Origin of the sequence: Pseudomonas sp. HMSC08G10 (assembly GCF_001808425.1) — a bacterium.
Classification (GTDB): domain Bacteria; phylum Pseudomonadota; class Gammaproteobacteria; order Pseudomonadales; family Pseudomonadaceae; genus Aquipseudomonas; species Aquipseudomonas guariconensis.
On the sequence record NZ_KV793321.1, the window covers coordinates 125,284 to 169,663 of the forward strand.

At 62.3% G+C, this 44,380-nt stretch carries 42 protein-coding genes (1 of these 42 cut by a window edge); 22 read left to right on the forward strand and 20 right to left on the reverse strand.

The window, feature by feature from the left end; translation table 11 throughout:
• The 4 genes in view from HMPREF3173_RS17765 to HMPREF3173_RS17780 are tightly spaced (at most 7 nt apart) and all read right to left on the reverse strand, a layout consistent with a single transcriptional unit that may run on beyond the window.
• Positions 1 to 56, reverse strand: the beginning of a protein-coding gene (locus HMPREF3173_RS17765) for an SEC-C metal-binding domain-containing protein (RefSeq protein ID WP_011532538.1). It extends 148 nt beyond the left edge of the window; only the first 56 of its 204 coding nucleotides appear in the window; the start codon lies at positions 54 to 56; the stop codon falls past the left edge of the window.
• Between the two features lie 7 nt (positions 57 to 63).
• The gene (locus tag HMPREF3173_RS17770; RefSeq protein ID WP_070575055.1) at positions 64 to 540 is read right to left on the reverse strand and encodes an LEA/WHy family protein; all 477 of its coding nucleotides are present in this window, start codon (positions 538 to 540) and stop codon (positions 64 to 66) included.
• A 2-nt stretch (positions 541 to 542) separates the two neighbouring features.
• Positions 543 to 1,019, reverse strand: coding sequence for a YchJ family protein (locus HMPREF3173_RS17775; protein WP_070575058.1), 477 nt, complete (start codon positions 1,017 to 1,019; stop codon positions 543 to 545).
• 4 nt (positions 1,020 to 1,023) lie between these two features.
• Positions 1,024 to 1,518: a DUF6231 family protein gene (locus HMPREF3173_RS17780; RefSeq protein ID WP_070575061.1), complete on the reverse strand. Its 495-nt coding sequence runs from the start codon at positions 1,516 to 1,518 to the stop codon at positions 1,024 to 1,026.
• Positions 1,519 to 1,676: 158 nt separating this feature from the next.
• On the opposite strand from HMPREF3173_RS17780, the gene HMPREF3173_RS17785 reads away from it, so the two are divergent.
• The 4 genes from HMPREF3173_RS17785 (at position 1,677) to HMPREF3173_RS17800 (ending at position 4,291) form a co-directional block, all read left to right on the forward strand.
• A complete protein-coding gene (locus tag HMPREF3173_RS17785; RefSeq protein WP_043213095.1) occupies positions 1,677 to 2,366 on the forward strand; it encodes a PA1041 family peptidoglycan-binding anchor lipoprotein in 690 nt (229 codons plus the stop codon).
• A gap of 86 nt (positions 2,367 to 2,452) precedes the next feature.
• Positions 2,453 to 3,169, forward strand: a complete 717-nt coding sequence (locus HMPREF3173_RS17790; RefSeq protein WP_070575064.1) for a PA1041 family peptidoglycan-binding anchor lipoprotein — start codon at positions 2,453 to 2,455, stop codon at positions 3,167 to 3,169.
• Positions 3,170 to 3,264: 95 nt separating this feature from the next.
• Positions 3,265 to 3,540: a DUF1145 domain-containing protein gene (locus HMPREF3173_RS17795; protein WP_070575067.1), complete on the forward strand. Its 276-nt coding sequence runs from the start codon at positions 3,265 to 3,267 to the stop codon at positions 3,538 to 3,540.
• The gene (locus HMPREF3173_RS17800; protein WP_070575070.1) at positions 3,533 to 4,291 is read left to right on the forward strand and encodes a hypothetical protein; all 759 of its coding nucleotides are present in this window, start codon (positions 3,533 to 3,535) and stop codon (positions 4,289 to 4,291) included. The genes HMPREF3173_RS17795 and HMPREF3173_RS17800 overlap by 8 nt, the downstream gene beginning before the upstream one ends.
• 298 nt (positions 4,292 to 4,589) lie before the next feature.
• Here the strand turns inward: HMPREF3173_RS17800 and HMPREF3173_RS17805 are convergent, their stop codons facing one another.
• A complete protein-coding gene (locus tag HMPREF3173_RS17805) occupies positions 4,590 to 5,054 on the reverse strand; it encodes a CopD family protein (protein ID WP_043213103.1) in 465 nt (154 codons plus the stop codon).
• A 98-nt stretch (positions 5,055 to 5,152) separates the two neighbouring features.
• On the opposite strand from HMPREF3173_RS17805, the gene dinG reads away from it, so the two are divergent.
• From dinG to pdxH, 5 genes are all read left to right on the forward strand, one after another.
• The gene (gene dinG, locus HMPREF3173_RS17810) at positions 5,153 to 7,297 is read left to right on the forward strand and encodes an ATP-dependent DNA helicase DinG (RefSeq protein WP_070575073.1); all 2,145 of its coding nucleotides are present in this window, start codon (positions 5,153 to 5,155) and stop codon (positions 7,295 to 7,297) included.
• A 75-nt stretch (positions 7,298 to 7,372) separates the two neighbouring features.
• Complete coding sequence (locus HMPREF3173_RS17815; protein WP_070575076.1) at positions 7,373 to 9,598, forward strand: beta-galactosidase; 2,226 nt, start codon at positions 7,373 to 7,375, stop codon at positions 9,596 to 9,598.
• Between the two features lie 154 nt (positions 9,599 to 9,752).
• Positions 9,753 to 10,898 (forward strand): serine hydrolase domain-containing protein, encoded by a 1,146-nt coding sequence (locus HMPREF3173_RS17820; RefSeq protein ID WP_070575079.1) that lies wholly within the window; start codon positions 9,753 to 9,755, stop codon positions 10,896 to 10,898.
• A 99-nt stretch (positions 10,899 to 10,997) separates the two neighbouring features.
• Positions 10,998 to 11,975, forward strand: coding sequence for an OmpA family protein (locus HMPREF3173_RS17825; RefSeq protein WP_070575082.1), 978 nt, complete (start codon positions 10,998 to 11,000; stop codon positions 11,973 to 11,975).
• A gap of 19 nt (positions 11,976 to 11,994) precedes the next feature.
• A complete protein-coding gene (pdxH, locus tag HMPREF3173_RS17830) occupies positions 11,995 to 12,642 on the forward strand; it encodes a pyridoxamine 5'-phosphate oxidase (RefSeq protein WP_043213110.1) in 648 nt (215 codons plus the stop codon).
• On the opposite strand, the gene HMPREF3173_RS17835 is transcribed toward pdxH, so the two are convergent.
• Positions 12,639 to 12,872 (reverse strand): hypothetical protein, encoded by a 234-nt coding sequence (locus HMPREF3173_RS17835; protein ID WP_043213111.1) that lies wholly within the window; start codon positions 12,870 to 12,872, stop codon positions 12,639 to 12,641. The two genes, pdxH and HMPREF3173_RS17835, sit on opposite strands and share 4 nt — an antisense overlap.
• A gap of 146 nt (positions 12,873 to 13,018) precedes the next feature.
• Between HMPREF3173_RS17835 and HMPREF3173_RS17840 the strand changes: the two genes are divergently transcribed.
• Positions 13,019 to 13,483: an outer membrane lipoprotein gene (locus tag HMPREF3173_RS17840; protein WP_043213112.1), complete on the forward strand. Its 465-nt coding sequence runs from the start codon at positions 13,019 to 13,021 to the stop codon at positions 13,481 to 13,483.
• Between the two features lie 68 nt (positions 13,484 to 13,551).
• On the opposite strand, the gene nhaA is transcribed toward HMPREF3173_RS17840, so the two are convergent.
• The 8 genes from nhaA to HMPREF3173_RS17880 form a co-directional block, all read right to left on the reverse strand.
• Positions 13,552 to 14,742, reverse strand: a complete 1,191-nt coding sequence (gene nhaA / locus HMPREF3173_RS17845; protein WP_070575085.1) for a Na+/H+ antiporter NhaA — start codon at positions 14,740 to 14,742, stop codon at positions 13,552 to 13,554.
• Positions 14,743 to 14,962: 220 nt separating this feature from the next.
• Positions 14,963 to 16,576: an NAD(P)/FAD-dependent oxidoreductase gene (locus tag HMPREF3173_RS17850; RefSeq protein WP_070575090.1), complete on the reverse strand. Its 1,614-nt coding sequence runs from the start codon at positions 16,574 to 16,576 to the stop codon at positions 14,963 to 14,965.
• Positions 16,577 to 16,679: 103 nt separating this feature from the next.
• On the reverse strand, positions 16,680 to 17,354 hold the full coding sequence (locus tag HMPREF3173_RS17855; RefSeq protein WP_070575092.1) for a COG3650 family protein: 675 nt from the start codon (positions 17,352 to 17,354) through the stop codon (positions 16,680 to 16,682).
• Positions 17,355 to 17,541: 187 nt separating this feature from the next.
• Positions 17,542 to 18,243 (reverse strand): ABC transporter ATP-binding protein, encoded by a 702-nt coding sequence (locus tag HMPREF3173_RS17860; RefSeq protein WP_043215137.1) that lies wholly within the window; start codon positions 18,241 to 18,243, stop codon positions 17,542 to 17,544.
• Complete coding sequence (livG, locus tag HMPREF3173_RS17865) at positions 18,244 to 19,011, reverse strand: high-affinity branched-chain amino acid ABC transporter ATP-binding protein LivG (protein ID WP_043215134.1); 768 nt, start codon at positions 19,009 to 19,011, stop codon at positions 18,244 to 18,246.
• Positions 19,008 to 20,264, reverse strand: coding sequence for a high-affinity branched-chain amino acid ABC transporter permease LivM (locus tag HMPREF3173_RS17870; RefSeq protein ID WP_043215133.1), 1,257 nt, complete (start codon positions 20,262 to 20,264; stop codon positions 19,008 to 19,010). Before HMPREF3173_RS17870 ends, livG begins: the two co-directional genes overlap by 4 nt.
• Positions 20,261 to 21,184, reverse strand: coding sequence for a high-affinity branched-chain amino acid ABC transporter permease LivH (gene livH / locus HMPREF3173_RS17875; RefSeq protein WP_043215131.1), 924 nt, complete (start codon positions 21,182 to 21,184; stop codon positions 20,261 to 20,263). Before livH ends, HMPREF3173_RS17870 begins: the two co-directional genes overlap by 4 nt.
• Positions 21,185 to 21,405: 221 nt before the next feature.
• Positions 21,406 to 22,524 carry a branched-chain amino acid ABC transporter substrate-binding protein gene (locus HMPREF3173_RS17880; protein WP_070575095.1) on the reverse strand — a complete coding sequence of 373 codons (1,119 nt, stop codon included), beginning with the start codon at positions 22,522 to 22,524 and terminating at the stop codon, positions 21,406 to 21,408.
• 357 nt (positions 22,525 to 22,881) lie between these two features.
• Between HMPREF3173_RS17880 and HMPREF3173_RS17890 the strand changes: the two genes are divergently transcribed.
• Positions 22,882 to 23,187, forward strand: a complete 306-nt coding sequence (locus HMPREF3173_RS17890) for a DUF2288 domain-containing protein (protein WP_043215123.1) — start codon at positions 22,882 to 22,884, stop codon at positions 23,185 to 23,187.
• Between the two features lie 223 nt (positions 23,188 to 23,410).
• Here the strand turns inward: HMPREF3173_RS17890 and HMPREF3173_RS17895 are convergent, their stop codons facing one another.
• On the reverse strand, positions 23,411 to 25,591 hold the full coding sequence (locus tag HMPREF3173_RS17895) for a hypothetical protein (RefSeq protein ID WP_070575098.1): 2,181 nt from the start codon (positions 25,589 to 25,591) through the stop codon (positions 23,411 to 23,413).
• 125 nt (positions 25,592 to 25,716) lie between these two features.
• On the opposite strand from HMPREF3173_RS17895, the gene HMPREF3173_RS17900 reads away from it, so the two are divergent.
• Positions 25,717 to 26,604 (forward strand): NAD(P)-dependent oxidoreductase, encoded by an 888-nt coding sequence (locus tag HMPREF3173_RS17900; RefSeq protein ID WP_070575101.1) that lies wholly within the window; start codon positions 25,717 to 25,719, stop codon positions 26,602 to 26,604.
• Here HMPREF3173_RS17900 and HMPREF3173_RS17905 read toward each other — a convergent pair.
• Together HMPREF3173_RS17905 and rapA are read right to left on the reverse strand one after the other, a co-directional pair.
• Entirely contained in the window at positions 26,504 to 28,768 is a 2,265-nt protein-coding gene (locus HMPREF3173_RS17905) for a putative bifunctional diguanylate cyclase/phosphodiesterase (RefSeq protein WP_070575104.1), read from the reverse strand. The genes HMPREF3173_RS17900 and HMPREF3173_RS17905 overlap by 101 nt on opposite strands.
• A 227-nt stretch (positions 28,769 to 28,995) precedes the next feature.
• Complete coding sequence (gene rapA, locus HMPREF3173_RS17910) at positions 28,996 to 31,842, reverse strand: RNA polymerase-associated protein RapA (RefSeq protein ID WP_070575109.1); 2,847 nt, start codon at positions 31,840 to 31,842, stop codon at positions 28,996 to 28,998.
• Between the two features lie 116 nt (positions 31,843 to 31,958).
• On the opposite strand from rapA, the gene HMPREF3173_RS17915 reads away from it, so the two are divergent.
• From HMPREF3173_RS17915 to HMPREF3173_RS17935, 7 genes are all read left to right on the forward strand, one after another.
• Positions 31,959 to 32,657 (forward strand): M949_RS01915 family surface polysaccharide biosynthesis protein, encoded by a 699-nt coding sequence (locus tag HMPREF3173_RS17915; RefSeq protein ID WP_070575112.1) that lies wholly within the window; start codon positions 31,959 to 31,961, stop codon positions 32,655 to 32,657.
• Positions 32,658 to 32,762: 105 nt separating this feature from the next.
• On the forward strand, positions 32,763 to 33,092 hold the full coding sequence (locus tag HMPREF3173_RS17920; RefSeq protein ID WP_070575114.1) for an aspartate-semialdehyde dehydrogenase: 330 nt from the start codon (positions 32,763 to 32,765) through the stop codon (positions 33,090 to 33,092).
• A 60-nt stretch (positions 33,093 to 33,152) separates the two neighbouring features.
• The gene (locus HMPREF3173_RS24635; protein ID WP_090345081.1) at positions 33,153 to 33,311 is read left to right on the forward strand and encodes a hypothetical protein; all 159 of its coding nucleotides are present in this window, start codon (positions 33,153 to 33,155) and stop codon (positions 33,309 to 33,311) included.
• Positions 33,312 to 33,445: 134 nt separating this feature from the next.
• Positions 33,446 to 33,562 (forward strand): cytochrome c oxidase subunit CcoM, encoded by a 117-nt coding sequence (gene ccoM / locus HMPREF3173_RS25200; protein WP_043215106.1) that lies wholly within the window; start codon positions 33,446 to 33,448, stop codon positions 33,560 to 33,562.
• A 210-nt stretch (positions 33,563 to 33,772) separates the two neighbouring features.
• Positions 33,773 to 35,761, forward strand: a complete 1,989-nt coding sequence (locus tag HMPREF3173_RS17925; RefSeq protein WP_070575116.1) for an FUSC family protein — start codon at positions 33,773 to 33,775, stop codon at positions 35,759 to 35,761.
• Positions 35,748 to 35,954 carry a DUF1656 domain-containing protein gene (locus HMPREF3173_RS17930; RefSeq protein ID WP_043215762.1) on the forward strand — a complete coding sequence of 69 codons (207 nt, stop codon included), beginning with the start codon at positions 35,748 to 35,750 and terminating at the stop codon, positions 35,952 to 35,954. Before HMPREF3173_RS17925 ends, HMPREF3173_RS17930 begins: the two co-directional genes overlap by 14 nt.
• Positions 35,955 to 35,966: 12 nt before the next feature.
• Entirely contained in the window at positions 35,967 to 36,833 is an 867-nt protein-coding gene (locus HMPREF3173_RS17935; RefSeq protein ID WP_070575119.1) for an efflux RND transporter periplasmic adaptor subunit, read from the forward strand.
• A gap of 8 nt (positions 36,834 to 36,841) precedes the next feature.
• On the opposite strand, the gene HMPREF3173_RS17940 is transcribed toward HMPREF3173_RS17935, so the two are convergent.
• A complete protein-coding gene (locus tag HMPREF3173_RS17940; RefSeq protein ID WP_070575122.1) occupies positions 36,842 to 37,600 on the reverse strand; it encodes an SDR family NAD(P)-dependent oxidoreductase in 759 nt (252 codons plus the stop codon).
• 114 nt (positions 37,601 to 37,714) lie between these two features.
• On the opposite strand from HMPREF3173_RS17940, the gene HMPREF3173_RS17945 reads away from it, so the two are divergent.
• Positions 37,715 to 38,632 carry a LysR family transcriptional regulator gene (locus tag HMPREF3173_RS17945; RefSeq protein WP_070575125.1) on the forward strand — a complete coding sequence of 306 codons (918 nt, stop codon included), beginning with the start codon at positions 37,715 to 37,717 and terminating at the stop codon, positions 38,630 to 38,632.
• Here HMPREF3173_RS17945 and HMPREF3173_RS17950 read toward each other — a convergent pair.
• Positions 38,571 to 39,785, reverse strand: a complete 1,215-nt coding sequence (locus HMPREF3173_RS17950; protein ID WP_070575128.1) for a GAF domain-containing sensor histidine kinase — start codon at positions 39,783 to 39,785, stop codon at positions 38,571 to 38,573. The genes HMPREF3173_RS17945 and HMPREF3173_RS17950 overlap by 62 nt on opposite strands.
• Before the next feature lie 175 nt (positions 39,786 to 39,960).
• On the opposite strand from HMPREF3173_RS17950, the gene HMPREF3173_RS17955 reads away from it, so the two are divergent.
• A complete protein-coding gene (locus HMPREF3173_RS17955) occupies positions 39,961 to 40,281 on the forward strand; it encodes a DUF2025 family protein (RefSeq protein WP_043215770.1) in 321 nt (106 codons plus the stop codon).
• 9 nt (positions 40,282 to 40,290) lie between these two features.
• Here the strand turns inward: HMPREF3173_RS17955 and HMPREF3173_RS17960 are convergent, their stop codons facing one another.
• Positions 40,291 to 42,873 carry a bifunctional diguanylate cyclase/phosphodiesterase gene (locus HMPREF3173_RS17960; protein WP_070575138.1) on the reverse strand — a complete coding sequence of 861 codons (2,583 nt, stop codon included), beginning with the start codon at positions 42,871 to 42,873 and terminating at the stop codon, positions 40,291 to 40,293.
• A gap of 338 nt (positions 42,874 to 43,211) precedes the next feature.
• Here HMPREF3173_RS17960 and HMPREF3173_RS17965 point away from each other — a divergent pair, with 338 nt between their 5' ends.
• A complete protein-coding gene (locus HMPREF3173_RS17965; RefSeq protein WP_070575129.1) occupies positions 43,212 to 44,306 on the forward strand; it encodes an MBL fold metallo-hydrolase in 1,095 nt (364 codons plus the stop codon).
• Positions 44,307 to 44,380 lie beyond the last annotated feature (74 nt).

Below are 44,380 nucleotides of genomic sequence, written 5' to 3' on the forward strand. Positions count from 1 at the left end.
TGATGGTCGTGACCGTGGTTGCAGTCCGGGCCATGAACATGGGGTTGCTGGGTCATTGCAGGGTTACTCCGGTTGAAGATCGCCGGGGATTATCTCACCACTGCGCGACAAGTGCAGGTCCCGATGGATGATCAGTCCCGTGTGCAGTTCGGCTTGCAGGCGGTAGTGCAGAGGCTGCTCGCGCTTGAGCATCTTGGCCAAGGGCTTGAGCTTTTGCCACAGGTTGGTTCGGGCCGTGATCTTGAACGTGCGCTGGGCGTGGCCGCCGACGCTTCGCCACAGGCTGGCTTCATCCTGCACCAGCAGCAGGTCGTTCAGGCGTACCGAGTAGTCCAGGCTGCGGATGAACAAGCGGCTGTCGTTGGGGTTTTCGACCCGCACGTGGAGAATGAACTCCTGTTGCAGCAACCGGGCCTTGATCGTCTCGACCCGGACCAGGTGCACCTGCGGTTCACGCCATTCGTCGTCACCCCAGCTCGCACAGCCCGCCAGGAGCGTCATCAGCAATGACAGGGCAAGCAGGCGGGTCAGGGTGCTCATGGTCAGCTACCGATGTAACTGGCGCAGCATTTCTTGAACTTCTGTCCGCTGGCGCAGGGGCAAGGGTCGTTGCGTCCGGCCTTGAGTGAAACTGTCGGGTCGATGAAGTACCAACGACCACTGTTCTGAACGAAGGCAGAGCGCTCGCGGTGCTGGTGATCGCCGTGCTGGTCATGCCAGCGTGCGGTGAAGCTGACGAAGGCGTGCTCAGGCTGTCCGCCCAACACCTCGGCGCTCTCGACCTCCAGGCCAAGCCAGGTGCTCTGGGCGCTCCAGGCAGCGATCGCGGCGCGGTCCAGGCCGGCCTGCTGGGCGGGCAGGGTGGTGTCCACCAGATAGTCGACCAAGCCCAGCACATAGGCGCTGTAGCGCGAGCGCATCAGGGCCTGGGCGTCGGGCGCCGGGGTGCCGGCATGGTATCGCCCGCAACAGGCATTGAGCAGGTTGCCACTGCCGCATGGACAGACCGAGACACTCATTGAATCACCACCAGTACTTGCCGAAGTTTTCAGGGTTTGCCCAGAACTTGGCGTTGAGCCAGTCCGGGACCTGCTTGTAGTCATGTAGATCATAGGTGAACAGGCTCAATACCTGCTCGTCTCGCCGGAACTTCTCGCTGGCCGACAGCGCCAGGGCGAAGAAGTCCGTGTCCTGCCAGCCGCAGGCTTGCAGGTCGGCGAGCACTGCGACCCGGCTGGCATTGAGATTGCGGATGCCGCCGAGCAACTGAAGGCCGGTGCGCTTGGGCAGGTGCTCCAGACAATCCACCAGTACCGCCAGGTCGAAGCGCTGGGCGGCGGCCGGTGCGGGCAGCGGGCCTGGCAGGACCACTTCGATATGCACTTGCGGATGCGCCTGGGCGAAGGCTTCCAAGGCCGGGAAGCGCGTGCCCACCACCAGCAGACGCTGGGGCGTGAAGCGCTCGAGCAAAGCTGCCAGGGCCTGCTGTGGGGTGCGCTGGGAGAAACTGTCGGTCATTGCCAATCCTCGTTCAGGTCGTCCTAGCCTATCGGGCCGGGAGCGCTCGGCAAAGAGGCGTGGTGCCCTGTATGGCTTATTGCTGGCAGAGAGGAAGCGGGCGGTCTTTACTCCGAAGGATCGGTCTTATGCCGATTCCCCCTAGGAGATGCGACAAAATGAGCATAGTACGCACAGCGATACCCCTGGTCCTGCTCACCAGCGTGTTGACTGGTTGTGCAGGTTTGCAAAAAACCGATTGGCCGAAGTGTGCTGCCGTCGGGGGTGTAAGTGGCGCAGCCCTCGGCGCCATCGAGAGTTCCACTTGGGCGGGTTGGGGCGCGCTGCTTGGCGGTGGCCTGGCGGCGGGCTACTGCTGGGCCCACGGCGATGGCGACGAAGATGGCGATGGCGTACCGGACAGCCGGGACAAGTGCCCTGGCACGCCACGCGGTGTACAGGTCGATGCCAACGGCTGCCCACCGGCACCGGCGCCGGTCGAGGAGGTGGTGGTACAGAAGGAAGAAGTCATCGTCATCCGCGACGTGCACTTCGAATTCGATTCCGCCCGCCTGACTGCCACCGACAAGGAGCGACTGAACACCATTGCCACCCGGCTGAAGCAGGAAGCGCCCAGCGCCCGCCTGACCGTCACCGGACATACCGACAGTGTGGGTTCTGATACCTACAACCAGAAACTGTCCGAGCGCCGTGCGCATTCGGTCACCGACTATCTGGTCGAAAGCGGTGTGCCACGTAGCAGTTTCGTTGCGGTGGTAGGGGCCGGGGAGTCCCAGCCGGTTGCCGACAACGCGACGGCTGATGGCCGTGCCATGAACCGCCGCACCGAGATCAAGATCCAGCGCTGACGGCATGCGCCCATGCCTTGAGCAGTGGCATGGGCGCGTCTTTACTCGGGTGACCGGTAGAGACCGGTGACACAGGAGCATTGATCATGGGTGTTATGTCTAAGGCGGCGTTGCCGCTGGTGCTGGTTACAGGCCTGCTCGCCGGTTGTGCCACCCACAGCGATGGCAGCGCGCCCCTCAATCAACGGACCTGGCCCCTGTGCAGCCTGCTAGGCGGGCTGGTCGGCGGCGGCTTGGGTGCCATCGAGAATTCCAGTTGGGCTGCCGGTGCCGGAGCGCTCGGCGCCATCGCCGGTGGCTTGATCTGTTACGCCCAGGATGGCGACGAGGATGGTGATGGCGTGTTCGACCGTCGCGATCGCTGCCCTGATACCCCGGCCGGGACGTCGGTCAATCACATGGGCTGCCCGTTGCCGCAGTATCCGACAACGCCACCGGCAGGCGAAGCGCCGGTGCCTGAGGTCATTACCCTGGATGACCAGGGGCAGGTGCTGTTCGCCTTCGACTCGGCACAGTTGACCGTCGAGGCCCAGCAACGCCTGCGCGCCTTGCTCCCCCAACTGAGCGATCCGCAGGTGACCCGTATCAAGGTCATTGGCTTTACCGACAGCGTCGGCACCGATGCATACAATCAGGGCCTGTCTGAGCAGCGTGCCGGCAGTGTCGCGGAGTTCTTGATCGGTCAGGGGCTGGCAGCGGACAAGGTGACCAGCCAAGGCCGCGGCGAAAGCGAGCCTGTGGCCGACAACGACACAGAAGAAGGTCGTGCCCGTAATCGACGGGTAGAACTGCACCTGAATTGACACCTCTGGCGCCTACCCTGGCATAGGTTTACTGTTGGCTGCACGGCCTGCTCGCTCGGGCCTTGCAGCCATAACAACAAATTCAGGGGGCGGGTATGAAATTCATCCTGGGCCTGGGCAAGGCCCTGACGGTGGTGTTCTGGTGGGTGGTGCTGTTTAACCTGTTCATGCCGCAACCGCTGCCGTTCAATCTGTTGCTCAATGCCGTGGGGATCTTCCTGCTGAGCCTGCACTGCCTGGAAGTGCTGTTCTTCAATGCCAGTCTGCGCGGGCGTAGCCACCGTTGGTTCGATCGGCTGCAGATCCTGCTGACGGGCATTTTTCATGTCATGTCCATTCCCAAGCCCTTGGAGACGCCACGCCATGCGTAAGGTGATGTTGATGCTGGCGTTGACCAGTCCCATGGTCCAGGCCGAAAGCCTGGACGTCGCGGCCCATTCGATGTTGCGCCTACCGAACAAGGCGAGCAGCGTGCACCTGGAGCAATTGCAGATCGCCGATTCGGCGACATTGTTGCTGCCCGCGACGCTGACGGAGCTGAAGGTGGATCGTCTGGTGCTGGGGCGCGATGCGCGTATTGCCATTACCCCCGCCGAGGCCCCTTTGCGTATCGAGACCGGTGTTGCCGAGCTGGGTGACGGCAGCGAAATCAGTGCCACCGGCGCTGCCGGCACTTATGAACGCGCCGCCCGGCCTGGGCGGGATCTGGAACTCAGGCTGAACGGGTTGCAGGCGCAGCGGCTGTCGATCGATGCCCGAGGCGGCGCCGGTGCGCCAGGCTATGTCGGGCTCGATGGTGCCAACGGCAAAGCCGGCGGTTGTACCTGGGGCCAGGCTAGCCGCGGCGCCAATGGAGACGACGGTGGAAACGGGCATGATGGCGCTTCCGGTGGGCGCATTCGCCTGGCTGTGCCGGAGGGGTTCCCGCCGGAGCGTATCCAGGTTCGGCTCGATGGCGGTGCGCCGGGCAAGCCGGGTGCGGCGGGCAAGGCTGGCTTGGGCGGCGCCAGCAAGGGATGCCTTGTTTATCGAACCGACGCCGGTGCGGATGGGCGGCCAGGCGTGGAGGGGCAGCCCGGGTTGGCAGGAGCGGCTGGGGAGTTGGTCCTGGAGCGTTTATGAGTTGATTATTGGGCGAAGCTGATTCAGTTCGTCCCAAACACCTCCACTCGGCGTGCTGATAGGGGCCTGTTTTGGACGGTGGAGCAACCGTCAGCCATTCAAGCTGGTGCCGCTGCGCGGCCCATCGCAGGCTTCGCCAGCGCCAGGTTCTGTGCTGTGCGATAGTCCAGGCGCTACCAATGGCGACCTCAAGGCCGCGTGGAGGTTTCTGTAGGGCAGGCGCGCAATGCCCTTCGGCGTGAGCCGAAGTCGCGAGATGGAGGCTTGCACCGCTAGCCGGAGAAGCCCAAGCCCAACCTCAAACCAAAACCCGCGAACTGGCCACCACCACAACCAAAATCCCCAACAGCAAATTAACCCCGACCATTCGACGAATCTGCCCAAGCACGCCAGCCCCCGTCGCCCAGTCCTCAGCCGTCACTGCCGCCCGCAGCTGTGGCAGCAACAGCGCCTGAACCCGCATGAACAACGCAAACATGGCAATCCCACCCCCAATCATCACCTGGATGTAGCGCGGTGCGGTCTCGAAGCCATTGAAGCGCAGGTGCAACATCCCGATACCGCTTATCGCAAGAATGACCACTGCCAGCCAGACCCATCGGAAGAACCGTCGGAAAACTTCCACCCACAACTTCAGTCGTGCAGGCCCTTCGAGGGCTGAAACCGCCGCTGGCCGCAGTACCAGCCAGGCGAAGAACATACCGCCGACCCAAACCAGGGCCGCGAGGACATGCAATGTGTAGGGCAGGGCAAAGGCAAGCATCCGGATCTCCATGCGGCATAAAGGGCAATAGCGGGGTATGATAGCCGGCCCATGCGAAACACTGAAAATTTATCCAGCCCTCCGGGCGCCTGCAGACCATGATCAGCAACGAACTCAAAGCCACCATCCAGGGCGCCTACTCGCGTTTTCTCGAAGCCAAGAGCCTAAAGCCCCGCTACGGCCAGCGCCTGATGATCGCCGAAGTGGCCAAGGTGCTCGGCGACATCGCCTGTGACGATGAAGGACGCCGTGCAGGCGAGCCCGCCGTGGTCGCGGTCGAGGCCGGTACCGGTACCGGCAAGACGGTCGCCTACAGCCTGGCCGCCATTCCCGCCGCCAAGGCTGCCGGCAAGCGGTTGGTGATCGCCACAGCAACCGTCGCCCTGCAAGAGCAGATCGTCTTCAAGGATCTGCCCGACCTGATGCGCAGCAGCGGGCTCAACTTCAGTTTCGCCCTGGCCAAGGGCCGGGGCCGCTATCTGTGCCTGTCCAAGCTCGACATCCTGTTGCAGGAGGGGCATGCCCAATCGGCCACGGCGCAGCTGTTCGAGGAAGAGGGCTTCCGCATCGAGGTCGATGAAAAGAGCCAGAAGCTGTTCAACAGCATGATCGAGCGGCTCGCCGGCAACCGCTGGGACGGCGACCGCGACAGCTGGCCCGAGGCACTCGAGGACCAGGACTGGGCCCGTCTGACCACCGACCACAGCCAATGCACGGGGCGCCACTGCCCGAACTTCCAGCAGTGCGTGTTCTACAAGGCCCGTGAGGGTATGGGCAAGGTCGATGTGATCGTCACCAACCATGATATGGTCCTGGCCGATCTGGCCCTGGGCGGCGGTGCCGTATTGCCCGATCCGCGCGATACCATTTACGTCTTTGACGAAGGCCATCACCTGCCGGACAAGGCCATTGGCCACTTCGCCCATTACTCGCGGCTGCGCTCGACCGCGGATTGGCTGGAACAGACCGCCAAGAACCTCACCAAGCTCCTGGCTCAGCATCCTTTGCCGGGTGACCTGGGCAAGCTGATCGAACAAGTGCCGGAACTGGCGCGGGAAGTGCGTACCCAGCAACAGTTCATGTTCACCCTGTGCGAGCAGGTCGCGGATTTCCGTCCCGGTGAAGACATGGAAGGCCGGGAGCGTCCACGCTACCGCTTCGAGGGCGGTGTGGTGCCGGAGCAGATTCGCGAGGTTGGGATCGAGCTGAAGAAAGGCTTCGCCCGTCTCAATGATGTGTTCACCCGGCTGGCCGACCTGCTCAAGGAAGGCATGGACGGTGAGGTCAACATCGGTATCGCCAGTCATCAGGCCGAGGAATGGTACCCGCTGTTCGGCAGCCTGGTGACCCGTGCCCAGGGCAACTGGGAGCTATGGACCGCCTTTACCGCCGAGGACCCCGAAGACAGCCCGCCCATGGCGCGTTGGCTCACACTTGCCGAAAGTGGTGCGCTGTTCGACATCGAGGTCAACGCCAGCCCCATTCTGGCTGCTGAAATGCTGCGTCGCAGCCTGTGGAACGTCGCTCATGGCGCCTTGGTGACCTCCGCGACCCTCACTGCCCTGGGCAAATTCGATCGATTCCGCATGCGCTCGGGGCTGCCACGCGATGCGGTCACCTGTGTCGTACCCAGTCCGTTCGTGCACGGCGATGCAGGCCTGTTGCGGGTCCCTGACCTGGGAGCCGACCCGCGCGACGTGCCGGGACACACGGCAGCCATCATCCGCGAACTGCCGGGCATGCTCGAGGAGGCCCGTGGCGCGTTGGTGCTGTTCTCGTCGCGCAAGCAAATGCAAGACGTGTTCGATGGCCTGGATCGAGACTGGCGCAAGCTGGTGCTCATCCAGGGCAACCTGTCCAAGCAGGAAACTCTGAACAAGCACAAGGCGCGCGTAGATGACGGCCAGCACAGTGTGCTTTTCGGCCTGGCGAGCTTTGCCGAGGGTGTCGACCTGCCCGGCGCTTACTGCGAACACGTGGTCATCGCCAAAATCCCCTTCGCCGTACCGGACGATCCGGTCGAAGCGGCCCTAGCCGAGTGGATCGAAGCCCGTGGTGGCAACCCCTTCATGGAGATCGCCGTCCCCGACGCCTCGCTGCGCTTGATCCAGGCCTGCGGGCGCCTGCTGCGTACCGAGCAGGACCGCGGCGTGATCACGTTGCTCGATCGTCGCCTGGTCACCCAGCGCTATGGCAAGGCTATCCTCAATGCGCTGCCGCCGTTCCGGCGGGAAATTTCCTGACGGTCGCGGCTCGGCTGCGACCTGCTGTTCATTACCTGTCACGGACCCATGGTCCTGAAGGAGAGCTTCAACCCTATGATCCGCCGCACCCTGCCTGCCGTTCTCGCCCTGTTGTTCAGCTCGCCCTTGCTGGCCGGGCAGCAGACGTTGTTCAGCTTCGTGCGTCCGGCAGCGGTGGTCAATGTGACCACAACCGATGCCCATATGCCGCAATATAACGCCGAGCAGACCACCGAAGGCGAGGTGCTGCGGCGCGTGGTGTTCAACCCAGTGCAGCAGCCGACCTTGCGCCTGAGCCCGCAGAATGGCGCTTGGGACTGGTCAGCCGGCCAGGCCCTGACCCTACGATTGCAAAGCGCCATGGACTGGGCATTGACTGTGGACGTAACGGTGCAGAGTAGCGACGGTCGCACCCTGAGCAGCCGTATCGACCTACCTGCGGGCCCTGCGCAGACGGTGCTGGTGCCTTTGCGGGCCCGTTCGCCATTGAGCCAGGGCATGCGCGCCGGGCCGCCGATGCCCTGGATGTATGAGGGGCAGCGCGTATTGCTCGCGAGCAGTGCAGGGGAGGTGGATCTTGCGCAGGTGGTTGGCGTCAGCCTGAGCATCCCTAATCCGAAGGTGGCCCAGAGCCTGCTGATCGAGAGGGTCGGCATCCAGGACGATGACCAGGTCTTCACGGCCGCCTACGAAGGGCTGCTCGACGCCTACGGCCAGTCTACGCGCGGGCGATGGCCTGAAAAAATCACCAGTGATGAGCAGTTGAAAGCCGCCCGAGGACGTGAGCAGCAGCAGCTCAAGGGCTGGCTTGATGCCCGCGGCAAGCAACAGCTCGATGCCTATGGGGGGCTGCTGGCCGGGCCGGCATTCGAAGCCAAAGGGTTCTTTCGAACCGAGAAGCGCGACGGACGCTGGTACCTAGTGACGCCGGATGGGCACGCGTTCTATTCCCTGGGCGTCAATGCAGTGGCCACCGATGGCGGGCGCACTTATGTGGCGGGCCGCGAAAGCATGTTCAAGGCTTTGCCTGGCGAGGGTGAACCGCTGGCAGCCTTCTATGGGCAGGGTAACAACGACGATGGCAATGCCTCATCGCAGGGGCGCAATTTCAAGCAAGGTCGCTGGTTCGACTTCTATGCAGCCAACCTGTACCGCACCTATGGCGAGCCTTGTCCGGCAAGCCCAGCGGTGCCGTGCCCACCAGCCACCCTGGATGCTGCACGCTGGCAGGCCCATACCTTGGACCGGCTGCAGGCCTGGGGCTTCAACACCCTGGGCAACTGGAGCGAGCCGGCGCTGGGGCAGGCTCGGCGGATACCCTATACCCTGCCGTTGTCGATCGTCGGCGACTACACCAGCATCAGCACCGGCATGGATTGGTGGGGCCGCATGCCCGACCCATTCGACCCGCGCTTTGCCATGGCGACCGAGCGTGCGGTCGCCATCGCGGCTCGGGATCACCGTGATGACCCATGGCTGATTGGCTACTTCGCTGACAACGAACTGGCCTGGGCGGCCCCTGGCGAAGACCCCAAGGCCCGCTATGGCCTGGCTTACGGCACCTTGCGCCTGACGACCGATGTGCCGGCCAAGCGCGCCTTCCTCAAACAGTTGCGCGACAAGTACCGCAACCAGCAAGGCTTGTCCAAGGCTTGGGGCATCGACCTGCAGGCCTGGGAGCTGATGGAAGACCCTGGTTTCGAAGCGCCTTTGCCGAACCCCGAGCATCCCGAGATCGAGCGCGACTACCAGTACTTCCAGCAGGTATTTGCCGAGACGTATTTCAAGACCATCTCCGACGCGCTCAAATGGCATGCCCCCAACCACCTGTTGCTGGGCGGTCGATATGCGGTGAGCACCCCGGAGGCGGTCAAGGCCTGCGCCGAGTTCTGCGACGTACTCAGCTTCAATTTCTATACCCTCAAGCCTGAGGACGGCTATGACTTCGCCCGCTTGGCTGAACTGGACAAGCCCGTACTGGTCTCGGAGTTCCAGTTCGGCTCGCGCGATCGTGGACCGTTCTGGCCGGGGCCGGTGGAGGTCGCAAGGGAAGAGGACCGTGGGCCGGCCTATGGCAACTTCCTCAAGGCGGCTCTGGCCCAGCCGATGATCGTCGGTGCGCACTGGTTCCAGTACCTTGATCAGCCGGCCAGCGGGCGCCTGCTCGATGGGGAAAACGGCCACCTTGGCCTGGTCGCCATTACCGACGTGCCGTATCCGGGGTTTGTGGAGGCGGTGCGCAAGAGCAACCAGCAGGCGCTCGAGCACCTACGCAAAGGCCTGGAGCAGCCTGTGCACTGAGGGTAGTGCCGCTATGCGGCTGTATGGCAGTAACAATAGAGCGTAGCGGCCCCGTGCCACGCATGACCATCCGGCCACATTCAGTTTGCAAATTGGCCAACTACTGGAACAATGCACGACTTTCGTTGAGATGAGTCGTACGGAGAGCTGTCGGGTGCAGATCCAGGGTCACTATGAGCTGAAGTTCGAGGCGGTGCGCGAAGCCTTCGCCGCGTTGTTCGACGATCCCCAGGAGCGTGGTGCGGGACTGTGCATCCAAGTCGGCGGCGAAACCGTTGTGGATCTGTGGGCCGGCAGTGCCGACAAGGACGGCCGTGAGGCCTGGCACAGCGATACCATTGCCAACCTGTTCTCGTGCACCAAGACCTTCACTGCTGTCACCGCGCTGCAACTGGTCGGAGAGGGCAAGCTCAGCCTGGACGCTCCTGTGGTGCGCTACTGGCCCGAGTTCGGCCAGGCCGGCAAAGCGTCCGTGACATTACGCCAATTGCTCAGCCACCGGGCGGGCCTACCGGCCATTCGTGAACTGCTGCCGGCTGAGGCGCTTTACGACTGGCAAACCATGGTCGATGCCTTGGCAGCCGAAGCACCCTGGTGGACGCCGGGCACCGAGCATGGTTATGCCGCTATCACCTATGGCTGGCTGATCGGTGAGCTCATCCGGCGTGTCGATGGGCGTGGCCCAGGCGAGTCGATCGTCGCCCGTACGGCTCGTCCCCTGGGGCTGGATTTCCATGTCGGTCTGGCCGACGAAGAGTTCCATCGCGTGGCGCACATCGCCCGTGGCAAGGGCAACCCCGGCGATGCTGCGGCCCAGCGCCTGCTCCAGGTAACCTTGCGTGAGCCTGAAGCCTTGTCCACTCGTGCCTTCACCAATCCGCCGGCCATTCTCACCAGCACCAACAAACCTGAGTGGCGACGCATGCAGCAGCCAGCGGCCAATGGCCATGGCAATGCCCGCAGCCTCGCAGGCTTCTACGCCGGCCTGCTCGACGGCAGCTTGCTGGAGTCGGAACTGCTCGATGAGCTGACCCGTGAGCACAGCCTTGGCCAGGACCGAACCTTGTTGACCCAGACACGCTTCGGCCTGGGTTGCATGCTCGACCAGCCCGACGTGGCCAACGCGACGTTCGGATTGGGCGCCCGGGCCTTTGGTCACCCAGGTGCCGGCGGTTCGGTCGGATTTGCCGATCCGGAGTACGACGTAGCCTTTGGTTTCGTGACCAATACGCTGGGCCCCTATGTGCTTATGGACCCTCGTGCCCAGAAGCTGGTACGCGTTCTTGGCACTTGCCTTTGATCGGGTAGTGCGGGTAATGCCCAGGCCCTTTGACTATCCTCAATGCCAACGCCTGATGTGTGTTGGCAAAATTTCTTTCTATTTCATGGTGTATCGCTGATGTCTTCACATAAAACCTTAGCACTCGCTCTGTGCCTGGCCGTTACCGGCTGTGCCCAGCATTCGCAAAATGCGTCGAGCGACGCAGGCCACAGCTGGTGGCCGTTCGGCTCGGACAAAGTGGCCGAGCAGGAAGTGAAGGAAGCCGTGACTGAAAAGGTGGCCAAGGCCGATGCCAAGTCCGAGAGCGGCAGCCGCTGGTGGTGGCCGTTTGGCGGGGATGACAAGCAGGCCAAGGGCCCGGTTGCACCCAAGATCGACCAGAAAGCCACCCAGGCCTGGCTCGATGAATACGAGCCAAAGCTGCGTGAAGCCATCAAAGACAGCAAGTTCGAGTTGGAACGCCGTGACAACGTGCTCGCGGTGACCATCCCCGTGGACGGCTCCTACAACCCGGATCGCCCTAACATGCTGCTACCGATGACCCTGGGCCCGATCACTCGCGTGGCCAAGACCGTCGAAACCGACCCCAAGACCGCCGTGCTGATTCTCGGTCACGCCGACACCAGCGGCGCCGCCGCAGCCAACCAGAAGCTCAGCCTGGAGCGCGCAGCTTCGGTATCGGCGATTTTCCGCCTCAGCGGCCTGCAGCGTGACCGCTTGACCCTCAAGGGCATGGGCTCGGTAATGCCACGTGCTGCTAACGACAGCGCCGAAGGCCGCGCTCTGAACCGCCGCGTTGAAATGCTGCTGACCCCACAGAACACCATGGTTGCGCTGCTGGCCAAGTACCAACAGGCAGCGCCTGCACCTGCGCCTGCGTCGATGGTTGCCACCCAGGACGCTCCGACTCCTGCAGCCAAGGCAGCCGCCGGCAAGCCTGCGGCGAAGGCTGCCGCCAAGCCGGCCGCCAAAAAGCCAGCCGCCAAGGCCAAGGCTCCTGCCAAAGCCACTGCGAAGAAGAAAGCCGCACCGGCCAAGCCGGTTGCAAAGAAGGCCACGACTGAAAAGAAAGTAGCCTCTGCGAAGACCAACTGATCGTCAAGGAAACGCAGTCATGACCCAATCTCTGGCCGATATGCGGCGCGACTACACCCGTGATGGCCTGGCCGAAGCCCAGGCACCGGGTGAGCCGTTCGCCTTGTTCCACCAGTGGTTCGGCGAAGCCGTGAAGACCGAGCAGGCACCGGTTGAGGCGAACGCCATGACCCTGGCCACTGTCGATGAGCAAGGGCGTCCCCATTGCCGGGTGCTGTTGCTAAAGGGGCTCGACGAGCGTGGTTTCACCTTTTTCACCAACTACGACAGTGCCAAAGGCCAGCAACTGCTGGCCAATCCATACGCTGCCATGACGTTTTTCTGGCCGGCGCTGGAACGCCAGGTGCGTATCGAGGGGCGGGTGGAAAAGGTTACGGCCAAGGAGTCTGATGACTATTACCAGGTGCGTCCGCTGGGGAGTCGCCTGGGGGCCTGGGCTTCGCCGCAGAGCCGAGTGATTGCCGGTCGTGAGGAACTCGAAGGCCTGGTCAAGGCTACCGAGGCGCGATTCTCCGATACTCAGCCCCACTGCCCCGAGCATTGGGGGGGATATCGCCTGCTGCCTGAGCGTATCGAGTTCTGGCAGGGTCGCGCCAGCCGGCTGCATGATCGTTTGAACTATCGATGGGTAGAGGGTCAGTGGCTGCGTGAGCGCCTGGCGCCTTAACCTGTGTAAGCGGCGGCCTGGCGTTCAAGCCAGGCTGCCAGTTCCTTCCGCTTGATCTTCTGTCCCCGCGCCTGCTCCAGGCAATCAAGCATGTAGGCCCGTTTGACCGGGTCCTCGCCCGCCAGCGACAAGGCCAGGTCGCGGTCCATCCAGCGGCGCATGCGCACGTACAGCCACCAATGGAAGTACAGGCCTGTAACAGTCACCACAACGACGATGAAGTAATCCATGGCTATCCTTGGTTTTCGATAGTCGAGCCCGCAATGGGGTGTGCAGGCTGTACTGAAGCTGAATAAAAGCAAATTTGTAACGTCTGTGTCGTGACAGTCATCAACGCGCGGGGTCTAATGGACACCTGACTTATGGAGAGTTTCCCATGCGTAAATCCGTTTTGCTGGTGGCGAGTTTCACCACCATGTCGCTGCTGCTCGGCGGTTGTGCTTCCAGTCTGACCGGCGACAGCTATTCCCGAGATGAGGCCCGTCGCGTACAGACCGTGCGTATGGGCACCATCGAGTCCCTGCGTCCGGTGAAAATCGAAGGCACCAAGACCCCGATCGGTGGTGGTGCAGGTGCCGTGGTCGGCGGCGTGGCGGGTAGCGCCATTGGTGGCGGTCGCGGCAGCATCGTCGCCGCCGTGATCGGTGCCGTGGCCGGTGGCCTGGCAGGCTCCGCCGCCGAAGAAGGCCTGACCCGCACCCAGGGTGTGGAAATCACCGTTCGTGAAGACGACGGCAGCATGCGTGCCTATGTGCAGCAAGTGCAGCAGAACGAAATCTTCCGTGTGGGTGAGCGCGTGCGCATCATGACCGTCGATGGCACTAGCCGTGTGACGCACTGATCGTTCTATGGCAATCAAAAACCCCGACTCGGTTTACGCCGGTCGGGGTTTTTTTATTGCCGTAGTGTTCAGTTGATGGGCTTGCGACTGGCCATCGCAGTCATTGCGTAACCGATCAGGGCCGCGAAAAGGGAGCCGGTCAGAATGCCCATGCGGTCCATGCCGGCGAACTCGCTGTCCCCAGGTACGAAGGCCAGGGAGCCGACGAACAAGCTCATGGTGAAGCCGATGCCACACAGGATCGCAACACCCAGCACCTGCCCCCAGTTTGCGCCAGCAGGCAGCGCAGCCAGGCGCAGCTTGACCGCAAGCCAAGTCAGGCCGAACACGCCGACCGTCTTGCCCAACAACAGGCCGACGGCGATACCCATGGGAACCGGATGAGTGAAGCTGTCCAGGTTCATGCCCGCGAGAGAGACACCGGCATTGGCAAAGGCGAACAGAGGCAGGATGGCATAGGCGACCCAGGGATGGAGGGCGTGCTCCAGTCGCAGCAGTGGCGAGGAGGCGGCGTGGCGAGTGCGCAATGGAATGCACAAGGCCAGGGCCACACCGGCTAGGGTCGCGTGGACGCCGCTCTTGAGCACGCAGACCCAGAGGATCAGGCCTACCAGCAGGTAGGGTGTCAGCTTGATCACGCCCAGCCGGTTCATCGCCAGCAGGGTCAGCAGGCAAGCACCCGCCAGCATCAGCGAAACGTTCGACAGGGTACCGGAGTAGAACAGGGCGATGATGACGATGGCGCCCAGGTCGTCGATGATCGCCAGGGTCATCAGGAACAGTTTCAGCGACACCGGTACCCGCTTGCCGAGCAGCGCCAGCACGCCCAGGGCGAACGCGATATCGGTGGCGGTGGGAATGGCCCAGCCGGCGATGGCAGCTGGGTTGTCCCGATTGATCAGCCAATAGATCAGCGCGGGCACCACCATGCCGCCAATGGCTGCGGTGGCCGGGAGGATCACCTGGGAAGGTTTGGACAACTGTCCCTCGATGACTTCGCGCTTGACCTCCAGACCGATCAGCAGGAAGAACAGCGCCATCAGGCCATCGTTGATCCACAGCAGCAGAGGCTTGGCGATCTGCAGGGCGCCGACCTGCACGGCGACCGGCACGTCGAGCAGGCCGCCATACAGATACGAAAGGGGAGAATTGTTGATGATCAGGGCAAGGACCGCCGCGGCGATCAATAGCAGGCCTCCGGCGGCCTCCAGCTGGAGAAAACGGGTAATGAGGGTACGCACGGCCTGACGGGTCTCCATGAACGGGCTCGGATGAAAAGACGTACACCCTAGCGTGGGGGCGTGGGGTATTGGAACAAAAACGCCCTGCGCTTTTGTTATAGGTTTTTACGGCTCGATCTGCGAAGCCTAAAGGGCTTTTGCCGGACACAGTGATGGAAAAAGTCTGGCAGGTGTGAGGGTTCTTTCTGATCTTTGAACCCAGTTGAGGGCTGTGCTGCAGCCCTCGTTTCCATCTGAGTCAGGCATCGAGACCGAGCATGTCCCGTGCCACGGCTTCGGCGATACGAATGCCATCGACGCCTGCGGAAAGGATGCCGCCGGCATAGCCTGCGCCTTCACCTGCCGGGAACAACCCCTTTAGGTTGAGGCTTTGGTAGTCCGCACCTCGCGTGATACGCACCGGCGAGGACGTGCGTGTCTCGATGCCGGTCAGCACGGCGTCGTGCAGGTTGTAGCCCTTGATTTGGCGATCGAACGCCGGCAGCGCTTCGCGGATGGCCTCGATGGCGAAGTCCGGCAGGCTCGGCGCCAGGTCGCCCAGGGTCACACCTGGCTTGTAGGAAGGTTCAACGCTGCCCAGTTCAGTAGAGGGACGGCCAGCGACGAAATCGCCTACCAACTGCGCAGGCGCCTGATAATTGCTGCCGCCCATTACGTAGGCATGGGACTCCAGGCGTTCCTGCAGTTCGATACCCGCCAGCGGGCCGCCCGGGTAATCGCGCTCCGGATCGATGCCGACAACGATGCCGGAGTTGGCGTTGCGCTCGTTACGCGAGTACTGGCTCATGCCGTTGGTGACCACTCGGCCCGGCTCGCTGGTGGCGGCGACCACGGTGCCGCCCGGGCACATGCAGAAGCTGTAGACCGAACGGCCGTTCTTGGCATGGTGCACCAGCTTGTAGTCGGCAGCGCCCAGCTTCGGGTGCCCGGCATATTTACCCAGGCGCGCCTTGTCGATCAGTGACTGCGGGTGTTCGATGCGGAAGCCGACCGAGAACGGCTTGGCCTCCATGTAGATGCCTTTGGCATGGAGCATGCGGAAGGTATCGCGAGCACTGTGGCCCAAGGCCAGGACCACATGGCGCGAGTGTAGCTGTTCGCCGCTCTCCAAGACCACGCCGGTCAGTTGACCGTCATCGATCAGCAGGTCGGTGACCTTTTGCTCGAAGCGGACTTCCGCGCCTAGGGCAATCATGTCCTGACGCATCTGCTCGACCATGCCGGTCAGTCGGAAGGTGCCGATGTGCGGTTTGTTGATGTAGAGGATTTCTTCTGGCGCACCGGCCTTGACGAACTCTTCCAGGACTTTGCGGCCATGGTGGTTCGGATCCTTGATCTGGCTGTACAGCTTGCCGTCGGAGAAGGTGCCGGCGCCGCCTTCACCGAACTGGACGTTGGACTCGGGGTTGAGCACGCTCTTGCGCCACAGGCCCCATGTGTCCTTGGTGCGCTGGCGTACTTCCTTGCCACGCTCCAGGATGATCGGGCGAAAGCCCATCTGCGCCAGCAACAGGCCTGCGAAGATGCCGCAAGGGCCGAAGCCGACCACGATCGGCCGTTCCTGCAGGTCGGTAGGTGCATGACCGACGAACTTGTAGCTGATATCGGGGGCAACGCCGATGTTGCGATCGTCAGCGAACTTGCGCAGCAGTTGCGCTTCGTTGCTCGCTTCCAGGTCGATGGTGTAGATGAACAGCATTTCGCTGTTCTTCTTGCGGGCATCGTAGCTGCGCTTGAACAGGGTGAAGCTGAGCAGTTGTTCATCGGTGATGCCCAGGCGCTCGACGATCGCGTCACGCAGGGCTTCATCAGAGTGGTCCAGGGGCAGCTTCAGTTCGGTGATTCGTAGCATGGCAGGGTCCAGTATCCCGGCCATGGGCGGCCGGCGGCTTTACACAAACCGCCAAGTATAAGCTGTTAGCCTTCCTGACTGGAGGATAAAAGCGCCCCGGTGATCAGTTGTCGCGGGCACCGCCGTAGTAGCCGCAGCCTTGCAGTGTCTGGCCATCGATACGCAGCTCGGCGCGCAGATGGCGAACAGCTCCGGTGGCGCCATCGATGCAGCGTTGCGGGGCGACCCACAGCTCGATGCGTTGGCCATTGGCTTCGCTGGACAGGCTCAAGCCACCGCCAGGCATCTGCTCTTCTAGGTAAGGCAGGGGCAGTGGGTCCTTGCCGACACGCTCCAGCACCATGCCCTTGCCGCTGGCCTTGATCGCCCAGTCCGGCTCGTGGCCGTCGGCGCGCAGGGTCAGTTGCTTGAAGTTGGGGTCTTCGCAGGCCTGTGCGGAAGGTTCGAGGCGATACAGGCGTTGCACTTCCAGACGGCCGTCGTTGTTGGCCTGCTTGGTGCCGGTCAGGCTGCCGCGCACATCGGCGAACAGCTTGTCGCCTGCGTCGTCGGCCAGATTGGCAGCCTCCTGCAGGATGCCGGTGCCGGCAGCATCGCTGACCACGAAACGGCGGGCTTCATTGCAGGGTTTGAACAGCAACTGGCCGCCCCCGGCGCTCAGCTCGCCCTGCATGCGGGTGGTGCCGATATTCGGATCGACCGGCTTGTCCGCCATGAGCTGGCAGCCGGCGAACAGCGGCAGCAGGGTGACGAGCAGCAGGGGAGGGGTCAGACGCATGGGGCGGGCTCCGAAAACGTTGCAAAAGAGCTGGCCACGTTACTCAGGCTGGACGTCTATCACAAGCGTGGGGTTGATTGTGCCGGCTCGTTCGCGGGTAAAACGCGAGGGCATGCCTGGTGAATGAGGCGCCTGCCTTTCAGGCATGAAAAAAGGGCCCGAAGGCCCTTTTTCAATCGTAGGTCGATCAGCCGCCCAGATAGGCGTCGCGCACCTTCGGGTCGACCAGCAGTGCTTCACCGGTACCCTGCATCACAACCTTGCCGTTCTCCAGCACATAGGCGCGGTCGGCGATCTTCAACGCCTGGTTGGCATTCTGCTCGACCAGGAACACCGTCACGCCGTCACGGCGCAGTTGTTCGATGATGTCGAAGATCTGCTGGATGATGATCGGCGCCAGGCCCAGAGAAGGCTCATCGAGCAGCAGCAGCTTGGGCTTGCTCATCAGCGCCCGGCCGATGGCCAGCATTTGCTGCTCGCCACCGGACATGGTGCCGCCTCGCTGTACGTAGCGTTCCTTCAGGCGCGGGAACAGCTGCAGAACCTTGTCCAACTGCTCCTGGTAATCGCCCTTGTTGGTGAAGAAACCGCCCATTGCCAGGTTCTCCTCCACGGTCAGGCGGGCGAACACACGGCGGCCTTCCGGCACGACCGCGATGCTCTTGCGCATGATGTGCGAGGAGGGCTGGCCGACCAGTTCCTCACCCAGGTACTTGATGCTGCCGCTGTGGGCCTGGGGCGAGCCGCAGAGGGTCATCAGCAGGGTGGATTTGCCGGCGCCGTTGGCGCCGATCAGGGTGACGATCTCGCCCTGGTTGATCTCCACGTTGACGCTGTGCAGCGCCTGGATCTTGCCGTAGAAGGTGGAAACGTTCTCGAACTTCAGCATTTACGCCTCCCCCAAGTAGGCCTTGATCACATCAGGGTTGCCGCGAATTTCTTCCGGCGTACCATCGGCCAGGGGTGTGCCCTGGTTGATCACCACGATGTGGTCGGAAATGCTCATCACCAGTTTCATGTCGTGCTCGATCAGCAGCACGGTCACGTTGTGGGATTCGCGCAGGTAGGCGATCAGGGCCTTGAGGTCCTCGGTCTCCTTGGGGTTCAGGCCGGCGGCTGGTTCGTCGAGCATGATGATCCGTGGCTGGGTCATCATGCAGCGGGCGATCTCCAGGCGGCGTTGCTGGCCGTAGGCCAGGGTCCCGGCGGTACGGTTGGCGAACTCGGTCAGGTTGACCTTCTCCAGCCAGTACTGTGCGCGCTCCATGGCCTCCTTCTCGCTGCGGCGGAAGCTCGGGGTCTTGAACAGGCCTGCGAAGAAGTTGGTGTTCAGGTGGCGGTGCTGGGCGATCAGCAGGTTTTCCAGGGCGGTCATTTCCTTGAACAGACGCACGTTCTGGAAGGTCCGTACCACGCCTTTGCGAGCGATCTCATGGCCGGCCAGGCCCTGGATCGGCTGGCCATCGAGCAGGATGGTGCCACCGCTGGGCTTGTAGAAGCCGGTCAGGCAGTTGAAGACGGTGGTCTTGCCGGCGCCGTTCGGGCCGATCAGCGCCACCACTTGTTTCTCCTTGACGGTCAGGCCCACGCCGTTGACCGCCAACAAGCCGCCGAAGCGCATGCTCAGGCCGCTGACTTGCAGAATTTCGCGGCTCATCGACGCAGCTCCATATGGGGACGTTGCATAGGCAGAAGGCCCTGCGGACGCCAGATCATCATCAACACCATCAGGGCACCGAACATCAACATCCGGTACTCGCTGAACTCACGCATCAGCTCCGGCAGCAGGATCATCACGATGGCCGCGAGGATCACGCCCAGCTGAGAACCCATGCCGCCCAGCACGACGATGGCGAGGATGATCGCCGACTCGATGAAGGTGAACGACTCCGGTGTCACCAGACCCTGACGGGCGGCGAAGAAGCTACCGGCGAAACCTGCGAAGCACGCGCCGAGGGTGAAGGCCGACAGCTTGATCACGGTCGGGTTCAGGCCCAGTGCACGGCAGGCGATCTCGTCCTCGCGCAACGCTTCCCAGGCGCGGCCGATCGGCATGCGCAGCAGGCGGTTGATGACGAACAGCGCCAGCAACGCCAGCAGCAGGGCCACCAGGTAGAGGAAGATGACCTTGTTGATCGAGTTGTACGGCAGGCCAAAGAACTCATGGAAGGTCTGCATTCCCTCGGCGGCGCGGCGTTCGAAGGTCAGGCCGAAGAACTCCGGCTTGGGGATGTTGCTGATGCCGTTGGGGCCGCCGGTCCAGTCGGTGAGGTTACGCAGGAACAGGCGGATGATCTCGCCGAAGCCGAGGGTCACGATTGCCAGGTAGTCACCACGTAGGCGCAGCACCGGGAAACCGAGCAGGAAGCCGAACGTGGCAGCCATCAAGCCGGCGATCGGCAAGCATACCCAGAAGCTCCAGCCCAAATAGTGCGAGAGCATGGCGTAGCTGTAGGCGCCGACGGCGTAGAAGCCGACATAACCCAGGTCGAGCAGTCCAGCCAAGCCGACCACGATGTTCAGGCCAAGGCCCAGCAACACGTAGATCAGGATCAGTGTGGCGATGTCGACCGCGCCGCGCGAGCCGAAGAACGGCCATACGAGCGCCGCGACGATCAAACCCATGATCACATAGCGCTGGGTTTTGGGCAGGGTCAGGTAGTTGCTGACGGCCGGAGGGATCAGTTTGCGATCCGAGCGGCGGCCCATCACCGAGTTCCATTGCTTGTCGAACAGCACACGCAGGAACATCAGTACCGAGCACACGGCGATGATGCTGATGGTGAACGAGCCCTGGCTGTGCACGGCCAGGCTGATGCCATCGATGCTCAGTTTCAGGCCCAGTACCGGGAAGGCCACCGCCCATACCAGCAAGGCGCTGAAGAACGCCTGTTTGAGATTTCTGTTCATACTTTTTCAACCTCCGGACGGCCCAGGATGCCGGTCGGCCGGAACAGCAGGACAAGAACCAACAAGCCGAACGCCACGACGTCCTTGTACTGGTCGCCGAAGATATCGGCACCAAACGCTTCGGCCACGCCCAGCACCAGCCCGCCGAGCATGGCGCCCGGGATGCTGCCGATGCCGCCCAGTACCGCCGCGGTGAAGGCTTTGAGGCCCACCAGGAAGCCGGCGTTGGGGTTGATAACCCCGTACTGCATGCTCAGCAGCACGGCCGCCACCGCCGCCAGCGCGGCGCCGATGACGAAGGTCAGGGCGATGATGTTGTTGGTGTTGATGCCCAGCAGGTTGGCCATCTTGATGTCCTCGGCGCAGGCACGGCAGGCGCGCCCCAGACGGGAACGGGAGATGAACAGGGTCAGGCAGGTCATGGCCACCAATGTGACCACGAACACCAGGATCTGCATGTAGGACACCAGGACTTCCTCCGCACCGCCCGGCCCGAACGAGAAAGCGCCCGGAATCAGGTTGGGGATGGATTTGTCCTTGGAGTCCTGGGAAAGCAGGACAGTGTTTTGCAGGAAGATCGACATACCGATAGCAGAAATCAGCGGGATCAGGCGGTTGCTGTTACGCAGCGGCCGGTAGGCGACCCGTTCGATGCTATAGCCATAGGCACTGGTGACGAAGATCGTCGCGACGAAAGCGACGGTCATCAGGATCGGCAGCGAATGGATACCCATCATGGCCAGGCCCGCAAGGGCGATGAAGGCCACGTAGGAACCGATCATGTACACCTCGCCGTGGGCGAAGTTGATCATGCCAATGATGCCGTACACCATCGTGTAGCCGATGGCGATCAAGGCATAGGTGCTGCCGATGGTCAATCCATTAACCAGTTGTTGGAAGAAATGGTAGATCTCAGGCATTACAGCGCTCCTAAAAACCTGATTTGCATTCGCTGGCGGGTGGTGAACCCGTCCCGTATCGAGGGCTTGGCAACGATGACAGGCACGGCCAGGGAACCGCGGGTGACGGTTTTAAGATTTTCAGGTGAACCCCCTCCCGGATCGCGGGAATCGGGCCCATGAACCTCGTAAAACAAAGCCCACTGCTCACACAGTGGGCTTTCGGTTAGCTAGTCACGCTGTTACTGGGGAGAGACTTCGGTCTTCGGTTTGCCGAAGTGCCATTCGTAGACCACGAACTTGAAGTCCTTCAGGTCGCCTTTGTCATTGAACGACAGATCGCCGGTCGGAGTCTTGAAGGTGCCTTTGTGGATTTCGGCCGCGACTTTTTCGGCGTCGTCGCTGGTGCCGGCGGCCTTGATGCCGTCAGCGATCACCTGGACGGCGGAGTAAGCCGGGAACACGAACGGGCCGGATGGATCTTGGTTCTTGGCCTTGATGCCGTCGACGATGGCCTTGTTCGCAGGGTCGGCGTCGAAGGACTTGGGCAGGGTGACCAGCAGGCCTTCGGAGGCATTCTGGGCAATCTGCGAGATGGAGTCGTTGCCGACGCCTTCTGGCCCCATGAACTTGGCTTTCAGGCCTTTTTCCTGGGCTTGGCGCAGGATCAGGCCCAGTTCTGGGTGATAGCCACCGTAGTAGACGAAGTCGACGTTGTTCTGCTTGAGCTTCTGGATGATCGAGGAGAAGTCCTTGTCACCAGCGTTGAGGCCTTCGAAGACAGCGACCTTGACGTTCTTGCCTTCCAGGGTCTGCTTGACCGCGGTGGCGATGCCTTCGCCGTACTGCTGCTTGTCGTGCAGGACCGCGACGACCTTCGGTTTGACGTGGTCGGCAATGTAGTTGCCGGCGGCAGGGCCCTGGGCGCTGTCCAGGCCGATGGTGCGGAAGATCAGCTTGTAGCCACGGGCGGTGATTTCCGGGCTGGTGGCAGCCGGGGTGATCATGATCACGCCTTCGTCTTCGTAGATATCCGACGCAGGCTGAGTGGAGCTGGAGCACAGGTGGCCGACCACGAACTTGACGCCATCGTTGACCACTTTGTTGGCGACCGCAACGGCCTGTTTAGGGTCGCACGCGTCGTCGTATTCCTTGGCCTCGAGCATCTTGCCGTCGATACCGCCTTTGGCGTTGATGTCCTCGATGGCTTTTTTCGCGCCGATGAACTGCATGTCGCCATACTGGGTGACCGGACCGGTCTTAGGGCCGGCGATACCAATCTTGATGGTGTCGGCGGCAAACGAATGGCTGGCAACCCCGGCCAGAACCATTGCGGCGAACAGCTTGGAAATCTTGATCATAGTGCTCCACTCATTCTGTTGTAATTCTTATAGTCCTGGCGGCCAGGGCTACAGATCGGGCGGCTCCGGCATGGCCACGCCATGTCGCAAGCCTACCTTCCCCCGGAACATGTCCCGGAACTGTACCGGTACAGTGTAGAGCGCCCTTCGAGCGCTTGAAAAGCGGGCGAAAAGCGCGACTTTCTCCGGGTGTCGCCTGATCGAAACAAAGATACAGAAAAGCGCCATTACTTTGCCTGCATCCTTGGCCCCACCCCACAACTTCGGGACTGATCGACCAATTTACGTATTTGAAACCGGGTTTTTCTGCAAAAATGCCGGCCTTTTCAAATGCCACATTTCTGCCGGTAGGAACCCATGACTGATCAAGCAAGCACCCTCTATGCCAAATTGCTCGGCGAGACGGCAATCATCGAGTGGAAAGCATTGGAGCGTTTCTGGGCCAAAGGTGACCTGATTTGGGTCGACCCCAGCCTGGACCTGATCGCTGTTGCCGAGGCGATGGCCGAGAATCGCAGCGAGATCTTCGCCAAGTGGCGCAATGATGGCACTGTGGCGCCCGTCACCGCAGAGCAGGCGCTGGACCTGCAAAGCCGCGATCCAGAGATCTGGGCGGTGGTCGTTTCGCCGTTTATCGTGATCCAGGTAAAGAAACCGGAATAAGCGCGGGCGTTTTTAGTGCGCGAAAACGCACAGTGCGCCACAAGGGTGCGCATTGACGCTCACGTAAGGTGGAAACAAGTAACAACGGCGCCGCGGTTCGGCGTGGCGGTAACAGTTTACGGCATGCGTAATGGACATCCCGCTTCAGCCTTGGCTAGCGCCAGTTGAATCCCTGGAGCTGGCCAAGCCTGCGATGGGCCGCGACGCGGCCCCAAGCGGTCCGTTAGTAATCCACCCGCCCGGTATGGTTGTTCAGAGAGATGACCCGAGTCTTGCCTATCCGGTGGCGGAAGATTTCGCGCAGGTATTTCACTGCTTTCTTCACGCACTCGCGTGACAGGCGGATGTCGTTGATCGAGACGAAGCGGCTCTTGTCGTTGATCAACTCGCGGTACTTCTTCTCGTACATCGGTTTGATCGCGTACCAGTTGGTGTCGAGGATCTTGGCCGGGTTTTCGAACTCGTTGAGCAGGTCGTCGATGCGTTCTTCGGCGAAGTGCTCGCTGGTGATGAATTCGAGGATGGCGTTGTCCAGCGTGTCGTCGAAGCGGTACGGGGTACGCGCGAAGCAGCGCTTGATGAAGGCCACGATCAGTGTCAGGAAGTCGTCCGACAGGCACGGACTCTTGGCGATCAGGGTGGTCAGCGACAGATTCGCCGATGCGCCGATGACCAGCGCGTAGCGCTTGAGCGTGGTGTTGGGGAACAGGCTGTTGAGGTGGGTCTTGAGCCGGTTCAGGTCCATGTACGACAGCTTGTAGTCCTTGGGCAGCGACACGATCGACACCACCGAGGAGCAGTTCTTGAAGAAGTGCAGGTCGTGCAGGGCCGCGGCGTCATAGCCGGAGGCTTGGTATTGCTCGAGCGCCGCGCGGTAACGACGCGATTCGATCGGCAGCAGGCTGATCCCTTCGATGGCCTGGGTCTGCTTGTTGAAGTGCGGCAGGTCGATGGAGCGGAAGAACAGATCGTCGATGTCCAGCCGCGGGCTTTCCTTCTCGAACACCTTGAACTTGTCCGAAGCCGGCGCAGGGCGCTCCGGCACCACCGACTCGGCATAGGCGATGGCGACCGGGCCTGCCAGGCTCATGAACAGGTCGTTGGCGTCCAGGCGAATGGTTTCGCCAATGTCGATGCCGGCGCGACGGAAGTAGTTCTGGTCGTAGTCGGTGGTCACGGCCTGGGCCGTGAGGATGTTGAAGATCTGCTGGGAGATGTACTGGTTGGCGTGCTTCTCCATGGCGTTGACGTCGATGTTCTGGATCGTGCCGTCGTCGCTTTCCTCGGCATAGCGCATGATGTCGTTGGAGATGAGCATCATGGCATTCCAGGGGCGGATGCGCCCCATGACGCTGGCTTCGCTGCTGTCTTCGTTATCGAAGTTGTACGAGAAGTCCCATTCTTCCGACAGGTACTTGCACAACAGGCGCCCGGCATTGATGTGCAATGCCTCGGACATCTCGCTGCGGTGGTCGGAGATATTCGGCAGCACGCAGATGCCGCTGGTGAAGATCGGTTCGAAGACGAACGAGTGACCGCTCTTGCCGTCGTTCTCGTCGGCTGGCTTGGTATCGAAGGTCTTGTTCATGTACGAGTACTGCTGGGCCAGGCCGAATTCCGAGGCCATGCCCGAGCCGGTACCGCCGCCGGCGCTGAAGATGTAGAAATACAGGCGCGACTGGTTGGCCTTGATGCCGCAGGAGTCGATCAGGTACGAGTGGATCAGTTTCCAGTCGGCGCTGGAGAAACGCTGGGTGTCCTTGTTGAGGATGATCTTGGCCAGGTACTGGCCTAGTATCGGCGCGTTACCGGCCCCGCCGGCATGGACCTCTGACAGGTCCATGATTTTCATCTTGCTGTAGTCACGCAAGAATCCACCGCGCTCGCCTTGGCGGGAGAAGCGGATGCGCCCGGCAATGTCCTTGTCCAGGTCACCGAGCATTACCAGCGGCTCCACCAGAAACACCGGCTTCATGGCCTTGTTCTGTACCAGACGCAGGTTCTGGCGGATCCAGCGCGCTGGGCTGTAGCCAGTTTCGCCTTTGTGCCGATCCTCATTGTTGAACTCGTTGAGGAAGAATGTCCGGGCGTTGTAGACCAGCTCGGCCACGTCAAGGGCGATGTTCGAGCCACAGCGGCCCAGGCCGATCAAGCACACCGAAGGGAACTGTTGCTCCAGGCGCAGCTGGTTCTCATCCTCGGCGTGCAGGTTCTGCGGAAACACCAGGTCGCGCAGGCCATCGAGATTATCGAGGATGCGTTGGATGTCCGGTTCGGTGTAGTACAGGTATTGCTGCGTGGGCACACTGCGCACCGGCGCGAGGTCCCGGGCGGCACCCGTGGGCAGGGGGGAGGGGATCGACGACTCGGGCACCGCATTGGCAGAAGTAGTTGTTAGGGTCATAGTGCGCCATTTGCCTTGGGTGGTGGGCCGTCGGACAATTTATGTCATCTAGCCATCACGGGTGGGATTACGCGACTGTATCGTCTGTTTGTCATGCTTCTTTAATCGTCTGCTTGGAGTAGTTCATGAGTACTGCATTGCCTTCGCTGGGGTTCGCCGGAATCGGACTGATGGGATTGCCGATGTGCCAGCGCTTGCTGGCGGCGGGTTACCCGTTGACGGTCTGGAACCGCAACCGGCAAAAGTGCGCCGAACTGGTGGCGGCCGGTGCGCGCCAAGCCGCCAGCCCCGCCGAGTTGTGCCGCGACACGGATATCGTGCTGCTGTGCCTGGCCGATACGGCTGCGGTGCGGGAGGTGGTATTCGGCGAGCAAGGTATTGCCCAGGGCGGACGTGCCGGCCAGCTATTGGTGGATTTCTCCAGCCTGGAGCCGACCGCTACCCGTGAGATGGCGGCCGAGCTTGCCGCGCTGTGCGGCATGGCCTGGCTGGATGCGCCGGTCTCCGGCGGTACTCCGGGCGCCGAGGCCGGCACGCTGGCGATCATGGTGGGAGGCGAGGCGCAGGATCTGGAGCGCGTGCGCCCAGTGTTGTTGACCCTGGGGCAGCGGGTCACGCACATGGGCGGTGTGGGGGCAGGCCAGGTGACCAAGGCCTGCAACCAGATGATCGTGGCGTGCAACGCGCTGGTCATCGCCGAGGTTGTCGCGCTGGCCGAGCAATCGGGCGTTGACGCTCGCCTGATCGCCGAGGCCCTGGCCGGGGGCTTTGCCGACTCCAAGCCACTGCAGATCCTGGCGCCTCAAATGGCTGAGAGTCGGTTCGAGCCGATCAAGTGGCATGTGCGCACGCTACTCAAGGACCTGGATACCGCAGTGAAATTCTCGCGCGAGCAGGGTTCGGCGACACCGGTCAGTGGCCTGGCTGCGCAACTGATGCGCTTGCACGGTAGCCAGGGGTATCTGCAAAAAGATCCGGCGACACTGGTAGAGCTGTATCGCAACAAGGATTGAACATTGGCGCTTGGCCGTCGAGGCGCTCGAGGATCGGCTGAAGTTCGGCCAGGGGCACCGGGCGGCTGAGCAGGTAGCCCTGCAGGAAATCACAACCGTGGGCGGCGAGGAAGGCATGCTGCTCGGTGGTCTCGACGCCCTCGGTGACGACCTGCAGGTGCAGGGTGTGGGCCATGATAATGATCGCCTGGACAATCTCGCGATCCTTCTGGCTCCCCGGCACGTCCTGGATAAACGACCGATCGATCTTGAGTACGTCCAGCGGCAGGCGCCTGAGGTAGGCCAGTGATGAATACCCAGTGCCGAAATCATCGATCGACAGGGCCACGCCTTGGGCGCGGATGCGCTTGAGCAGGCTGACGACCCGCTGGATATCGCCCATCAAGGCATTCTCGGTAACTTCCAGCTCCAGTTGACGAGCGGACACCCCGGCCTGGAACAGCGCCCTTTCCACTTCATTGGGCAACTCCTCGCGGCCAAGGGTCACCGCCGAGCAATTGACCGTGACCTTGAGGTTGCTATAGCCGTGGCGATTGAGCTGCGCCAGGTCATGACACGCCCGGCGCAGTACCCACAGGTCCAGGTCGGCGATCAAACCGTTGGTTTCGGCGATACCGATGAAACGGTCCGGGCTGAGCAGGCCGTGCTGGGGGTGCTGCCAGCGCACCAGGGCTTCGAGCTTTGCGATCTGGCCATTGTGCAGGTCGAAGATTGGCTGGTAGTGAACGCACAGTCCTCGCTCTTCGAGCAGTGCCACGCGCAGCTCTTCTTCCAGTTGCAACTCCAGTGTCGCGCGCGTCCTCAGGCTGCTGTTGAAGAAGTTCAGGCTGTTGCGCCCGCAACCCTTGGATTGGTACAGCGCCAGATCAGCATTCTTGAGCAGCTCTTCGGCCGTGCGTCCGTCATCAGGGAAGATGCTGATGCCGATGCTGGTGGTCATGACCATGCGCCGGCCGCCTAGGTCGATCGGGTCCTTCATTCTCTGCATGATGCGCTGGGCCAGGTGGCGTGCTTCGTCGCGGTTGTTGAGGCTGGTGACGATGCAGAACTCGTCTCCGCCAAAACGGGCTACCAGATCCTGGTTACGGGTTGCGGCCTTGATGTGGCCGGCGATGACCTTGAGCAGCTCGTCGCCTGCGGCGTGGCCAAGGCTGTCGTTGATCCGCTTGAAATGATCGATGTCCAGGAACATCACCGCCAGCCGGTTTTCGCTGTTGGCGTGTTCACACAGGCGTTCGGCGAAGACTTGGTTGAAACCGCGGCGGTTGACCAGGTTGGTAAGGGCATCGTAATGGGCGGCCTGCTGCAGGGAGGCGCGCGCCTGGTCCAATTGGCTGAGCAGGACATTGACCCGACGCAGGTCGTGCTCTTTGCTCTGCAGTTTTCTGTCGGACAAGGCGGCGCTGATGCTGCTACCGCTGATCAGAAGGGTAATGAAGGCGACGGTCAGGCCCAGTTGCAGGCTGTTGTCGGCCGAAGGCAGGCGCAAGGCACTGTCGACGGGAACCACCAGCGTCATGGCAGCCATGTTGATGAAGTGCGTGCCGATCAGGCCGCCTGCTATCAGCAGGCTGGCGGCGTACTTGCTGGCCAGATGCAGGGTGCCGCTGCCCCGGCTGAAAAAACGTCCCATCGACAGCACCAGCAGGCTGGCGCCGAGGGTGACGGCCAGCGCCAGGAGCGTCAGGACGGGCTCGTAGAATTGGTTGGCGTTGATCTTAAGGCCCGCCATCCCCGCGAAATGCATGAGCACGATGCCCAGCCCGGTCAGCAGGGCGCTTTGCACGTAATGGCCCAGATGCATTTCGTCCCGATCGAGACTGTTCATCGCGAACCAGGCGGTGAGCAGGGCGATCAGCAGTGACAAGCCGGTCATCGGCACGTCGTAGCGAATATCGACCGGTGCCTGCAAGGCCAGTGTGCTGATGAAGTGCAGCGCCCAGATGCCGGCGGCCAGACAACAGGCGCCCAGCACACGCCATTGCCGTCGGGCCATGGGGTCTTCGCTCTGGCTCTGGCGTTCGGCCATGTCCAGCGTCGCGAAACAGGCAATGCAGGCCACCCCATAGGCCAGCAGAACCAGCAGGGGGTCATGGCGGCAGTCCAGGAAGATCTGGCCGGTAGTTGGCAGCTTGGCGAACAATTGCAGTCCCAACCACTCCATTGCATGCCTCTTCGTCGAGTTCGCACTCGTCCCCAAAAAAGCCGGTGGAGACCGTTCTGCAGCAGTATAGAAATGAGTGGTTAAGCCTTCCTGATTAATGGCACTTTGATTTCAACCATTTGGATATTGGCTTAATAGCGCGGGGATCTAAGCTTGGCGGTGAGCGCCAGCGCCTACACGTCGTCGAAACACGGTAGGCGCTGGCGAAGCCTGTGCGAGGATGCAGATCAGCCCGCGACCAGGACGCGGATCGCCTCCAGGCGCAGGGCGGCTTTTTCCAGCATGGCCAGGCCTTCTTCGCGCTGCTTGCGCAGGGCGTCGATTTCGCTGTCGCGTACGCTCGGGTTGACGGCCTTGAGCGCGGTCAGGCGGGCCAGTTCTTCGTCAGCTTCGGCGGCCAGGCGGCGCTGCGCCTCGGCCACGCGCTCGACATGGCTAGGCATGACCTTGGCTTCGCCGCTGGCGATGCGCTTGGCCAGTACATCGCGCTGGGCTTGGACGAACTTGTTGGCGCTGGCCTTGGGCACGCTTTCCAACTGGTCATTGAGGGTTTCGAAAGCCACACGAGGGCTCAGGTCGTTGCCGTTGGCATCGAGCAGGCAGCGTAGGGCCGCCGAAGGCAGGTAACGACCCAGCTGCAGGCTGCGAGGGGCGACCACTTCACTGACATAGAGCAGCTCGAGCAGCACGGTGCCAGGCTTGAGCGCCTTGTTCTTGATCAGCGCCACCGCGGTGTTGCCCATGGAACCGGACAGCACCAGATCCATGCCGCCCTGGACCATCGGGTGTTCCCAGGTCAGGAACTGCATGTCCTCGCGCGAGAGCGCCTGGTTGCGGTCATAGGTGATGGTCACGCCTTCGTCGTCGCCCAGCGGGAAGCTGGCGTCGAGCATCTTCTCGCTCGGCTTGAGGATCAGCGCGTTTTCCGAGTGGTCTTCGCTGTCGATGCCAAAGGCGTCGAACAGGGTTTCCATATAGATCGGCAGGGCGAACTGGTCGTCCTGTTCGAGGATCGCCTCCACCAGCGCCTGACCTTCGCCCGCACCACCGGAGTTGAGCTCCAGTAGCCGGTCGCGGCCGCTGTGCAGTTCGGCTTCCAGACGCTCGCGCTCTGCGCGGGCTTCATCCACCAGCGCCTCCCAGGCCTTGCTGTCGCCCCCTTCGAGCAGCTGCAGCAGGCGCGGGCCGAACTGGTGCTGCAAGGCGTTACCCGTCGGGCAGGTGGCCAGGAAGGCGTTAAGGCCCTGGTGGTACCACTGGAACAGGCGCTCCTGCGGGCTGTCCTGCAGGTAGGGGATGTGCAGCTCGATGGTGTGTTTCTGGCCGATACGGTCCAGGCGGCCGATGCGCTGCTCGAGCAGATCGGGGTGGGCCGGCAGATCGAACATGACCAAGTGGTGGGCGAACTGGAAGTTGCGGCCTTCGCTGCCGATTTCCGAGCAGATCAGCACCTGGGCGCCAAACTCTTCGTCGGCGAAGTAGGCGGCGGCGCGATCGCGCTCCAGGATACTCATACCCTCGTGGAACACCGTGGCCGGAATGCCGGAGCGCACGCGCAGGGCGTCTTCCAGGTCCATGGCGGTCTCGGCGTGGGCGCAGATCACCAACACTTTGGTGCGCTTGAGCATCTTGAGGGTGTCGATCAGCCAGTCGACCCGCGGATCGAAGCGCCACCAGCGCTCGTCGTCGCTGGTTTCACCCTGGGCCTGGAAGGCCACTTCCGGATAGAGCTCGGCACGTTCGCCGCTCGGCAGATCGTGGTATTGCGCCGGATTGGCCAACGGGTAGGGGTGCAGCTGGCGCTCCGGGAAGCCTTGGATCGCCGCGCGAGTGTTACGGAACAGCACGCGGCCGGTACCGTGGCGATCGAGCAGCTCGCGGATCAGGCGTGCGCTGGCCTGGCTGTCGCCGTCGGTGACAGCGGCCAGCAGCGCTTCGCCCTCGGCACCGAGGAAGCCTTCGATGGTGGCGTGGGCCTTGGGTGACAGACGGCCTTCGTCGAGCAGTTCCTGAACGGCTTCGGCAACCGGGCGATAGTGCTCGCTCTCGGCGCGGAAGGCGGCCAGGTCATGGAAACGGTTGGGGTCGAGCAGGCGCAGGCGGGCGAAGTGGCTGTCCTGTCCCAATTGCTCGGGAGTGGCGGTGAGCAGCAGCACGCCCGGGATGACCTGGGCCAGTTGCTCGACCAAGGCGTACTCGGGGCTTGCCTGTTCTTCGTGCCAGACCAGGTGGTGAGCTTCGTCGACGACCATCAGGTCCCAGCCAGCGGCGAACAGAGCGTCCTGGGCCTTCTCGTCTTCGACCAGCCACTCCAGCGCCACCAGCGCGAGCTGGGCGTCTTCGAACGGGTTGCTGGCGTCGCTTTCGATGAAGCGCTCCGCATCGAACAGCGCTACTTGCAGGTTGAAGCGCCGACGCATTTCCACCAGCCACTGATGCTGCAGGTTTTCCGGCACCAGGATCAGCACGCGGCTGGCGCGCCCGCAGAGCAGCTGACGATGGATCACCAGGCCTGCTTCGATGGTCTTGCCCAGGCCTACTTCGTCGGCCAGCAGTACCCGTGGCGCAATGCGGTCAGCCACTTCACGGGCGATGTGCAACTGGTGCGCGATCGGCTGGGCGCGGCAGCCGCCCAGACCCCACAGGGTCGAGAGCATCTGTTTGCTGGTGTGCTGCAAGGTGTTGTAGCGCAGGGAGAACCACGACAGCGGGTCGATCTGCCCGGCGAACAGGCGGTCGCTGGCCAGACGGAACTGGATGAAATTGGACAGCTGGGTCTCCGGCAGGACTCGCGTCTGGTTCTGGCCGTCGAGGCCGTGGTAGACCAGAAGGCCATCGGCGTCCTCGACCTCGCGCACGGTCAGCTTCCAACCCTCGAAATGAGTGATCTGGTCGCCAGGCGAGAAGCGCACGCGGGTCAGCGGCGCATTGCGCAGGGAATACTGGCGGGTGTCGCCAGTGGCCGGGTAGAGCACGGTCAGCAGGCGGCCATCCTGCGCCAGGATGGTCCCCAGGCCGAGCTCGGCTTCGCTGTCACTGATCCAGCGTTGCCCCGGTTGATACTGCTGCGCCATACTGCCTGAACTCCCGCGATGAAAAGCCGGCTATGTTAACGGATAGGGCCGGTTAGACCAAAGAGTCTAGCTGTTCATCGACGAATACCGTTGCACAACGAGGGCCTCACGCCACCATGCTTGCCAAGCACCGCTGGTTGTATGCCTCCCTGGCCCTGAGCAGTTTGTTGCTGGCTGCCTGTGACCAGAAAAACTTCGAGACCTTGCCGCCGATTCCCGCCGAGCAGCTGGAAGTGCTGGGCGTGCAGACCCCGATCAAGAGCGTGCATTTCCGTGACCGTGACGGCGAAGGCCTGCTGGTGCTCAGCCGAACCGACGGCCAGGCCACCGACGCCGAAACCGAGCAGGAAGTCGACAAGGTGGTGCTCAAGGCCACCCTCTATGGGCGTAGCGCGCAGGCGGATGCGTTCAAGTCCCGCTGGCAGATCGAACAGGAGACCAGTTGCCCGGGGTTGGATCTGGACGTGGACTTCTACACCGATGTCAGTGATGTCAGCGACCTGAACAAAGATGGCGTCGCCGAACTGACCGTGGCCAGCCATGCCTTCTGTGGTGGCGGTATCGATCCCCATGACATCGCCATCGAGATGCGCGAAGGGCAGGCGGTCTACAGCATTACCGGCCAGTCACTGATCACGCCGGCCGGTGAGGAACCGGTCGGCGGCGAGCGCGAGGACAGCGCCTCGCTCAAGAGTGCGCCGCAGGTGTTGCGTGATCATATGGATGCGGTGTGGCAGCAGGTCTACAAGCGGCCCTGGAGCGAAACCAGTCCATCGGCCGATGAGCCGACCGAAGATGACGTCGAGGTCGAATGAAGGCGGTGTCCTATACTCCGGGCACCTGACCATGAAGGGGCTTGCGAGCGGTCGCTCAAGGCGGCCGGGCGTTGGCCGATACAAGGGTAACAGGAGACGATTTCCATGCTGCCGCCCATCATTCCGCTCAGCGCCGCACCGGTGACCTCGCAACAGGATCCGGTCAAGCCGACCCCGAACATTCCGCCGGTGGTCCCCGCGCAGCCCAGTTCCAGCGACGGCACCATCGATCTGCGTCACCAGCGCGACCCGCAGGAACAAGCCCTGTTGCTGCGCGAAGAGCAACGCCGGCAACAACAGCAGCGTCGGCAAAAAGGCCAGGACGAGCCGTTCAACGCCGTGCCCGATGATGAGCTCAACGCCGACAACACCGTGCCGGTATCGCCGCTGGGCGAGCGACCGCGTCAGGGGCTGCTGGTGGATATCGAAGTCTGAGCTGGTCAGCACCGGCGTCAGGCTTCATCATGCAAGCCTCCGCTGTCAGTCGAGCCTGCCATGAGCCAAGACAACCTGATCGATTTCGATGCCGAGCGCAGCAAGCGCATTCATGACCTCAAGGAAAAGCGCCTGAACGAAGTGCGCCAGGCCTTCGAACAGGCCATGCCGTTGGGCAAATCCAAGAAGAAGCCCAAGGGCAAGCCGAAAAAACGCTGAAATTTGACGCATGTCAAATCTGTACACGCCTCGCGTGCCCGCCCCCGGGCACCATTGACGCCCGTCAATTTTTTCCACTCCCGCATTCGTTACCTTGCATCCATCGGACAACGGCAAACGAATGGGAGGCCGACATGTTCTTCGACAACGTGGTTATCGCCGGTGTGGTAACGGTCGGGTTGATGTTGGTGTTCTTCGCCGGTCTGGGCATTTTCATCTGGAAGGACTCGAGCAAGCGCAAGTCGCGCTGATCCTTCCCGATTCACGAGCACGCAAGGCATTTAGGGCGACTTCGGTCGCCCATTTTTTTACCTGTGTTTTTTGCTATCCGCGTAACTGCTGACGCAGATGGAGCGGGAGTGGAACCAGAATGATGCTTAGCTAGCTAATTAAACGATTCCGCTTTATCCTTGCGCCGTTGTCTATCTTTCATCCATTACCGCTGCGCAAGGCCCGATTCCGTGCCCATCACCCTCACGGCCCTTTTTGCTCCCACCCCCCTTGCTGTCAAGTTCGCCCTCAAGACCTTGCTCGGTGGGGGGTTGGCGCTGTGGCTGGCCATGCGTTGGGGCCTGGAGCAGCCGTCCTGGGCGTTAATGACGGCTTTCATCGTGGCCCAGCCGCTGTCTGGCATGGTGGTGCAGAAGGGCCTGGCCCGGTTGGCCGGGACCTTGGTGGGCACGTTCATGTCGGTGGTGTTCATGGGGCTGTTCGCCCAGACACCGTGGTTGTTCCTGCTCACTTTGGCGTTGTGGCTGGCGCTGTGTACAGCGGCGTCCACCCAGTTACGTAGCGCCTGGGCTTACGCCTTCGTGCTGGCCGGCTATACCGTTGCGATCATCGCCTTGCCGGCGATCAACCATCCGCTGCAAGTGTTCGACCAGGCGGTGGCGCGCTGCACGGAGATCTGCCTGGGGATCGTCTGCGCCACTGCCACCAGCGCTTTGCTCTGGCCGTTGCGGGTCGAACAGCAGCTCGCAGGCCAGGCACGGCAGGCCTGGCAGAACGGCCTGCAGGCATGCAGCGCCATGCTCGGTGGCGAAGACGAAGCGCGTAAGGGGCTGTTGGAAATTCTGGGACGAATCGTTGCCATCGATGCCCAGCGCGAACACGCCTGGTTCGAAGGACACCGCGGCCGTCAGCGCGCCCGGGCCATTCGTGGATTGAGCCAGAAATTGATGATGCTGCTGCGTATTTCGCGATCGGTGCGGCGCCAATGGAGCCAGCTTGACGAGACCGAGGCCGGTCGGCTGGCGCCATGGCTGGAAGAGGTTCGCGCGCAGCTGGCGGCGCCTGAGCTGCCGAACCTGCTGCTGTTGCGCCAGCGCCTCTGGGATGCAGCCCATGACGGGCAGATCAGCTCTGCCGAGCATTACTGCCTGGCGCGCCTGACCCTGTTGCTGGATTTTGCCATGGCTGCGACCCAGGCTTTGCAAGACGTAGAGCAGGGCAGGGCGCCTAAAGAAGTGTCCCAGAGCCTGGCGGCCCACCGGGATTTGCCGTTGGCGCTATTGTTTGGGGCGCGCAGCGCCTTGGCGTTCCTGGCCATGAGCAGTTTCTGGCTGGCCACTGCATGGCCGGCGGCACCGGGTGGATTGGTGCTCACTTGTGTGGTCTGCAGTTTGTTCGCCAGCCGTGAGAACGGCGCGCAGATCGGGCTGAGCTTCTTGCGCGGGATTCTCCTGGCAATCCCAGTGGCGTTTCTGGTGGGGCAGATCCTCCTGCCACAGTGGAGCAGCTTCGCGATGCTATGCCTCGGGATGGGCGTGCCGCTGTTCTTCGGTGCTTTGGGCATGGCGCACCCGCGCACAGGCGCCACGGCGACCTCTTATTGCCTGCATTTCATCGTGCTGGTAGCGCCACTGAACACCATGCATTTCGATGTGGCTGCCATGCTCAACAGCGCCCAGGCCATGTTGATCGGTGTGGGGGCGGCGGTCTTGGCGTTTCGGCTGCTGGTGCTTCGTCATCCGGCCTGGCTCGGCCGGCGCCTGCGCAAGGCGACTCAGGGCGATCTGGTGCGCCTGACCCGCCGTGACCTGCGGGGAGCCGATAGCTGGTTCGGCGGGCGCATGGCCGACCGTCTGATGCAGCTGGCGCGACACGCCAGCGAGCTGCCGGAGGCTGAGCGCAAGCGTTGGGACGATGGGTTGCACGGCCTGGATATCGGCGATGAGCTGGTGCACCTGCGCATGTGCCTTGCCGTCGCTCAGGCGCCGTTGGCTGCAGCCGAGCGTCATTACTTGCAACAGTTGGAGGCAGTGCTCGCCAGCGGCCCGGCGCCGGGCCGTGGTCAGCGCCTGGACGCGGCCAGCGAGCAATTCATCGAGGCCCTGCGTCGCCAGCCGCCAAGCGACCCGCTACACCTGGCAATTGGCGCGGTGCTGCAACTGCAAAGAAGCTGGGGCAAGTGGTGCCGCCGGCAGGAGGAAATCCATGGGCTTGCGTGAGTGGGCGCTGGGCGGTGTGTTGCTCAGCCCGTTTCTGGTCTACGTGCTGATGGCCCTGGCACTTACCGGATTGCTGCGTCTGGTGGTGCAGGCCACGCCTTTGGGGCGCTGGATCTGGCACGAAGCATTGTTCGATGCCGCATTGTTCGTTTGTGTTCTGTCCCTGGTGGTGCACCTGCTGGGACCTTTGTAAGGAGTGAAGTCCATGCGTACAGCCGTACGTACCCTGGTCACCCTGTGTGTGGTGGCGCTGGCGGTGTTCGCCGGTTACCAGCTCTGGCAGTACTACATGCTCACCCCCTGGACGCGGGACGCACGGGTCCGCGCGGACGTGGTGGTCATCGCCCCGGACGTCTCCGGATGGGTACGCGAGCTGAAGGTCCATGATAATCAGCAGGTCAAGGCCGGCGATGTGCTAATGAACATCGACCGCGAGCGCTTCCAGGCCGCCTACGACCAAGCCAGCGCTGTGGCCGAAACCCGTGCCCAGCAATTGCGCCTGCGTGAGCGCGAGGCGGCCCGGCGCACTGCGCTCGGCCCAGAGGCCATCAGCGCTGAGCTGCGCGAGAACGCCCAGATCAACGCGGCGATCGCCCGTGGTGAACTGCACGAAGCCCAGGCACAGCTGCAGGTGGCCAAGATAAACCTGGACCGCAGCGAAGTGCGTGCGCCGCGCAGCGGGCACATCACCAACCTGCGTCTGGCCCAGGGCAACTACGTCAACACCGGGCAATCGGTGATGGCCTTGGTGGACGACTCGACCTTTTATATCCAGGCCTATTTCGAGGAGACCAAGCTGCCGCGCATTCGCGTGGGCGACCCGGTCAAAGTCTGGTTGATGGGCGCAGGTGAGTCGATCGATGGGCACGTGGAAAGCATCAGCCGCGGCATCACCGACAGCAACAGCAATCCCGACAGCCAGTTGCTGCCGGAGGTCGAGCCGACCTTCAACTGGGTGCGCCTGGCCCAACGGATTCCGGTGCGCATTCGTCTTGACCAGATCCCGGAGGGCATGAACCTGAGCGCGGGCATGACGGCCAGCGTGCAGGTTCATGAGCAGGCGCAACGCTGAGCGCCGGCTCAGAGGAACATGCCGCCGGATACTTCCAGCCGTTGGCCGGTAATCCAGCCGTTGCCGTCTTCGAGCAGCAGGGCGATTGCCGCGCCGATGTCATCGGGCAGACCGACCCGGCCCAGGGCGGTGTTACCGGCAATGAAGTCATTGACCTGCTGGTTGTCGCGAACCACGCCACCGCCGAAGTCTGTCTCGATCGCCCCAGGGGCCAGGATGTTCACACGAATGCCCCGGGCTCCTAGCTCTTTAGCTTGGTAGCGGGTCAGCACCTCCATCGCACCTTTCATGGCCGCGTAGGCGGCATAGCCAGGCAGGGCGAAGCGGGTGAGGCCGGTGGAGATATTGACGATGCGCCCGCCATCGACCATCAGCGGCAACAGGCGCTGGGTCAGGAAGAACGGCCCTTTGAGCTGGATGTTGAGCAACTGGTCGAACTGGGCCTCGCTGGTCTCGGTGAACGGCACGTTCAGCCCGATGCCGGCATTGTTCACAAGATAGTCGAAACGCTCCCGGCCAAAGTGCTGTCGCAGGGTCTGGCCTACACGCTCGGCGAAGGTCGCGAAACTGGCGTTGTCACTCACATCCAATTGCAGCATGGCGGCTTTCACTCCGGCCAGTTCCAGGCGGCGTGCGAGCGCTTGGGCTTCGTCGGCCTTGCTGTGGAAGGTGCCGATGATGTCGATGCCTCGCGCGGCCAAGTGTTCTGCGGCGTTCTTGCCCAGGCCTCGGCTGGCGCCGGTGATCAAAGCGAGTTTGCGGGTCATGTCGGTTACCTCGTTGATGGCTGTGGGTAACAGACTATTGGTCTGCACAGGGGTGATAAATCCGGTATTTATGGAAATACTGTTCGAATGTTTTGGACAAAGAGCGACGTTTCCATGAACAAGCTGGAGCTGCTGCGCACTTTCGTCAGGGTCAGTGAACTGTCCAGTTTCACCCTGGCCGGCGACAGCCTGGGGTTGCCGCGATCAACAGTGTCCGAGCAGATTCGGGCGCTAGAGCAGCTGCTGGGCACCCGGCTGTTCAACCGCACCACCCGACGTGTGCAGGCCACTCAGGACGGCATGCTGTTGTATGAGCGCAGCAAGAATCTGCTGTCGAGCATGGAAGAAATCGAGGGGCTGTTTCGTGCTGACGATGTTGATCTGACGGGGCGTTTGCGCATCGATTTGCCGACCATGATGGCCAGGCAAGTGATCATTCCGGCGCTGCCTGGGTTCCTGGATCGCTACCCGCGTTTGGAGGTGGAGATCAGCTGCACCGACCGGCGGGTTGATCTACTGCGCGAAGGCTTCGACTGTGTGCTGCGAATTGGTGTGCTGAACGACCTGGACGTGGTGGCGCGACCGGTTGGCCAGTTGAGCATGCGCAACTGCGTAAGCCCAGGGTACCTGGCGCGTTACGGTGAGCCGCGCAGCCTGGAGGATCTGGCTGAGCATCGCCTGGTTCATTACGTCGGCACCCTGGGCGCGCGCAGCCCAGGGTTCGAATACGAGCGCAACGGACAAGTGCATGTCCAGGCAATGGCGGGGGCGGTGACGGTGAACAATGCCGAGGCCTACTCGGCGGCTTGCCTGGCAGGCCTGGGGCTGATCCAAGTGCCCGCTGTGGGCGTCGTGGATCATCTGCGCAGCGGCGCATTGGTCTGTGTGCTGGAAGGGTTTCAGGCCCAAGCCATGCCGGTGTCGTTGCTGTACGCCCGGCAGCGCCATGTACCGCGCCGGGTCCAGGTGTTCATGAACTGGCTGGCTCAGGTGCTGGCGTCCCAGGTCGATCCACAGGCAGACGGAAGCTGAACAGCGTCCCCGTCTGAGGGTTGGACACGACGTCCATGCGCCCGCCGTGGGCCAGGGCAATCTGGTTGGCGATGTACAGCCCAAGGCCCAGCCCTTGCTGCGGCCTGTTGGAGAGCGGCCGGGAAAACGGCTGGAACAATTGCCCCAGGGTATGCGCTGGGATCGGCTCGCCCAAGTTGTGCACGCTGAGCACGAAAGTGCCGTCACGTACGGCGGCAGTGATGGTCACCGGCCCATCGGGGGCGCCGTGGGTCAGGGCATTGGCAATCAGATTGGAAAGTAGCTGCATCACTCGTTCCCGGTCGCAATACAGTCCGCCCAGATCGCCGATGTTCAGCACCATCTGGCGCTGCGGGTGCACGCGCTGCAATTCCGAGGCGACGTGGCTGAGGGCGTCATGCAGATCGTGGCAGGGCTGCACGTCGAGCGTGATGCCGGCACCGAGGCGACCGCGGGCGAAGTCCAGCACGTCACGCACCAACTGCGAGGCACGTCTGCCGGAGGTGAGGATGTGCCGGGCGATGACACGGTTACGCTCGTCCTGCAGGCGCTGGACGAGCAGTTCGGCACCGGCGGTGATGGCGAACAGCGGATTGCGCAGATCATGACCGAGGACGGCGATGAACTGCTCACGCACTTCGGCCATGGCCCGTTCCTTCTGAAGGGCGCGCTCGGTGCGCTGGGCGCTTTGTTCGCTTTCTATCTGGATCGCCAGCAGCCGGGCAAAGGACTCCATCATGGGCTGGATTGCGCTGCCTTTGAGCGGTGCGGGCTGTGAGTCGAAGGCGATGATGGTGCCGAAGAAACTGCCATCGGTGCGCAGCACCGGCACCGAGATGTAGCTTTCGAAGCGGTAGATCCGCGGTGCGTGATGCTGGCAGTACTGCTCGTCCAGGCTGGCTTGGTCGATCACGATGGTCTGCTGGCTGCTTCGGGTTTCCTGGCACAGGGTAGTGGTCACGTCCAGTTCATCACCGGGCCGCAGGCCTATGCCCAGGTTGTCCAGCACGGCGCAGGCGACCCAATTGTTCTCGGTGACCCGCGCTACGGCGGCAAAACGCAGGCCGGTGGTCTCGCAGATCACTTGCAGGATGGCCGGAACGGCGTTGATGCGGCCAATGATGGCGATGTCGGCACTGAGGTCGATGGCCATGACGGTCCGATGTCCGTGGCGGTAGGAAGACCAGTCTAGCGGGCCGATCGTTGGCACATGGAAAAACTTGGCGAACGGTCTGCCACTTGCGCTAGGCTGGCCCTGCGCGTCGCCCGAGAAGAGGCGACCGCTCCCGCCCGGCGTGCGTCCTTTCGACATCAATTGCGAGGTACGTATGACCATCACATCCCTGGATATCTGCAATGCCGCCGACCAGCTCATCGGCTTCGTCGGCTACCACGGCAAGCGCGGCACCCATATCGTGCGCTTTAGCGAAGACGCCTTCGGCATGGATGTGGCCGATGAAAGCATCACACCCTGCAGCGAATTCGTCTGGCGCCCCGTGCAGGGCGCCCGCATGGCCCTGTGCCGCGAGCGCCTGGCACTGTTGTTGGCCCAGCATGTGGATGATCGGCTTAATATCGGCGAGCCGCTGCGCCTCTACCTGCGTCGTGGGGATCTTCCGGAGATCATCGCCGAGCGCCGGTTGCGTTGAATGCAAGGCTCAGAGCGCGCCACGCTGGTCGCTGCGCGCCTTGAGCAAACACTCGAAATGCTGGCGATCCAGCGGGCGGCTCAGGTAGTAGCCCTGGACTTCGTCACAGCGATCCTTGGCCAGCAGCTTGAGCTGTTGCTCGGTTTCCACTCCTTCGGCGGTCACCTCCAGGCCCATGGCCCGGCCCAGGTTGATGATTGCCTGAACCACGGCGCGATCGTTGCCGCTCGGGTTGCCTAGGCCTGCGATGAATCGCTTGTCGATCTTGATGCTGTCGAACGGGTAAGTCCGCAAGTAGCCCAGGGAAGAATAGCCGGTGCCGAAATCGTCCATGTTCAGGCGTACGCCGAGCTCCTTGAGGGCGAGCATGGTGCCTAGTGCGCCCTCGATGTCGTTGAGCATGACGTTTTCGGTGATTTCCAGCTCCAGGCGCTGGGCCGGAAAACCCGTGTCCAACAGGATTTCGCGTACATCCGCCACTACGTTGCTACGGGAAAACTGCGCCGGCGAAAGATTGACCGAAACCAGCAGGTCCTGGGGCCAGTCTCGGGCGCTTTGGCAGACCTCGCGCAGTACCCATCGGCCGAGGGCGACAATGAGATCGCTTTGTTCGGCTAGAGGAATGAAGGTATCCGGGCCGAGCAAACCTTCCTGGGGATGCTGCCAGCGCAGGAGAGCTTCGACCGAAACGATCTGAAGGTCCCGCAGGCGATACCGGGGTTGATAGTGGAGCACGAATTCTTCGTGTTTCAGGGCGCGGCGAAGGTCGTTCTCCAATTGGCGGCGATACTGGATCTGCTGATTCATCAGCGCATCGAAGTAACGCCAAGTGTGCTTGCCTTCGCCTTTGGCCTGGTACAGGGCGATGTCGGCGCAGCGTATCAGCTCCCCGGCATCGTAGCCCTGGGCGCGGCTCTGGGCGATGCCGAGGCTGGCGCCGATGTGCAGTGCTTGGTCTTCGAAGAGGATGGGCTGCTGCAGCAGATCGATCAGTCGCGCACAGAAGCGATCGACTTCGCTGTGATTGTCCAGTCCACTGATTACCAACACGAACTCGTCTCCGCCCAGGCGCGCTACCAGGTCACCTTCGCGGGTGGTATCGCGCAGGCGCGTGGCGACTTCCAGCAGCACGGCATCGCCAGCGGCGTGGCCAAGGGCGTCGTTGATCGGCTTGAAGTTGTCCAGATCCAACAACAGCAAAGTCAGTGGCGGCGCGTCGCTGCCACGCAGCAGCGCCTGTTCCAGATGGCGGGCGAGCTTGTTGCGATTGGCAAGGCCGGTGAGGGCATCGTGCATCGAAAGGTGCTGGATACGCGCATGGGCGTCCACTTCGTCGGTGATGTCACTGGCGGTGCCGCGAAAACCGTTGTGCTTGCCCTCGAACAGGATCGGCCGAGCCGAGATCCGGCAATAACGGTTCTGGCCGTTGTGATCCCGGTAGGCGCAACGCAGGTTGGCCAGCTGCTGCGGGTCGGCCTGCGCCTGGCTGTCCAGCCAGGAGGAGAGGGGGGTGGTGTCGCAAGACAAAAGTTGGTTCAGCGGCTGGCCCAGCCAATCTTCGACGGCGTAGCCGGTGACCCGCACGAAGCGTTGGGACAGGTAGGTCAGGCGCTGTTGGCGATCGGTTTCCCAGATCCAATCGGACGCTGCCTCAGCGACGGCGCGAAAACGCTGCTCGCTGGCCTCCAAGGCCTGGTTGCTCTGCTGCAGGCGTCGCAGGCTGAGCTCGACGGCACGCGAGCCCTGCAACACTTGGCGAAACAGGTAGAGCATCACCAGGCCTAGTACCAGCAATGCCCCCGACAGAGTCGGAAGCACCGCCCAGAGCAATTGCCTGCCCGGTTGCGGGCTGTTCCAGGCCAGGCTATAGCCGGTGTCGCCCAGAGGGATGCGAGGTTGGTCCCGGGCATCGATCGCGTCTTTTTCCAGGTGCAGGTCGGTCAGGCCGGCGCCTTTACCGAGCAGGGAGAGCTTCGGTCCGGTCAGTTCATCGACGAACAGCATCACCGGTGCGTCGTCCACCTCGCTTGGCTCGACGTCTTTGTCCGGGCGTACGGCGGCGGCGCTGAGCACGGCCGGTGAACCGTCGAGCAACACAAAGTGGGTCACCTGTTCCCGAGCAGGGGCCGCCGCGCGGGCCTCGGTGATAATCGCCGCCAAAGGTCCATCGATGAGGGCGCTGGCCGGCGAGTCGGTCGGCTTTCCTCTGAGCAGGGCATAAGTGGTGCGCTGGTCGTCCACCACGAAGACGCCTTCGTAACCACTGGCGGTGTACAGTGAATCGCCGATGTTCTTCTCTTCGTAAGCCCAATGCCAATCGACCTGGCCGGCCAAGTGCTGGTAGGCGGCATCCCACACCGCATAACTGGACAGGAACTGACGCGAAGCCTGCAGTCGTTGTTCCAAGGCCTGGGTAGCCTGGAACGTGCTGCGTTCCTGCTCCTGGTGATCGAGAATTCGGGCAATGTTGAACAGTGCGCCTAGAGTGACCAGAGCGGCGAGTATAAACAGCAGGGAAAAACCAATGATCAGGCGACGAACCTGCAAGCGCGGAGCAGGGGTGCTGGGCGAAGAGTCGACATGCCTGTCCATGCGCGAGAGCTCCTTGATGAACTGCATCCCTGGTGCGCGGCGGCCTGGGGCAGGTTCAGTCAGGATAGGCCAGCTTGCGCGTGGCAGCGCCGTCCTGGGAGAAATTCACTTGGTCACGTTTTTCGCGCTTGGCTGCATAGAGGGTCTTATCTGCTCCACACAATCACTGTTCGGGAGACTGTCGGCTGTACAGGAGCCCAGGTCAATGCCCAGCCCGCTACTGTTGTGTGGGTTCACGTTTATCCCATAAGCCGCATTAATGTTGTTCAACATCAACTCATCGATGAAAAATGGCCTCGCAGGCTATTTCACGGCTGAGCCAATCACTGTGGGGTACGATGAACGCCTTGCTCTTGGTCGGAGTGCTACTGCTCATGTTGCCCCTTGACTCTAACGCTGGCGGGTCGGCGCCCCATCGGGATGGACGTTTTCATAACCAGGCCATTCTTCCTCAGGACGGCGCTCTGAAAAAATTGCGTATTGGCTTGAAGTACCTGTTCCTGCGCAAGCCCCCCGGAACACGCCCGACCGCATCCATCAGCCTGCAGCCGATGACCCATCAACAAGTGCTCGATGCTCCGGACCACAGCCTCTGGCGCCTAGGGCATTCGACGGTACTGCTCAAGCTGCGCGGACGCTTCTTTATTACTGACCCGGTGTTCGCCGAGCGCGCCTCGCCCGTGCAATGGGCTGGGCCGCTACGTTTCCATGCTCCGCCCCTGAGCCTGGAGGAGCTGCCACCGTTGACCGCAGTGATTCTTTCCCATGACCACTTCGATCACCTCGATGAACAGACGATTCGCCAGCTGGCGCCACGCACCGGGTTGTTTCTGACACCGCTTGGCGTGGGAGATCTCTTGATCAGTTGGGGGGTGCCTGCAGCCAAGGTGCGTCAGCTGGATTGGTGGCAGGAAATCGAGGTTGAAGGCATTCGCTTGGTGGCAACCCCGGCGCAGCACTTTTCAGGACGTGGTCTGTTCGACAGCAATCGCAGGTTGTGGGCGTCCTGGGTGGTAATGGATGAAGCGTTGCGTCTGTTCTTCAGTGGAGATACCGGCTATTTCGACGGCTTCCGTCGGATTGGCGAGCGCTACGGGCCGTTCGATCTGACGTTGATTGAAACCGGTGCCTACAACCTGGCCTGGCCCAACGTGCACATGCAACCGGAGCAGAGTTTGCAGGCCCACCTTGACCTGCGCGGGCGCTGGTTGCTGCCAATTCATAATGGAACCTTTGACTTGTCCATCCATGGATGGCAGGAGCCATTCGAGCGCATTGTTGCCCTGGCCTCGCAAGCGCAGGTGCGTTTGTCCACGCCACAAATGGGGGAGCGGGTCAGCCTGGATTCCCCGCACGAGGGACAGAACTGGTGGCAGCCGCGGCCGGTTCGTGAGCGGGGCAGGATGATCGAACGAGATGTTGTGACACGCTAAGGACATTGTTTTGAAGTTTCTGTGAAATAACTGTTGACGGGCTTTCGAATCCCCTTATAATGCGCCCCACTTCC

Bases quoted from the DNA above. Each gene is read 5' to 3' on its own strand.
- HMPREF3173_RS17905 (WP_070575104.1), bottom strand. From the start codon at position 28,768: ATGGAGTGGTTGGGACTGCAATTGTTCGCCAAGCTGCCAACTACCGGC.
- HMPREF3173_RS17840 (WP_043213112.1), top strand. From the start codon at position 13,019: ATGCGTAAATCCGTTTTGCTGGTGGCGAGTTTCACCACCATGTCGCTG.
- HMPREF3173_RS17785 (WP_043213095.1), top strand. From the start codon at position 1,677: ATGAGCATAGTACGCACAGCGATACCCCTGGTCCTGCTCACCAGCGTG.
- HMPREF3173_RS17825 (WP_070575082.1), top strand. From the start codon at position 10,998: ATGTCTTCACATAAAACCTTAGCACTCGCTCTGTGCCTGGCCGTTACC.
- HMPREF3173_RS17955 (WP_043215770.1), top strand. From the start codon at position 39,961: ATGACCATCACATCCCTGGATATCTGCAATGCCGCCGACCAGCTCATC.
- HMPREF3173_RS17850 (WP_070575090.1), bottom strand. From the start codon at position 16,576: ATGCTACGAATCACCGAACTGAAGCTGCCCCTGGACCACTCTGATGAA.
- HMPREF3173_RS17835 (WP_043213111.1), bottom strand. From the start codon at position 12,872: ATGGATTACTTCATCGTCGTTGTGGTGACTGTTACAGGCCTGTACTTC.
- HMPREF3173_RS17900 (WP_070575101.1), top strand. From the start codon at position 25,717: ATGAGTACTGCATTGCCTTCGCTGGGGTTCGCCGGAATCGGACTGATG.
- HMPREF3173_RS17915 (WP_070575112.1), top strand. From the start codon at position 31,959: ATGCTTGCCAAGCACCGCTGGTTGTATGCCTCCCTGGCCCTGAGCAGT.
- HMPREF3173_RS17890 (WP_043215123.1), top strand. From the start codon at position 22,882: ATGACTGATCAAGCAAGCACCCTCTATGCCAAATTGCTCGGCGAGACG.
- rapA (WP_070575109.1), bottom strand. From the start codon at position 31,842: ATGGCGCAGCAGTATCAACCGGGGCAACGCTGGATCAGTGACAGCGAA.
- HMPREF3173_RS17880 (WP_070575095.1), bottom strand. From the start codon at position 22,524: ATGATCAAGATTTCCAAGCTGTTCGCCGCAATGGTTCTGGCCGGGGTT.
- HMPREF3173_RS17775 (WP_070575058.1), bottom strand. From the start codon at position 1,019: ATGAGTGTCTCGGTCTGTCCATGCGGCAGTGGCAACCTGCTCAATGCC.
- HMPREF3173_RS17770 (WP_070575055.1), bottom strand. From the start codon at position 540: ATGAGCACCCTGACCCGCCTGCTTGCCCTGTCATTGCTGATGACGCTC.
- HMPREF3173_RS17815 (WP_070575076.1), top strand. From the start codon at position 7,373: ATGATCCGCCGCACCCTGCCTGCCGTTCTCGCCCTGTTGTTCAGCTCG.
- nhaA (WP_070575085.1), bottom strand. From the start codon at position 14,742: ATGGAGACCCGTCAGGCCGTGCGTACCCTCATTACCCGTTTTCTCCAG.
- HMPREF3173_RS17795 (WP_070575067.1), top strand. From the start codon at position 3,265: ATGAAATTCATCCTGGGCCTGGGCAAGGCCCTGACGGTGGTGTTCTGG.
- HMPREF3173_RS17860 (WP_043215137.1), bottom strand. From the start codon at position 18,243: ATGCTGAAGTTCGAGAACGTTTCCACCTTCTACGGCAAGATCCAGGCG.
- HMPREF3173_RS17920 (WP_070575114.1), top strand. From the start codon at position 32,763: ATGCTGCCGCCCATCATTCCGCTCAGCGCCGCACCGGTGACCTCGCAA.
- livG (WP_043215134.1), bottom strand. From the start codon at position 19,011: ATGAGCCGCGAAATTCTGCAAGTCAGCGGCCTGAGCATGCGCTTCGGC.
- pdxH (WP_043213110.1), top strand. From the start codon at position 11,995: ATGACCCAATCTCTGGCCGATATGCGGCGCGACTACACCCGTGATGGC.
- HMPREF3173_RS17965 (WP_070575129.1), top strand. From the start codon at position 43,212: ATGAACGCCTTGCTCTTGGTCGGAGTGCTACTGCTCATGTTGCCCCTT.
- HMPREF3173_RS17870 (WP_043215133.1), bottom strand. From the start codon at position 20,264: ATGAACAGAAATCTCAAACAGGCGTTCTTCAGCGCCTTGCTGGTATGG.
- HMPREF3173_RS17895 (WP_070575098.1), bottom strand. From the start codon at position 25,591: ATGACCCTAACAACTACTTCTGCCAATGCGGTGCCCGAGTCGTCGATC.
- HMPREF3173_RS17805 (WP_043213103.1), bottom strand. From the start codon at position 5,054: ATGCTTGCCTTTGCCCTGCCCTACACATTGCATGTCCTCGCGGCCCTG.
- dinG (WP_070575073.1), top strand. From the start codon at position 5,153: ATGATCAGCAACGAACTCAAAGCCACCATCCAGGGCGCCTACTCGCGT.
- HMPREF3173_RS24635 (WP_090345081.1), top strand. From the start codon at position 33,153: ATGAGCCAAGACAACCTGATCGATTTCGATGCCGAGCGCAGCAAGCGC.
- ccoM (WP_043215106.1), top strand. From the start codon at position 33,446: ATGTTCTTCGACAACGTGGTTATCGCCGGTGTGGTAACGGTCGGGTTG.
- HMPREF3173_RS17940 (WP_070575122.1), bottom strand. From the start codon at position 37,600: ATGACCCGCAAACTCGCTTTGATCACCGGCGCCAGCCGAGGCCTGGGC.
- HMPREF3173_RS17945 (WP_070575125.1), top strand. From the start codon at position 37,715: ATGAACAAGCTGGAGCTGCTGCGCACTTTCGTCAGGGTCAGTGAACTG.
- HMPREF3173_RS17790 (WP_070575064.1), top strand. From the start codon at position 2,453: ATGGGTGTTATGTCTAAGGCGGCGTTGCCGCTGGTGCTGGTTACAGGC.
- HMPREF3173_RS17855 (WP_070575092.1), bottom strand. From the start codon at position 17,354: ATGCGTCTGACCCCTCCCCTGCTGCTCGTCACCCTGCTGCCGCTGTTC.
- HMPREF3173_RS17780 (WP_070575061.1), bottom strand. From the start codon at position 1,518: ATGACCGACAGTTTCTCCCAGCGCACCCCACAGCAGGCCCTGGCAGCT.
- HMPREF3173_RS17930 (WP_043215762.1), top strand. From the start codon at position 35,748: ATGGGCTTGCGTGAGTGGGCGCTGGGCGGTGTGTTGCTCAGCCCGTTT.
- HMPREF3173_RS17935 (WP_070575119.1), top strand. From the start codon at position 35,967: ATGCGTACAGCCGTACGTACCCTGGTCACCCTGTGTGTGGTGGCGCTG.
- HMPREF3173_RS17950 (WP_070575128.1), bottom strand. From the start codon at position 39,785: ATGGCCATCGACCTCAGTGCCGACATCGCCATCATTGGCCGCATCAAC.
- HMPREF3173_RS17800 (WP_070575070.1), top strand. From the start codon at position 3,533: ATGCGTAAGGTGATGTTGATGCTGGCGTTGACCAGTCCCATGGTCCAG.
- livH (WP_043215131.1), bottom strand. From the start codon at position 21,184: ATGCCTGAGATCTACCATTTCTTCCAACAACTGGTTAATGGATTGACC.
- HMPREF3173_RS17960 (WP_070575138.1), bottom strand. From the start codon at position 42,873: ATGGACAGGCATGTCGACTCTTCGCCCAGCACCCCTGCTCCGCGCTTG.